We start from the raw sequence: 57,671 nt of genomic DNA, 5'->3' as shown, positions 1-57,671 counted from the left end.
GACAGAATTCCGCTTATATCCTGCTTATGAGCGTGCCTATATTCGTGCCTTTGGCAAGATGCTGGAGAGGATCCATGAAGAGGGAATCGAAACAAAATGGAAAAATGAGATGGATGTTTTTGAATGGTGGATGGAAGACGAGACGATAAAAGGACAGGTGGAGCTGTTTGATCTGCCTGACTGGAAGGCAGAAAATCCACCTTAAAAAGCTATATGGTATCGGCAGCCGGAGGGCTGCTTTTTTTGATGGAGGAAATAGCATGACATATTTTATGGCAGGAACACAGCTGGCTGGCGTGGAGCGGCTGATGCGGGAAGGGGGAAACTGCTGCTCTGAAAACCATTTGAGAGACCAGGCTGCGGCCGGTTTCTTTCTGACCAGGATCTCCCGAAAGGCGGCTGATACGTATGAGGAACAGTTAGAACAGCTGAAGGGGCGGATACCGGATAAAGAGTTTGGCTGCCGTATGGATGAAATGATTCGGGCAGTCAATCTGAAACAGGAAATATATCACAATGAGAACCATAAAAGACATTTTGAACTGCTAAAGGAATATCCCGGGCTGGTTCCATTAAGGGAAAAGCCGGCATATGCGGCTGGCTTGTTTCTGCTTTCTGCAGACGAGAAGCTTTGGAAGGCCTCCAGGGATGCAGTAACTCCGAAAGAGATTCATTTTCTGGATATCCATATGGAGGGAGCGGGAATTGATGGGTATGTCCTGTTTCATATGGCCCGGGATTTTTATTATGGGACGGATTTTGTTAAGCTGTCAGATCTTAACGATGAAGAACTGGTGGAGGAGTCAATCTTTCGATTAATTATCCATGCCGGATTGATCCGGGAACTGGGACTTCATAATATTCCGCCCTGTCGTGGGTCTGGTACCAGTGAGGAAAAGACAACTGTCAGAAAGACCGGATCGTGAGGTGAGGAATACATTTGAATAGTATTATCAGTTGGATCGGTGGAAAAAAGGCGCTGCGGGAATTGATTTATGAGAGAATACCTCCATCCTACAGCAGATATGTGGAAGTCTTTGGCGGTGGAGGCTGGGTGCTGTTTGGTAAGCCGCCGGATCAAATGGAAGTCTATAATGATTATAATTCCAATCTGACAAATCTGTTTCGGTGTGTCAGGGACCGGCCGATGGCATTTTTAAAAGAACTCGGTTTTCTGCCGCTGAATGGACGGGAAGAGTTTGACTTTTTAAAGCAGTATTTAAGCAGAGAACCGTTACAGAGTTCATGGCTGAAAGAGGAAACGGAGATTGCCAGGCATTACTTTTCCGATTTGGAATATCAGGAACTGGAACCGTTGTTACGAAAGAATAATACAGTGGATGAAGTAAAAAAGGCGGTGGCTTTCTATAAACTGATCCGTTGCAGCTATGGGAGCGGCTGTACTTCCTATGGCTGTCAGCCATGTGATATCCGCAAAATGCTTGAGCTGGTCTGGTGCGGAAGTTTAAGGCTTAAAAACACAGTAATAGAGAATAAAGATTTTGAGGCGCTGATTCATCAGTATGACCGGACCGATGCCTTTTTTTATTGCGATCCGCCGTATTATCAGACGGAAGGACATTATGAGGTAGAGTTTAGAAAAGAAGATCATTTTCGTTTGAGAGATACGCTGAAGGAGGCACAGGGGAAATGGCTGGTTTCTTATAATGACTGCGGATTTATTCGCGAACTGTATCAGGGCTTTCGGATAGAAACGGTGAAACGGCCCAATAACCTGGCGCAGCGGTATCACAATGGAGATGAGTATGAGGAACTGTTTATTTCGAATTATGATACGACAGAACGGGTAAGAAAAATGCCCCGGCAGATCGGGCTTTTCGACGATGGGAGTTACCGGGGAATGTGGGAGAGTTAAGATCAGAGATAGGATGGAGGAATCATATTTGGACAGGAGTAAGGAGAAAAATCAATCAGATGGTATGCAGTTAATCAGTGATGTGGCCGTAGATGAGTCGCCGTTAAGTATCCCTGAATCATTGCTGGAGGAAACAGGAATTGATAGAGACGCAGATTTGGACGTGGTCTGCCGGAAAGGGAGCATCACAATTACAGAAGCTGATGAGCCGGATATTTTAGTGCCAAAGGCTATCCTAAATCTGTGTGAAGAATTTGGCATTTCGCCGGAAAAAGTGAAAACGATTATGAGAAGGGAGGGGCTGTATGAGAAGAGGTAAGGAGATTTACCGCCTGGTAGACGGAAGAGGCCGTGTCTACCTTCCAAAAGAAGTTCGGGAACTGGCTGGGATTAACTGTGGTGATATTATTAAACTTGCAGCGGACCAGAGAGGAAGAATTGAAATCCAGAAAGCGGTCCTGATTGAGATGGGGGATCAGTCCGGAGACGCAATGGAGGCATACGTAAAAGCTGCGGTAAAACAGATGCCTGGGCCGAAATTGTTGAGTCTTATGGCAGAACTTGCTGAAATGATGCAGACGGAGACTGGAGAAGAAAACGGATATGTGAAATAGTTTTAGGAAATTTACCGTTTGATGGAAAAGGAGGTGACACTGTGGGCGGAATAAAGGTCAAAGACGGGATCATTGAGTATTTTGGAAATCTTGCGGGGTACGTAGAAGGCGATAACGCTGTCGTAGATACGATGTTTGAAAACGAAATGCTGAAAAAATACCTAGCTGAGAGAAAACAGTTGAACACTATTTGGGAACACGGTGTGTATGACCGGCTGATGACAGGGGGACAGATGGGGGAAGGAGAGGCTAAACGGCTCAGAAACTGCCGTATTTATCAAATGAAAGCGGAGTCTCTGCCGGAAAAGAAGTTTCTTGATTATGAGATGTTAAAAAGGGGGTATGGGGAACCGGAACGAACGGATTACCAGCTGGTGTATCAGAGTCAAATGGATACGAATGATTTAGAAAAAATCTATGACCGGTTCGATCAGGATTATAAGGACCTGCCGCCAGGGTTTTGTGGAAGACCTATTTCCATCTCTGATATTATTGAACTTTATGATTCATCTGGAAGCCAGTTTTACTATGTAGACCATTATGGTTTTCAAGAAGTACCGTTTGAAAAAGGACAGACAGAAACCTTTGGGTGTCAGGAACCAGCGGCGATATAACATGAAAATGGAGGACGAGAAGATGCCAGAAGCCAGTATGAGAAGACCAGAACAGAAGATGAAAACAGAGATGACCTTTAAGGCATTTAATACAGCGGGATATCTTGCAATTGCCGATGTAGAAGTAAATGGATTGTTTACGATTCGGAATGTCAAGATCAGGGAGGGCGATTATGGTCTGGATGTCGTTATGCCAAGGATTAAAGAATGGAATCTGGGCCGTTATAAAGATGCCTGTTATTTTAAGACAAGAGAATTGAGAGATGAATTTGGCCGCTCTGTTGTACAGGCGTATGAACAGTACATGGGCCAGGATGAAGAGTTTGAATACGAAGAGTATTATGAGGATGAAACCGACTTAGAAGAAGAGGATGAGGAAGAAGAACCGGTGCCTTCGGACTCTGATTTTTCAGAAGAGGACATGGAATCAGAAGGATTAACTGCCGGGGAGTCGGCGGAAGAAGAGAATCTGTTGATTGGGAGCCAGGAAATGTAGGCAGAAAAATAGAAAGGAGATTCGTCTATGTTTAAGAAAATTGAAACTGCGGCTGTGAAAACCGCAATCCGAATTTACTCGATTATCCAGGATAAAAGTGCAGAAAATTTCATTGATTCTGCATTATTTTCTTAACTACAGCAACACTATATAAATGTATACGATATAGATAGTGGTTAATCCCTTTAAACATAAGGGATTGGCAGGGGAAATGGTTTAGACGGAGACGCTGGTTTATTCCCTGTTTCATGTACACGATATAAACTATAAGGAAAGAGGTAGAACCCTATAAAAGAGAAGATGAATTCCATTAAGATAAAAACAATGAAACTGTATGCAAGGACAAGCGGTATCCTGGCAGACAACAGAGGGGAAGGCTACATTGACACAGCCATTGTCATATTGATATCGGTAGTGCTCGGCGCTTTACTGCTGGCTGGATTATACGCTTTATTCGGAGACGTTGTCCTCCCTGAATTAACAAGGCGTATTCAGGAAATGTTCAATTATGCTGGATAGAGGAAGTAAATGGCATGGATTCATGGTATAGTTAGCCTGTGCCAGAAGCGCGGGAAGGATAAACCATGGAAAAACGATTTCAGGTAAAACGGTTTCTATTTGAAACCACAGCTGGAGATGAGGTCTGCCGCTATATGTTGACAGACCGGCTTCTCCCTTTGCTGGCACCAAATCAGTATATTGAGATGAAGAGCATCAATAAACTTGGTACAGGAAAAAGTTACGCCTACAAGCTGTGCGTATACTTTAACTTTTTGCATGAGAAGCAACACACGAATTATGAGGCGGCAACTAACAAACAGGTTCTTGAGTTTGTGGATCATTTGATTTACGGGGATAAGGAAAATCTAAGAATATTGAGTCCACAGGAAAGTTTCTGTTACAGCACTCTGTCCGGCTATGTAACCGCCATAACAGACTTTTACCGATGGCTTGACCAGACCTATGGCAGTGGGATGGTGTTTTACGAAGGAGAGCGCAGATGCCGGCCACAGTCCTATCTGTATGGACAGATCTACACTTACCAGTATAAATACCTGATTAACCGGATGCTGCCCGATGTAAAAGGAAGCAGAGAATATATTAAATGGTATACAGATAAAGAGAAAGCGCTCCTTTGCAGCGGTTTTCATACGCTGCGGGATGAGGCGGTGTTCCGGCTGACGCTGGAGGGCTTTCGGATTGATGAGGTGCTGAGTATACGGCTTGGTGATTACCGGGAAGTGGAACGGCTGATACAGCCTTCACGCTCCAAGAGGAGACAATCTGCGGTCAGTGGGTATGAGAACAAACTTCGAACTGTTCGGATAGGGGAAGAGACGGCAAAGGCACTGAACGATTATCTTTTTGTGGAACGGCCGTCTGCTGAAAATGAGGGCGGTATCATCAGTGACTGGTTATTCCTTACTTTACGTGGGAAATCGGCGGGACAGCCGCTCACTTATCATAACTATCGCAAAAGCCTTAAAAACTGTGCAGAACGTTGTGGCATTTCAGCAGTAGGTGTCAGAACCCATAGCGGCAGGAGCACGAAGGTGATGGAGGTATTGGAGCATAACGCATTGCATCCGGAGCAGGAAAAATCAGACATTCAAATCAAGGCTCTGTTTGGCTGGTCGCAGATTGATTCCATCCAGCCATATATGAACCACAACAGCGAGATTATGGCTAATGCCGCATACAGACGCCATAGTAAAAAGGATGGTGACAGTAATGATTAAAATAACACAGAGAATCACTGCTTCTGCTGTCTGGGATATCGAGGGAACAGAGGTGCGCCTTCCGTATCGGAAGGTATATCCGGAACCCGTAATGAGGAAGAAAATTGAGGACTACAGGAGTGCTTTGGAAAGCAGGACTTACGAGCAGGACAATACTGGACTTTGCGAGGCGTTTACTGTTTTTGGAGGGATTGCTTTCGTTGCAATCGGACTATCATGCAGAGAAGAGTTCCTGCGATGTTTTTCTTACTACGCAATGCAGTTTGCACGGGAGTGGGCTGATGAAGAAAAGCGCTTGAAATCTAAATACATTGGTTATGAATACGTGTTTGCAAAGATGCTGCAAAATGAAGCGGTAAGAATTCATTATGATTTCCGATATATTTTAGATCAGGCAAATGGAGGGGATTTCTGCCAGATGAACGAAGATGCTTTTGCAGAGTATTGGATACCGGTTATATTGCCGCTCATGAAAAGCGGTTCATCGCTTGCAGAAGTGGCAAAACGGGTAGGGGATGTAAGGGTGTCCCGGTATCTGATGCAGATACCGGCTCAGACGCTTGCCTATTTTAAAAGTATTGCCGGAAGTTATACGAAAAGGCGGGAATTAATCAGCCTTACGAAAATGAATAACTTTATTTTGGGAAATGACAGCCGGACAGAGTTTGCAGGTGCAGAACCGGATTTTTTGAAGCTGCTGAAGCAGATTACCGAGGAAGAAACAGAAATACAGAGGACACGATTTATTAAGGAAAACAGGAAAGAAATGTCGCTGTACAAGGATGTGTGGATTTTATATGAAAGACATGGAACCGGTCTTAAACGGCTGACCGTGGACTTCTGTAAGGTAAATCAGCCATCATTCCGAAAAGAGATCAAGTGTTTCCTGAAGGTAAGGTTTTCAGGCCATATACGTGCCAGTGACAGAAGCTGCCTCTCCATTTTTGATGCGGTGAACCGTATTTGTGAAATGAATGGCTGCATCCGATATTTCTCTGATATAGATCATATAGACGTAAAAAAGCTGCAGTTATCCTTGGAGCAGGAGATGGATCAGTCCAAAATCATGACCATGTTCTCTGCCTGCCGAACTTTGTACCGCTATCTCTGCTCGGACGGGAATGACAGTAAACTTCCCAAACCTCATAGCAATCCGTTCGAGAGCCTGCATTTTGTCAATGCTAAGAAATACCATAAGATTACACCATATATCCCAGACAAGGTAATAGAAGAACTTTCTGACCGGTTGGAGGAGCTGGATGAGACGGACAGGCTGGTATTCCAAATATTCTCCGAAACCGGGATGCGGGCCAAAGAGGTAGCATTTTTAGAGGAAGATTGTCTTGAAACCGCTCGTTATGACGGGGCGGTGAGACTAAAATACATTCCTTACAAGACGCTAAAGGCCAGACGCTGCAACGGAATCGGCGAGTACCATAGAGTTTATATCTCGGCGGAGTTAGCAGAGAAAATCAAAAAGCAGATTACTGCCAGTGAGATACTTCGCAGAGAACATACTCTTCCTTATATTTTTCTGCATCAGAAGAAAGGTTATAAGGCTGCAATGCTGAATGTGGAGTATTTGATTACGAAAATCAACAAGCTGATTCATAAATATGAGATTTGTGATGACAGTGGCGAACTTTGGAACTTTACTAGCAGACAGTGCCGTAAAACGCTTGTGGTGAACATGATTGAGAACGGCGCTACCACCATGGAACTTGTCTATCAGCTTGGGCACTTGAACCAGAGCACAGTCATGCAGTATTACGCGGAAGTTAAATCGGCCAGACTGGCAGAAATGAATACCAGGTTTTTTAAAGAGCAGTTTCAACTATTATTATCCAATGAACAGCTTGCCACGTTCTCGGAAGAAGAGAGGCGGCTCTTATATGTTGATTTTCGTTTGGGAAAGCGCCGTGTGGAATTCGGTTTCTGTACAAGGAAACTGTGCGATGGAGCATGTAAAAGCCGCAGCCGTTCTGTTCACTGTGCCAACTGCCCACATCTGTGCACGGGAATGAAATATCTGCCATTCTGGAAGAAATTGCTGCAGGCTCAGGAAGCGCAGATGCAGGAAATAATAAAGGGTTATCAACGGGTGGAAATTGCAGATTATGAAGAATATATAGAGTACCGGCAGGAAAAACAGTTGCTGGCGGCTTATAGGAATATCGTTGAGACGATAGAGAAAAGCGGAGGTAGCTGATTATGAGTGCGATACCAAAACAGGAGTATATTGAGTATTACAGGAAATGTGAGGAAAAGCGGTACCGGGATCTTTTAGATAGTTTATCTGACAGCATTTCTTTTGACAGTGACAGGTGGATCTGCGAGAAGCGGCTTAAAAATCAGTCCCAGCTTCTGAGCAAGGTTACGATTTATTTTTCAATGGTTCCAGAGCAGCATAAAGAAATGGTGAAATACTTTGCACTGATCCGGCTGGTGGAGGGGAAAGGCGTAGGCACAGTTTGCGGAAACGTGGGAAATATTGGCATCTTTCTTCGGTTTATGGCAGATAGTTCTCTATCAGAAATTCAGGTGACAACTGCTTCCCGGTTTAAAGAATATCTGGATGGAAAAGGCTACAGTGAAAGCAGTAGAAGCAGTATCTGGTCATCCGTGGGTATTTTTCTTAACCGGATGAGTGATTTTGAAAAAACGAAACTGACGAATCCTTTTTACAATAATCCTTATCAGTCAAAGCGGCTTGTAGACCAGAAATATATACCGGAGTATGTAGCGAAGCAACTTGACCACATATTTATGGAAGAGGATATTCCTGTGACAACACGCTGTATTTACTGGCTGTTGCGGTTGATTCCATCAAGGATATCGGAGATTCTTGGGATGAAGATGGAATGTCTCAAGCCTTTTGATGGACATTACTGTCTCTTTATTCCTATGTGGAAACAAAACGGCGGGTATAAAGAGCCGATCATGCGCACTGTTCACATCGAGAATAAGGAAATGGGTGGACACTTGATTGCTCTAATTCAGGAGCAGCAAAAGATGGCAATGTCTTATCAATGTTATCTGCCGGAAGAGAAGAAGGGGGCGTTGTTTGCATACCGGTCACAGATTCTGCAAAATGGCGTCTGGTATTCGGAAAACAGATACAGTGTGGCATCATGGCCGCATTTATCCTATCAGTTAAGAGCGATTTGCAGGAGGTACGATGTACGGGAGGAAAATGGAGCGGAATATGTGGTAACTTCGCATCAGTTCCGCCATAACGGGGTTACAGACCGGCTCAGGGCCGGATTTACCCTGCCGCAGATTGCAGAGATGACGGCGCACCATGGCACGGCAATGCTGTATGCCTCGTATGCACATCTAAACCTGTTCCCGGAGACAATTGTGGAGCCAATGAAGTATCAGATAGAGGCGGAGAATCCATATGTGTTGTTTGGAGGAAGGATTCTGAACATGGATTCCGTTACGGAGTCTAGGCTGCTTAAAAATATCCGTGCCCACAGAGTGCCGGGCGGAGTATGTGCTGATGTCACTCATTGCAGGAGCGGTATTTGGGAATGCGTCAGTTGTAGGGATTTTGTGCCGGAAATGGAACAGTTGGCATATTTCAAAGAGCAGGCGGCTGATTGGGAATCTAAAGCAGAGAAATTCAGGAGTGACAGACAGCTGGCAGATAATTTTGCGGCAATAGCTGCTGGATTTAAAATCGTTGTGGAAAAATTGGAAAGAGGGGACTGGGATGGGAAGGAATAAAGGGCTGCCCAAACAATTAACTGAGAAACAGGAGCTTCTGCGCCAGCAGTCGATCAATAAGGTTTTGAGAGCGATTGAGGAGTTGAAGGCGGAGGGAAGAAGCGTAACGATTACGGCGTTGGTGGAATTCACAGGGCTTTCCCGGTCTGTATTTTCTAAAGGTCATATCAGGGAACTGCTTGTGGATTATGGATATTCCGGGATAAAGACGCAGGAGCGTAAGAAGAGTACAAAGAAAGAGAAATTGGCGGATATTGTAGCTGAAAAGGATAGGAGGATACAGGAATTGCGTGCGCAGAAGGAGGAACTGGAGAGGGAGTGCGAGTTACTGCGAGGGAGGATATTCCTTCTTATGCAGGGTAAAGCAAGAAAATAGTGGCGTAAAAATAGCAGCTTTTATTTCACGGAAATGAAAATATACAAATAAATGCAGAAATAACGAAAATAGATGTTGATTTATTCACAAAATGGCATATAATAAGATTAAGAGCGTAAAAGAGTGTGAGATGAAGGAGAGTGCCATGCTGATACAGTTTAACTTTAAAAATTTTAAATCCTTCCGGGATGAGGTATCCCTGGATTTGTCGGCTACAAAGATAACGGAGCATGAAGATCATGTGGTGGAGATGGCAAATGATAAGTTGCTGAAGGTTGCGGCCATCTATGGTGCAAATGCCAGCGGAAAGTCTAACATTTACGATGCTTTTAAATTCATGAGCTATTATGTGGAGGAATCCTTTAAGTTTGGCGGTGAAAGCGACAGCAGGCAAAAAGCAGATTCTGATTACATCAGGGTAAGCCCGTTTTTGTTTGACAGCAAGAGCAGGAGTGAGGAATCAACCTTTGAAGTGTTCTTTGTTGATAATTCGGAGAATACGGGAAAAATTTATCAGTATGGGTTTGCGCTGCAGAATGACGAAGTGGTGGAGGAATGGTTTTATTCCAAGGCCAAGACAGCGAGAAACCGGTATAAGACTATTTTTTACCGAAAAAAGGGAGAAGAACTGGAAGTAAACGGGCTGCCAAAGAGCAGTATTGAAAATATAAAGGTCGCATTAGAAAAGGAGACTCTGATTGTATCGCTAGGGGCAAAGCTGAAGATATCGAAACTGAAAAGGGTAAGGGACTGGTTTCTGAATAACGAGATTGTGGACTTCGGAAATCCCGCAGAGAACTTTTTCCGTTCTCAGGTACTGCCGAAAGGTTTTACCACCAGTAGGGAAATACAGAGCAATGTAGTAAACTATTTCGCATCATTTGATAATGCCATTTGTGATTTTAAAGTGGAGGAAGTTCAGCGGGAAATTGAAAAAGAGTCCGATCTCAGTTATAAGATTGACGCATTGCATAAGATGGCAGATTGTGATGAATTTGAATCCATTCCGTTGAAAAGTGAATCCAGTGGGACACTGAAAATGTTTGCCTTATATCCATCTTTGAAAGAGGTGCTTGATAACGGCGGAACCCTGTTTGTAGATGAACTGAATGCAAGGCTTCATCCGTTATTGGTCAGAAACATCATATTGACCTTTTTATCACCGGAAATCAACACCAACCATGCGCAGATGATTTTTACCACACATGACATCTGGCAGCTATCCAATGAGCTGTTGCGCCGGGATGAGATATGGCTGGTGGACAAGAATCAGGATGGAGTTTCTGATTTGTATTCCCTTGCTGATTTCAAAGACGAAGATGGAAACAAGGTACGCCGTGATGAAGCGCTGGCAAAGAATTATCTGACGGGCAGCTATGGCGCTATCCCTGCGCTCCGGCCTATGGAAATGTTAAAGGGGAGGAGTACGGATGGCGAATAAGAGTGGAGGAAAGCCCAGTGACCGCAGGGCCGGCAAGAGGAAAGACCGGAACCAGCGGATGGGGCAGAGAGTACCGGAACTGGGATATTACCTGATTGTGACAGACACCGAAGAGACAGAAAAGAATTATTTTGAGGGACTTCGTGACAGCATTCCGGTAGAGTTGAAAGATCGGTTGATTATTAAAGTGGAGAAAGCCAAGACGGTAGAACTGGTAAAAAGAGCTTTGGAGCTTGTCGGAAAGGAATCACAATACCGGATACCATGGATTGTATTTGACCGGGATCAGGTGAAAGGGTTTGATGAGATTATATGGACGGCGGAGAAAAACGGTGTACATGCCGGCTGGTCAAATCCGTGTTTTGAGATATGGATGTATGCGTACTTTGGAGAGATGCCTACAATCAGGGAGTCTTATACCTGTTGTGACCGGTTTGCGGACAAGTTTGAGAAGGTTACCGGGCAGAAGTATTATAAGAACGACAGGGACGTTTATCGCAAGCTGGTACAGTATGGTGATTTTGAGCAGGCGGTTGTATTGGCGGAAAGAAGCTTGAAGAAGTGTGTGGAAGATGGGAAGAAGCTGCCATCGGAGATGTGGCCGGCTTGTATGGTGCAGCGGTTGGCGGCGGAAATATTAAAGAAGACGGGTATATTTTAAAATGATGTTTAATTTGGAATCGCTTAATGACTATGAATTTGAAATATTATGTAAGGACATATTGGAGAAAATATTAGATATTGAATTATATACCTTTGCAAAAGGGAGAGATGGTGGAATTGATATTTGCGATGCTAAAACATACCCTACTATTATAGCCCAGGCAAAGCATTATTATAAAAGTAGTTTTCAACAATTGCTTTCAAGCTTGAAGAAGGAAGTAGACAGAGTTAGTGAAAATGTTAGACTAAAAAAATATTATGTATGTACAAGTCAATCATTGACGCAAAGAAATAAAAATGAAATATTCAGTTTATTCAGTCAATATATGGAAGACAATTCTTTTATTATTGATGCAAGCACAATTAATGACTTTTTGTCAAAGGATGAGAATAGGGAAATTGTTAAAAAACATTATAAATTATGGCTTTGTGCAAGCAATGTTTTATCATTGATTTCAAATCAAAATGTGTTTATTGACTGTGACGAGTTACTGGATGATATTGAAAATAGTATTAAATTTTTTGTTGAAACAAAAGCATATAATGAAGCTTTGAAAAAGTTGATAGAAAATAGAATAATAATTATCACGGGAAACCCAGGGGTAGGAAAAAGCACATTATCAAAAATGCTAATTCTAAAATTTGTAGAGGAAGGATATTCCATTAGATATACAACAGATAATGAGATTGGAAATATAAAAAATACGTTATCTTTAGATCCTGAAAGAAAAGAAATAGTTTTACTTGACGATTTTTTGGGACAGCATTACTTAAAGATAAAAGAAAGTCAACCTAATGAAATAAAATCTTTAATTGCATTTGTAAAGCGAAATATAAATAAAAAATTAATATTGAATAGTCGTATCACTATTCTTAATGAAGCACGGCAACAGTCTATTGTTTTTAATGAGTTGATGGAGCAAAGTGACATATACACATATTTGGTGAATTTAGATGATATGTCTTATGTTGAAAAGGCTAAAATTGTTTATAATCACTTGTTTTTTAATGGTATACCTGATGAGTATTATGAAGAAATAAGAAAAGAAAGAAGGTATTTGAAGATCGTTTACCATAAAAACTATAATCCTCGAATTATCGAATATGTTGCAAAGCAAAGAAATTATGGTATTTTTTCTTCCAATGAGTATTTTCAGTATATAATAGGTAAACTGGATGCACCAGAAGACGTGTGGCAGGATGAATTTCGTAACAGGCTCAATGAAGAAGACCGAATTTTAATGAACATTTTGTACTCATTAACGGATACAACAATTTCAAGAGAAATATTGGAAAAAACTTATAATAATAGAATTAAGGACGAGCGTTTAAACTCATCAATTAATATTTTTAAAAACTCTTGTTCAAGACTTACGGATTCGTTATTAAAAGTCATTGAGGATAAAGGAAATGTCAAGATTGGTACGATAAATCCTTCAGTTAATGATTATTTAAATATTAATTTGCAATCTAATGCTATTGAGCAAAGAAAAACAATAGATTCAGCGTTATATGTAGAACAAATTATAAAAGTTTCAGAGTCAGAGGAATCAAAAGAATATATAAAACAAATGATTCTAAATAAAACGATATTAAACAAAAAGGTACTTAGAAATTCTGTTTTTTACTATTATGTAAACTTATCGTTTAGACTTAAAATTTTCTCGGTAGATATCATAGATATAATGCAAATTTGTTTTGAGAGAATTTACGAAAACATAGCGTATTCTGAAAAAGAAGATTATGGAAATTTACTATTATCTATTATAGAAAGCGACTTTGTTAAATTTTATAATCTAATACCTATATTACAGAATGCAGATAAAATGGCGTTTCTAGTTGAACCTCTAAAATTTGAACAATTAAAAGAGTTATTAGAAGCCTTATTAGAACAAGATATTTTTTCAAATGAAATCATACTTGGAATGGAGGATATGCTTAGCTTAGCAATTAGAACAAAAATTAGTATACAAGTTAAATCAGATGCGGATGATGTCTTAGGGGAAATTGTAGCATCAAAAGTCGAGGAATACGATGATGAAACCATTGAAAATTATAAGTCAGGAGATACATCCGCTTTAGAAGAGGAGGTATGGGATGGTATACAAGATGCAATGCTTGAAAAAGTAAATGAATTATTAGAGGAAACCAAAGAAATTATCACTATCCCAATAGATGAATTTGATTTGGCTTTTACAAAAGGATATTTCGATATAAGCGGGGCTATAAGTGCTCAGATATCAGAAAAGGAATATTACGATTATGAGGAATGGAAACAAGAAAGTGGAAAGTCTGATATTGATATTATAAAAGAAATATTTGAGAGATAAAGTATATGAAATGGGGGAAAACGATGTTACAGTCGAAGTTAGTTAAAATGGAAATTTATAATCTAGGTTGTATTGGAGCAGAAGGATTAACTGTTAAGTTGGATAAAATGTTATGTTTGGTGGGGCCCAATAATACTGGAAAATCTACGGTACTTAGGGCGTATGAGTTAGCAGTTAGCGGTGCTGATATTAAGGAAAATGATAAGTGTAAATTATCATCAGAATTAGATTTACCTACAGTTATTTTACATGTACATATTCCTAAAGGGATGGCGAATATTGATGAAAAGTGGAAAGAGCAGATTGATGATCTTCTAATTGTTAAAAGCAAATGGGTATGGGGAACAGATTGCAAAGCTGTAAGAAGCACATGGAATCCTGAAATACAAGAATATGATACTGATGCAAAAGCTAGTGGATTGGATACGGTATTTTCAAGTAGATTGCCAATTCCTTTTAGAGTGAATGCACTGGATAATCCATTAGAAGAGACAAAACAGTTATTAACATTAATATTGCAGCCATTAGAAGCAAAATACAATGCTATTTTGAAAGATCAAAATTCCGAATTAAGCATGCATTTGGGAAGATTACAAAAATTAATTAAAGAACCTCTTAAGGACGAAATGGAAAACATCTCCAAACTAAATAAAAAAATAAACAATGCTCATAATAAAATATTTCCTAATCTTAAGATAGGTTTAGATTTGGATATTGCAGATATCGTACTAAATCCACTTAAGCAGTTAAAGGAAAAATCCAATATTCTTTTTTCAGAATGGGATAATAGTGTAGAATGGTCTCAACAAGGTACTGGTTCTCAAAGGGCACTCTTTTGGGCATTATTACAAGTGAGATCTGAGTTAAAGACAATTGATGATATAAAGAAAAAAAATTCAGCGGAAGTTATAGCAAAAAAGAAGACCTTAGCAAAGTTACAGAAAGAGTATACTAATGCTAAAAAAGAAGATACAAAGGAAGAAAAGAAAAAAGCAATATTTGTGGTGGAGGAAGAACTTAAAGCTTTAAATAAACCTATCGATGATATGCTACGGGAACAAAATGATAGTGTTATTTTGCCAAGTTATATGCTTCTGATAGATGAACCGGAAATAGGATTGCCTCCTAATGCCATAAGGGCGGCCAGTGAGTATCTGTATTCTCTGGCAGATGATGATATGTGGCAAGTAATGCTTACAACTCACTCACCGCAGTTTGTAAATCCGTTGGAAGATCATACAACTATTGTAAGATTAGGAAGAAACTCTGTATATCCTTCTCCTAAAACATACTGTACAGATACAATTAAATTTGAAGGGGATGAAAAGGAAAGACTTGGAATAATATCTCAATTTGATATGGATATAGCAGAAATGTTTTTTGGTCAGTACCCGATTTTAATTGAGGGAGATACAGAATATACGGCATTTGAATATATTATGCGCCAGAAAAGGGATGAGTATTCTATTGCGGAAAGGCCATTATTGGTAAGGGCGAGAGGAAAGTATACATTTATTCCAATAATTAAAATGCTAAAGCATTTTAAAGTTGACTTTTCTATAGTTCATGACATTGATTTTCCATATAATAAGAATGGACAAATAAGCAGCTCATGGGATGCCAATAGACAAATAATAAATTTAATTAACGATTGCAGAGCAGAAGGTATTACAGTGAATCATAAAGTATCGTTACCTGGTTTTGAAATGCAATATGTTTCTTTGCAAAAGAATGAAGATGGAAGTATTAAACTACCAAGTTCAAAAGATAAGCCGTGGAAAATACTTCAGGCAATGAAAAAACAAGAAGTATTTGATAGAATAGAAAAGTTATTTATAGATTTATTAAAAAATGAAAATTGTATAGTTACCGTAAATCCAGAGAAATATTTTGAAAATATTATTCAAAAGTGGGCAGATGATAATAATATTCAGGATATAAGAATACAGGGAAAGAAGAAATAGAAAAATAAAATAGTTGGATAGAAAACACGATTGAACCTAAAAATTCAGTCGTGTTTTTTATATATGCAAAACAGGAAAGCGAGGAAAATGAAATGACAAAATCAATTTACCAACCAAATTATTGGAACTACCTAACCGGAGATTTTCTCATTCGTGTACATCAAAGGTTCAGAAAAGGGGTCAAAATATTGATCGCAGTCGTGATTGGTGCTTTGCTGCTGGGAGGGCTGTATGCATTATTTGGAGACCAGATCTTACCAACATTGAACAGAAGGGTTACGGAGATGTTTAATTATGCTGGTTAAATACCAATTGAGCTAGGAGGAGTATGGGATAGATTGTGTGATTTTTTCATATGGACAATGATAGAAGATCGAATCACAGCAGCTAAAAATGGCTGTTCCCCAAAAGATAGTTTGGCTTATAATTAGAGAAATTGGATCGGGTGAATGAATCGGTTACATTTCTAAATTCATTTGTGTTATAATGAAATAACCAGCAATTAAACGTGAGATGCAAGCGACAAGGAGGAAATAAAGCTGATGAAATGCCTGATCAAAACACGAATCTTATTTTTTTCTATTACTGCTATACTTTTGGCTGCCAGCCCATTTTCGTCTTATGCGGAAAACAAAGAATTGAGCGAACAGGAATTTGCCAGGATTTGCGAGGAGAATCATGCTGAACAATCCCGCCGCCTGCATCCGCCGTTGAAAGATCCCGCATCCAATCCGTTTAATTATGAATTTCATTACAGGGAAGTGCTGCTGTCATCAGATGGAAAAAGCTTTGCAGATAATCCACATGATATGAAAGGCTATAGAAATCTTGCGGCCGGACAAATCATTATGGATATGGAAGACGGCTATGAAATATCGTATGAGTATCAAATTAGAGGAATGGATGCGGAAGATGCCAAGGAATACGTTGTAGAGGGAGGAAAAATTACTCCGTATTACAGAGCTATTCCATCAAACCCGGTGCCTGACTCGGAGAAACAATATACCTACGTCAGCAATGATCCGAAGGAACTTCCTGTCATACCAGATTTTCCGAAGGATTACGACTGGAAAAAGCATAAAGATACCACGCTGCATGTATCTTCGTATGTTACAGTTCGTTCTTTAAATGACGGGAGCACCTACAATTATTATTCCAGATTGAGTTTTGTTACCAATCTGGATAAAGATGTGCCGGACTGTTATTTTCTTACGCCTACAGACCTTGAGGGATATACGATTCAAAAAGGTGACAGCCTGCGAAAGATTGCTCAGAAGTATTATGGAAACAGTGATGACTGGATTTATATTTTAAAGAGAAATCAGGACTACATTTCTAATGCAGATAGGATTCAGCCAGGTACGTTTATAGTAATTCCAAATGCACAAGTAGTCAGATAAGCTCTTATCTATATTAAAAAATAGAAAATATTTGATGGCGATAGAATCCTTTTTTCAGCCGGAAGAGCCCATGAAATCAGCATTTCCGTTGTGTGCGATACAATCCTGAAACGGGTAAATTGGTGCCCAAGTGAACCAACAGGGTTATGAATAGTAGTATGAAGTAATGAAACGAAATGAGCTGTTTGACATTTCCACGCACAGATATTAGAATGAAAAAAGAGAGTTATGTGTTGCACGCCTTAGGCTTATAAGGCATAGACAGACAAATTAGAAGTTATTGGAGAGGATAATATGACATATGGGGTGGTAGAAAGATTATACGGTTGGTTTTACCACGGTTCTTATAAGTTCGAAATCAAGAGAACTTATAAAGAAAAAAAGGTAAATACGGAAAAAATAAAAAAGGAGTATATTTCTGTTATTCATCGTGCAAAAGACATAGGACATTCACGACTTTTAAGTGCATATTGTATGGCGGCTTATTTTATCGCACTGAACAATACAACAACATTCACGCCAGAGGAGAATTATGAAATCCTAAAAAACGGTCTTTATGCAAATAAACTTTTTCATATTGCTATGGGGAATGTAAACTCCTATCTAAACCCCAAAAAAATGAAAAAGAGAAAGGAATGGGAAATACAATCACATCTCAGAAAATATGAAAATGACTGGATTGTAGATGTTTTGGGAAAAACGGAAGAATTTGAACTGGGATATAATTATTATCAATGTGGAATATGCAAACTCTGTGAAGATGAAAATTGCTTTGAACTCGCCAAATACCTATGTCAATTAGATTTTGTTATGGCTGATATGATGGGGATGGAACTTATACGTACACAAACAATAGCCGAAGGTGCGCAATATTGTGATTTTAGATATTCTAAAGAAAAATTATAGAATAGGAGGCCAAAATGATTTTACATTGCACTAAAAAATCCAGATGGGAAAAAATTAGACACAAAATCACATGGGGAGAGGATTTGATTGAGACTGATGGCTGTATCCATTGTAGCTCTGTTGAATACTTTTGGAGGGTGGCACCTAACTTTAGATATGTAACTGATGATATGGTTTTGCTTTGTATAGATGAAGATAAACTAATATCTGAAGTACGCTATGAAGACAGTGATAATTGTGGTCGTTGTTATCCACATATCTATGGTGTAATCAATAATAGCGCAATCATAAACACGTTACCTTATTTGCGTGACATCAATGGACAGTTTATTAAAAATCCAGAATTGATGTATGTAGAAGACAAATAAATTTCATTCTTAAAATGAGCATAATTCTATGTGAGATAGTAGAGCCAGCCGCCCTTGTCACTGATGAAGTGAACAGACTGCGTCCAGTGCTGACAAGCCGTATATATTTAAATCGATACATGAAAAAGCCTGTATTCAAGCTGATTTGCGGCGATACCTATAAAAACTTATAAGAATTTACAAGAAGTTTTTTATACTCAGCTAAATTTGAAGTAACCATGAAAGGAAGAAATCTATGGCAAAAAATCAGGCATTACCCGGTCAAAAATCAGCCGAAACGCCGCCCATGAAGGTTGATGTAAAAATTGGATCAATTATGCCAAGCGGGGCTATTCGTGCGACCGCCAGTGTAAATTTGAATGACTGTTTTGCAATCAGAGGTATTTGGCTTCTGGAAAGTGAAAAGGGCATGTATATCGGTATGCCAAGCTATAAGGCCAGTAACGGAGAATACAAGGATATCTGATTTCCTGTTACAGCAGAATTCAGGAAACAGCTTCAGGAGGCTGTGATCGAGGCGTATGAGCAGTCACTAATACAAACGCAGAATGCCGGCATACCAGATGGGCCGAAGGACAAAATGCAGATGGCGCCGACAGGGCAGGCTATGTAAAGATAATGGCAGAAGCTGCTAACATGAAGACTGTTCAAACCGTTTTATTTGTGATTCTTATGGCTGGCGCTTCCTGGTGGGATATTCGTAAACGAATTTTTCCGGATCATTACGTGCTCCTGCTGATCCTGGCTGCATTGATTTCTTTCGATCCGTGGAAGCTTACTGGGATTTGGAAGAACGTGTGCTGCTGTGTTTCTGGGGATCTGCTTTCTGCTCCTGTTTCATGGAGCAGGCACAGCAGTAAGGGCAATGCAGAAGAAGGAACCATGTCAGTATTATCCCATGGTTCCTTTTTTATCGGCTGGAAATCTTATTTTATATGTTTGCGGAGGAAGTGGAAGATGATATTATTAAAAAACAGAATGGTATTGGGAATGCTTTGTATTGCCATTTCACTGGTGATCTGTTTTCTGATTGCTCCTATGTTCAATAAAAGTATTTCTCATAAGACGCAGTATGACGCAGACCTCCTTTAATCAGAATCAAAGAGTTAGTAATTATGCACATGTATGTACGTGTATATCTTTAGTAATAATCACATATTACGCAAAGGGAGAAAGTACAGTATACTAAATTAGAATAATAAATAGGTGGTAGCTGGAATGCGATAGCCAACATTTCAGCTGCTATTTTTTTGCGCAAAAAGGAGAAAGATACCATGAATCAAAATTCTAATCAATATCTTGCAGAGGCTCCAATTGGAAAACTGATGATGAAATTTTCAATTCCATGCATTATGTCTTTGCTCGTTTCGTCACTTTACAACATTGTTGACCAGATTTTCATCGGAAGGGGAGTCGGATATCTGGGAAATGGAGCTACTAATGTGGTATTTCCAATCACAGTCATAGCACTTGCCATTTCGCTTATGATTGGCGATGGATGTGCTGCGTTTCTTAGTATATGCCAAGGCAAGAAAGATACTGATAGTACGAGGAACGGAGCGGGGAATGCAGTAACTATTCTTATACTTAGCAGCATTATCATTTTGTTGGTTTTCATGTTTGCACGTGAAGGAATTTTAAGTGTATTTGGGGCAACGGAAAACAATATCAATTATGCCAGAGACTACTTTAATGTCATTGCAATCGGTATTCCATTTTTTATGTTTTCTAATGGATTAAACTCTGTTATTCGGGCAGACGGAAGTCCAAAGTTTGCAATGATATCCACGTTAGTTGGTTGTATCATCAATGTGATCCTTGACCCAATTGCCATATTTGCACTTCACTGGGGAGTAAAAGGCGCTGCAATCGCTACAATCATAGGTCAGGTTGTATCTGCAGGCTTGGCAGTGTATTACCTTTTCCACACAAAAACCTTTAAGCTGAATATTAAGAGTTTTGCTATCAAAGCGGCTTTGTTAAAGCATATCCTGCCGCTTGGGATTAGTAGTTTCCTGACTCAGCTATCGATTGTAATCATTATGGGAGTAATGAACAATGTACTGGTAAAATATGGAGCAATGTCTAAGTACGGTGCAGATATACCAATGACGGTAGTTGGAATTGTAATGAAAGTGTTCCAGATTGTGATTGCCTTTACAATCGGAGTTGCAGCCGGTTCTCAGCCTATTGTCGGATATAACTATGGAGCCGGTCAGCATGGACGGGTAAAAGAAATCTATAAAATAATGATGATTGTTGAAACCTGCATTGGATTTATTGCGACAGTTTGTTTTGAAATCTTTCCCCAGCAGATTCTTGGCCTGTTTGGAAGCGAAAGTGATTTGTATAATGAATTTGGAGTCAAAGCATTTCGTATTTTCCTATGCACTATGGTTCTTTGTTGTGTGATAAAAGCGACAAGCGTATTTTTACAGTCATTAGGAAAACCAGTTATGTCAATGGGATTATCATTACTGCGGGATTTTGTTTTAAGTGTTCCGCTTGTGTTGTTATTGCCGCTTTCACTTGGTGTAGAGGGTCCGCTGTTTTCAGCACCAATTGCAGATATTGTGACATTCCTCGTAATGCTGATTATGATGAAAAATGTCTTGAAGGAACTAAAGAAAACAATAAAAAAGGAAGGTGTATAAGCAGATGGAAAAAATAATTATTACAATCGGAAGACAGTTTGGAGCAGGTGGTCGTGAGCTTGGAAAAAAATTAGCAGAAAAATTAAAAATTCCATATTATGATAAAGAAATCATGGCTGCTATCGCTGAGAAAAGTGGGTTATCTAAAGAATATTTAACACAGAATGATGAAGTGGCAACAAACAGTTTTCTCTATTCACTTGTTATGGGAACCAGAACTTTAAGCGGTCAGAAGACAGTAGAAGAAATTAAAATGGATGCGCAAAGAGAGGTGATGAAAGAACTCGCAGAAAAGGGAAGCTGTATCATAATTGGCAGATTAGCAGATTACACGTTAAGAGAGGAAAATATTTTCAGAATCTTCTTATCAGCAGAAAAAGAAGATCGGATAGAAAGGGTATGCAATAGGGATCACTTATCCGAAGTGGAAGCTCTGAAGAAAATCCATAAGATGGATAAGCTAAGAGCATCTTATTATAGTGAATATGCAGATGCTGAATGGGGTAGAGCAGGTAATTATGATCTGTGCATTAATCTTTCTAAGATAAGTACTGAAAAAGCAATTGATATGATTATAATGAATGTATCTGATTGGAGAAGGGAAACCAGAATTTAGGTACTTCTTCATCAGTCAATTCCCATATCCGCATTGATGACAAGCACCTCCCTGGCTCTTGGAGAAGCATATATGGATGGGAGTTTGGAAATTGAAGGGAATCTGTATCATGCGTTAGATCATTTTCTTGGTCAGATGGGGAAATTTTCTACGGACGAATCCGCTCTGAAGAAGCTGATACACAGCTCTATGACAAAGAAAAACCAGAATGAAGAAGTGCAGAGTCATTATGATATCGGAAACGATTTTTACAGCTTGTGGTTAGACAAAACGATGTGTTATTTATTCTTGTGGATATTTTCGACACGAGGATGATTCTCTTGAGCAGGCTCAAAGGAACAAGGTAGATTACATTTTAGAAAAACTTTATCTAAAAGAAGGAATGACATTACTGGATATCGGCTGTGAATGGGGATTTTTATTAATTGAAGCGGCAAAGAAGTATGGTGTGCACGGAGTTGGAATTACCTTGAGTGAAGAACAGTATAAAGAATGTAAAAATCGTATTAAAGGAGAGCATATTGATCATCTGCTTAAAGTGGAATTGATGGATTACCGGGATCTGCCGGAATATGGTCAGACCCTTTGACCGTGTGGTTAGCGTTGGAATGGTGGAACACGTAGGCAGGGATAACTATCAACTTTTTATGGACTGTGTAAAAAAGGTTATAAAACCAAGTGCATTGTTTTGCTTCACTTTATCAGTGCATTAAAAGAACATCCGGGTGATCCATGGGTAAAAAAATATATTTTTCCGGGCGGTGTGGTTCCAAGCCTGCGGGAGGTACTCTCTTGTGCGGCGGAAAATGATTTTCATACAATGGATACGGAAAACTTGCGGCTACATGATAATCGCACACTGTTGTGCTGGGAAAAGAATTTCAAATAGCATATTGATGAGGCAGAGACTATTTATGATGAGAGGTTTGTTCGTATGTGGGACTTGTATTTGCCTGCCTGTGCAGCTGCATTCCACAATGGAATTATAGATCTGCATCAGGTACTATTTACCAATGGCATTAATAATGAACTACTAATTGTACGTTGGTATTAAAAATTAAAAAAGGAGCGAAAAAAACGCATGGAAAACCTATATATGAAAAATATAAAAACCATCATAAAGAGTGAGTCCTTTTTGTTTACCTTATTTGGATATTGGACTGTATGACACAATGTAAGATTCAATCGTTAATTTTATCGGAGCAGTGGTATGCAGCCTCCTTGGATTGATTTATGTCATGAAAAGGAAGTTTAATAAGTTTACACATCAGTTTGTTCCAGGTGTTGTGGTTATTAAAGAAGACGAAAAGGGAATAAACTATTTAGATAAAACTAAATTTTGAAGTTGACTTTTGAGGCGTTTATCTGATAAAATAATTAAGCCAAGCAGCGAGCAGCGTAGAATCTTTGGCTGATTCTACACTGCTTTTTTGTTGCATATTTGCGGTTTGTCTATGCTTGTGCGTAGTTTTTAGGTAGCTTTTCTCTGATAAAGACTCCAGAAAAATCATATTAAATGGAGGTTATTTAAATGCAATCAAATCAACAAATCAACTATCTGGGGAAAGAGAAGATTCCTAAGCTAATGATGAAATTTTCTATCCCCTGTATCTTATCTCTGCTGGTCAGCGCACTCTACAATATTGTAGACCAGATATTTATTGGCAACAGTGAACTCAGCGCATTAGGCAATGCTGCAACTGGCGTAGTATTTCCGATTTTTATTATTGCACAGGCATTTGCCTGGTGTTTCGGAGATGGATGCGCCGCGTACCTTAGTATTTGTCAGGGAAAGAAGGATACGAAAAACGCTCCTGTTTGTATCGGCAGTGGCATTACAATTACCCTGTTGACGAGTATCATCTTGTTAGCGGTATTTTTTCCGTTCAAAACACAAATTTTAACATTGTTCGGAGCATCGGAAAACAGTATCGGATTGGCAATTGAATATTTTAACATTATTCTTGTGTTTTTCCCAATCTTTATGATGATGAATATGATGAATTCTGTGATTCGAGCAGATGGCAGTCCGGCAAGCTCTATGGCATCTATGCTTACAGGAGCGATTGTGAATATCATCCTTGACCCTGTACTTATTTTCAGACTCCACTGGGGAATGAAAGGTGCTGCGCTTGCAACTGTAATCGGTCAAACGGTATCTTTTGTGATTAGTGCTGTCTGTTTCTTTCATACAAAGACTTTCAAATTGACATGGAAACATTTTATTCCTAAGTTTGGTGTGTTCTCTACGGCACTGAAATTAGGTGTATCTTCTTTCATCACGCAGATGACGATTGTTATTATATCGTTGGTCTGTAATATGATGCTGGCAAAATATGGAGCACTTTCCCGCTATGGCATTGATATTCCCATTGCGATAATCGGTATTGAAAGCAAGGTATTTACTGTTGTGATTAACATAGTTGTTGGAATTATTTTAGGTTGTCAACCGATTATCAGTTATAATTATGGCGCTAAAAATTATAAACGAGTTAAATTAACGTATCAGTATGCTTTATCAGCAACGCTTGTAATCGGGCTTGTGTCTACGTTGTTATTTGAATTCGCACCGAATTTGATTGTCCGTATGTTTGGATCGCCCACAAATATTCCGAATCCGGAGGATTATTGGCAGTTTGCAGAAATGACGTTCCGTATTTTTCTGTCCCTGGTTGTGTTTACCTGTACGATTAAAATGACCTCCATTTTCTTCCAGGCAGTAGGAAAACCAGTTTATGCCGTTATATCATCCGTCATCAGAGATATTATTTGTTTTGTGCCATTGGTACTTATTCTGCCTCGATTCTTTGGGGTTAAGGGCATCCTGTATGCAGCTCCCATAGCAGATTTTATTGCTATGATTGCTGCTGTTTCCATGACAGTATGCTTTATGCGTTCGTTGGGAAAAGAGACACAAATTGATGAACCTGCAAAATCGGTACTGAAAGCTTCTAAAAAGGGTGTCATTATCACGATTGCAAGAGAACATGGCTCTGCCGGAAAGCAAATCGGCAAAGAGGCTGCAGAGAAGTTAAATATTCCGTTTTATCATAAAGAAGTGGCAGCATTAGCAGCTGAAGAAAGTGGTTTGCACAAGGAATTTATTTCGGACATTAATGCCAATTCTCCGGGGCTTCTGCATGAATTATATCTAAGCACAAGTGTTGTTCAGCAGGCAATTATCGCACAGGAACAGATTATACGCAAAATCGCGGACCAAGGCTCTTGTGTGATTGTCGGACGTGCTGCTGATTATGTTTTGCGAGGGTATGACAATGTAATAAGAATTTTCATTTATGCCCCGGAAGAGTATCGTGTTGGCAGGGTTATGGAGGTGTACGGAGATACCAGGGAGGAAGCAATTAAAAATATTCACCGTTCTGATGAAGCAAGAGCAGCCTATTACCACAGCATTTCAGATATGCGCTGGGGCAAAGCATATAATTATGATTTTCTGATTGATAGTTCAATCGGTGTCGAACAGTGTGCAGAGATAATTTGTTGTTTTATAAACAAAAGGATAAAAGGTGAATTTGAGAAATAACGTGGAAAAAGATTAAGTGGACTGCTTGAAAGTGATCTTTATTTTGGGTTCCTCGTAATGGAGGCTTCGGTGACCCACAAGGGTAACCTGGTACCTCCGGAGGTAATCCGAGACGCTTTAGGGTTTCAGAACCATAATTGTGGTAGTGAGGAATTCTTTATGGAAAAAGTATATTTTTATAGCAGGGAGCGTGATCGGATTGAAGTGATCGGATAAAAAACGAAAGAATATAGTGCGTTTATCATAACGTGTTTGGCAAGGGACTATTGGTGGAATCCAGTAGTTCCCCTGCCGTTTTTTTATGCTGCTTTACAATTTACCGCCGAATGGGGATTTGTTTTAGACGTATTGAAAATCAGAGAAAACAAGACTGTCAAGAATCCTCTATGTGGAGCATTACAGCAATTTGCTATGACCTTGTGAAAGCGAGCGAAGATACTGGAAATTGATTTAGCTAATCATCTGCGATGGATTACATGGGCAAAGATTTACGTGGCATGGAATTGGGGGTTGGCTTATATCAACAAAGGAAAGACAAAAGGTATTCCGCCCGATATACCAATCAATATGGAAAGCGTATGGAGTTTTATGATTTCAAACTATCCGTAGTGAAAAAGTGTTTTAATGATGCCCGTTACGAAGATGAACACGTCCTTTCTGGTAAAGAGGAGAAGGTAACTGTCACTGAATGGTTTGAAAAATGGATAAAGCAGACAGTTAAAGAAGTGGACAATGCCGATCCGGAACTGAGGTCAGGTTTACGGTGAACGGAGCATCATGTACGATGGACGGCTACCGAGTTAAAGACAATAAATACCGTTAAGGCCAGGCGGATGCCCGCCTGCTCTTGACATACACTGAAAAGTAAGATATCTATAAGCCAAGAGCGGAAAGCTCATAGAAAGTCCTTCCGCTCTAACATTATCATAGAAGATCTGTTTTTACAGGGATTTCTATACACACTCCTCAATATATTACAGTTTTGTACTTTTATATCAATCCACTAAACAGACCTAAAATATCAATTCTTCCATAACCCCAAATTCTGTTAGGATATTCAATATTGTCATCTCTTGCTGCACCTCTAATAAGTAGTCTATTGATATCCCTACCAGAAATAGTCGTATAGTTTCCCTTTAAGATACTCCACTCCATTATTAAAGATATAATCCCTGCAGTATGAGCCGCCGCAGCTCCCGTACCACTTGCATTGCCATAGGCATATCTTAAATTTGGGCCCATAAGGTTAAATCCAGGAGCTGCAATGTCCGGTTCTGTCCCCCCACTCGATGTGTTGCCTCTACTAGAATTAATTAATATACTATTATTCATTTGATTGTAGGCTGCTACTGTAATTGGATTACGGGCATTTCCAGGGGAGGTAATTGTTGTATAAGGATCTGGTTCAAGAAAAAATGTATCTTCAGTAATAATATTTCCAGATGGTAACCATGCATTAAATTGGGCATCTATATCATCTCTATTAAAAACCTGGATTTTCCAGATACCACTCATCGCATTTGAAAATCTGACTAATATCAATTGTTCCCCAGTCTCTTCTTCTGCTATGATGTTATTAATATAGATTCGAGAATTACTGAAAATAAAATTATGTTCATAGCACTGCCTAAATTGTGGTCGAACAATTGTTGTCTCCTCACCAGTAGGTGATTGAATCTTGATATCAAGTCTTCCTGGGGATTTTTGCCACAATTCTAATGAAAATATTTTATCAGAATCACCTACTCTAAGCTCAAATTGACTAAAAGACTGTTTTCTAGAAACAACTCCACTATAATGCCTGTTTCTATTGCCTTCATTACCGGCAGACACACATATACCTATTCTGGGAATAGTGGATAGGTTATTTAGATATAATGCCAATGCGCTATGACCATCATGATCCCCTTGACTTGAACCTAATCCCACACATATTACAACTGGTCGTTTAAGTTTATCCGCGAGATTCTTAATATAATCGATACCAATAATAATATTTGTTTCTGAATAACAATCAATAGTATCCGAAATACCGAAAATAGCACGATTATAGTGTTTAGCTTGGACTAGTTTAACAACAATAAGTTCTGCTTGAGGAGCAACTCCTTGAAAGTTTTGAGATTCTTCTATACTGCCAGCTGCAATTCCAGCTAACATTGTACCATGCCCAATTTCATCCACACTTGGAACAATTGATAGTGGATTTGCGTCCATTAAGGCGATGTTTATCATTTCTTTATCATATTCCGTTCCGAATGGGACATTAGAACTAACTGCATCATTTATAATGCTCTGATCCCAAATAGATACTATTCTTGATGAACCATCAGGATTCAAAAAAGCCTGGTGTTGATAGTTAATTCCTGTATCTACAAACCCGATTAAAACCCCCTGACCAAAGAGTTCGAAATTCGGGTTACTTTGAATTGCCGACACCCCGGATTTTTCGAGTGCAACGGTAGAACTTAATGTGTAGATTGTTGGAAATATGTGATATGGATAATATCCTAAGGAACACATATCAAACGTTTCAATAGGTGAATGTAAAATTGAATATCTTTCATTAATCCTTGTTACATTGTAATCATGTATAAGATTATCAGCTACCATATTGTCAATTAACAAATCCATATAATTTTCGTCCAACATTTTATGCAAAATATAGACCTCCTCATATAAACAAGTAGTTTTTGTTGAAAATCCAAGGCTTGGGGTATTGAACCTGCTGATATTCATAATCTCCTGAAGCGGCGATGCCCTGGACTCATAATCCTCAAGAAACATCCGGATCTCAATCCTTGCGGCTGTCGTTCCGTCTCTGATTCCGATACTGTGCTCTGCTGTGTCTACCAGGATCTTTGGCCTTTTAAGTCCCACAGCTTTGAGCTTGGCTTCCCGCCAGATCCTGTTTACCCCTTCGACTCCCAATATCACGATGTCTTCCGGGAGAGGGGCGTCTTCAGCACCATCATTCCTCTTTTTGCATTCGGGGTCCGGTAGACATTCTTGTACTCAGGGAAGTAGATGCTGAAGCAGCGACTGATTCTGTTACGTATTCTCGTAAATTCCGACTGCATCTGAAACCGAAGATTTGATGCTGACATCAGATCCGCGTAGACGCCGTCCGGCAGGTAGGGGGACGAGTACCATCCAGCCTTACAGGAAGCTCCTTTCTTTCATAATCTCTCTATAGCTTTTCCACAAGTATGACTATCTTAAAGAAAATGCTGAGGACTGGTGCTACCTCGCTATCACTTTATGGTTTTGGAAAGTGTCAAGTCGTAGTCTCTTTATTCGATTGTTAATCAACTAGATACTGAATGATAGATCCTAAAATAGTATTAATTTTTTCAAAGCGGAGTTGCTATAATTTAAATTGGCATTAATCCATTACATACCAAACTTTTTCCAGGCTTGTTACATTTTTTTCAGAGCTGGATAAACGTGTCTGGTTTCGTATTACCTTCCTAAGCAGTGTTCACGATAGGGATTAATATTTAATGGTTGGACCTTTTATTTTTGGATACACCTTAAATTATCTTATTCAGATACTTTAATTAAATGCATTATATAATGAATTTTCTACAATATTTGGAATGTAGCCATTCCCAGATAATTAATGCTTTCTATTGTCAGAGAGAGTCAATACTTTAAAGACAGTTATACTATTCGTACGGAATGTGAGCGTTATGGAGTCTCTGGTATAAATTACATTTTAATGCATGATAACCCCAATTAAGCACATGACCATACTTATTAATTAATTTAATATTATAATTTCAGAGGAATAATTTTTGTCTAAGGAGAGCAGCAGCTTTTATTGCCACAAAGATAAAGCGATAATAGTAATGTGATAGGAGGTGTCTGTTTTTAGCGTCAATAAAACTTATGCTGCGAAACTCCAATCTTATAGGACCAGTTCATACGAATAAATATATTCCATTCATCTAAGTAATAATAAATAAAAACTTTTCAAGATTTATAAGCTTAAGGAGGCGCATACTCATGCAAAAAAGGAAATACCGCAAAGTCAATAAATTAATGATTTTGCTCTTAGCTATTTTAATGTGCGGTACATTGACTTTGCAAGCATTTGCAACAGAGATTAAATATGATACTGGATCAACAATTGAAAAAAGTTCTACCAACAATTTGGACAATGCAAGTGTGGAAGATGGTAATATATTAACAGAGGAAGTGTTGACAGATGAGGAAGACCATGTGAGTTCGGAAGAAGAAAAGAAGGAGCCTGATCATTCCGGAAAACCAATAGGAACGAATGGGGCGGGAGAAGAACTTGCCAGAGACCAGAAAGAGCAAGTAGAGGAGGAGACAGAATCGGAAAAAATAAGTCAGGGGGAGACAGGACAAGAAGAGACAAGTTTTGCAGAAATATTCCAGGAAGAGCTAGACCTTGATGAGCTGTCAGGAAATTGCCTGGTAGTTTTCGACCCTAATGATGGAAAAACCGGATACGGTGGCTTCTATAAAGTGACCGTCCCACTCAATAGTATAGTATCCAGCCAGCCGAAAGACCCGGCCCGCGATGGATATATCTTTAACGGCTGGTATGCGTATCTCGATGAGAGCGGGGACCCGGTTCACTGGGATTTTGAAAACGATACAGTAACGGAAAATACCACGCTATGGGCAGACTGGGAAAACGGCTGCCTGGTGATCTTCGATCCCGATGATGGAAAAACAGGGTATAACAGTTTTTATAAAGTGACCGTCCCACTCAATAGTATAGTATCCAGCCAGCCGAAAGACCCGGCCCGCGATGGATATATCTTTAACGGCTGGTATGCGTATCTCGATGAGAGCGGGGACCCGGTTCACTGGGATTTTGAAAACGATACAGTAACGGAAAATACCACGCTATGGGCAGACTGGGAAAACGGCTGCCTGGTGGTCTTCGATCCCGACAACGGAAAAACAGGGTATAACAGTTTTTATAAAGTGATGCTTCCACTCAATAGCACAGTGACCAGCCAGCCGAAAGACCCGGTCCGTGATGGATATATTTTTAACGGATGGTATGCGTATCTCGATGAGAGCGGGGACCCGGTTCACTGGGATTTTGAGAACGATACAGTAACAGAGAATATTACACTATGGGCATCTTGGGATATAGATAGCGGATATATTGGAGGTGGAAATAGTGAAGGAAACAACGATGGAAACGGCGGCAGTAACAGTGGTGGAAACGGCGGCAGTATCAGTGGTGGAAACAGTGGCAGTAACGGCGATGGAAACGGTGGCGGTAATGGCGATGGAAACGGTGGCGGTAATGGCAGTGAAAGCAACAATGATACCAGCGATGGTGATATTGAGTTTGTTTTGACAGAGGATGAAGATTCATTTTTAGGTTACCATGCATTGGACAGCTTACCCAAAACTGGTTATAGCAATTTCAATCGTGTCCTTTTATGGGTCATCTGCTGTACATCCGCTTTAGGTATAATTGTACTAACTGCATACAAGCAAAAGTTTAAACTGTTAAAAATAAAATGTCAGTAAATAAAAAGAACTGCTTCATGATTTACGTTTTATTAATTTTAGCTTTTACAATTTCTGGTGCAATATTAGGACAGGAATATATACAATGTGATAAAGAAATAAATAATCTTAAACAATTGCAACAGATAACTCAAAGTACCATAAGCTTAGATGTAACCGCAGCAGATATATATTCCCTTGAGTCAATGGAAGCGCCTACAAAAACCATATTAAAAAATTATGAAGTATTATCCGCACGAAATAAGGATATGATCGGTTGGCTAAAAATAGAGGGTACGAATATTGATTATCCGGTTATGTATACAGGAGACGATTTCTATCTTACTCATGATTTTGATCACGCAATTTCCAAAAGCGGACTTCCATATATTGACAGACGCTGTGCTGTGGAACCGTTCGGAACAAATACGATAATTTATGCTCACAATATGAAAAATGGGACTATGTTTTCTGTACTGCTCAACTTTAAGGAACCGGACTATTATACTAATCATCGTATCATTTGTTTCGATACACTTTATGAAACACAGGAATACGAAATCTTTGCCGCGTTTGAAAGTGAAGTCTATAAAAAGGGAGAAACAATTTTTAAGCATTATAACTTTTTAAATGCAGAGAGCGAAGCGGTCTTTTATGAATACGTTGCAGGAATCCGGAAGATAGCCCTTTATGAAACGGGAGTCAGTCCTAGATTTGGAGATGAATTTATAACGCTTATGACATGCTCTTATCACACAGAAAATGGCCGGTTTGCAGTGGTGGCAAGAAAAATGGTCCCATAGGAAAGGAGGCATTCACTATTTACGAATGCCTCCTTTCCTAGTAATTAGTGCGCACTGATAAACCGAAAAATAATGTTATCGCACAGGGTACATTAGCGATTTTTAGTTTGAAAACGTGGAATATGGATACGGGTCAGGAATGTCCGGTTATCCATATCTGTATCATAAACCACAAAACCACCTATATTCTCTGAAATTTCCTGAACAATTCTCAATCCGAACCCATGGCCATACTTTTCTTGTTTCGTTGTTATAAACATACCATTTTGTATAATAATTTGACCATTAAAAGAATTAATTATTTCCAGAGTAACCCATTGTTGATCAATACAAGTGGTGATTTCGATGAAGCGTTCCGAGATAGGAATTTTCTCACACGCTTCCACCGCATTATTCGTGATATTGGAAAAAATGCGAATCGCATCAACAAGTGCCAATTCTGTGTCCCTTGGCGTAAAAACATTAAAAGAGAAGCGAATTTCTTTTTCTGAGCACATATTTGCCAAATCCTGCAGCATCGCATCAAGCACAACGTTTTCAGAATATTGTTTGTGGATCTTTACTTTTTTTTGCATATCCTCATAAATGTTGTCCAACAGCAGAATTGCCTTTTCGTTGTCATTAGATTTAATTAACGATTTGACGGTCCCCATCATATATTTATAGTCATGCCTGAACGTTCTAAAACTTTCTGTATATTTCTGATACGATTTATAATGCTGTAATTGCCGTTCAAATTGTTCTTCAAGAGCTTTGGTCCTCCACTGATATTCCTGAAGTTCTGTACCTCTTATAGAGTGATAGATTGCAAAAACAAGCATAAAAAGAGTCAATGTGCAGGCACCTAATGCGATTCCCATGTACCAATTGATGTTTGGTGTGTGATCTCGACCTGAATTAATAACAACTAAATTAATGATAGCTGCTATCTCATATGTGATTACTGTTTTAAGCTGACTACCATGTTTCAAAAACTGTCTAATCTTATGATCCGGAAGAATCGTTTTCCGAAGGACTCTGAGAAACAGGAGGGAAGCCGGAAGGGTAAAAAGAGTAATAATATAATAAGCCTTGACATTATATATAAAATTTTGATGGCTGTAGATAAGTGAGATGATTGAGGTAAAAATCCCACGAAAGCAATATGCGATAATAGCACAGGTACAACCACCATAAAAGGATTGACTCCAATTCATTCCGGTGGAAATGCGAAGTCCCAAAATTAAAATGATTATGACGGCAGGGAAATTAAACAAAAGTAAATTCCAGGTATTTAAACAAATATAGGACGCTGCAATAAGGACTAAAGTCAATAATATATACGGAATTCCTTTTCCCTTCACTGGGAATAAAGATTGATAGTACACGATAAACACCAAATAGAACATCAAAACTATTATAATTGCAAAATAAAAAACTATCATCCCCACTCCTTACTGCGGAAGGATTCAGAACCGTAAACTTGAAACCGCGCAATATAATCTGAAAACGCTCTTTTTAAAGTTTGTATATAAGTACCACCCACAGGCACAACCTCCCCGGTCTTTAGCCGTAGGCTCTGATGGCCAAACATTGCAATATAGGGCAAATGCACAAGAAACGAGCGGTGTGAACGAACAAAGTCATTTTTGCGGAGGCGTTGCTCCAAATGCTCTATACTGTCATAAAATTTTGCTATTTTGCCATTGTCATAATGAATAGTAATAAGTCTTTGCCAGATTTCAAAATAGGAGATTTGATCAATTGGTATCACTCCGGTCTCGCCGTCAAATTCAAAGGTAAACAGTTCTTTGGTTCTAATAGAGGCTAATTTTACAGCTTTAAGAAAAACAAGTTCGAATTTTTCATAACTTGTATTGTCTTTTAGCAGATATTGTACTGCATTTACATCAAATGCCTCATATACATAGTCCTCAAAGCTGGTTAAGAAAATGATTTGAGCTTTACAGCCATAGTCACGTAATTTCTGAGCAGTCTCCATTCCATTTGTCTCATTCATAATAATATCCAGATATAGAATATCAATCTGGTCGATAGTATCAGAGTAATGAAAAAGCAAAGACTCTCCGCTTTCAAAACAGGAAATCACGATCTCTAACTGGTTCTTTTTAGCAATTTCAGAAATAAGTTCTGCGTACTCCTTATTGGAATGACGATTATCATCGCATAGGACAATCTTTAACATGTTTTTACGTACACCTCCAGACAAGCTGCCAAGTTTGTATCTTCCAAATGAATTTCTCAAATATTGGTTGATTAGGGGAATGCTTATTTTGATATATATCCATTGATTACCTCCGATTTCCTTATTTGTAAAGTTGATACAATATCATATAATAAAATTCTGGATTATCTATAGTGATGACTCTAATTGACCTTTTTATGTATTAGATTTTTAACATTCCAATCTTTCAGAAGGAATTTTACATTTTTATGGTAATATTTAACCTGTATATCAGCGTTTTTTTTATTATAAAGCAAATAAGGTATCCGTATATATTAACCGCAATATAGAGACTGCTGTTAAAAAGGTCTTGGAATATATCGCAACAATGTTCTGCGCGGAACGTGCCTACGTTTTTCAGTTTTATGGCAAATACTATTCTAATACTGCGGAATGGTGTAAAGAAGGTATCATGCCGGAGATTGATAATCTGCAGAATATTCCCATCGGTGATGATCAGGTATGGCTGGATGAACTGCAGACACACAAAAAACTTGTTATCAATGATGTTGAAGAGCTAAAGGACACTTTTCCCACGGGTTATGATCTGCTCATTCACCAGGGGATACGGAATATTGTATGGGTTCCTTTGATTAAAAATGGGGAGGTATATGGGTCGCTTGGATTAGATAATCAGGATCTGGAGATGGCGGAGGTAGCGGTTCCATTTTTGCAGACTATCCAGTATTTTCTTTCTCTTTCCATGCAGCGAAATGAAAATGAAAATGAAAAGATGCTGTTTGAGTTAAGCCAGATCGACCGGCTGACTTCATTTTACAATAGAAACCGTTTTATACAGGATGTATCTGAATTAAAAGAGAGCAGAGGTTCTGTAGGCGTGGTCTATTTAGATATTAATGGGCTGAAAGAGATTAATGATTCCTTTGGTCATGACGCGGGAGATAAACTGATTAAGGGATGCGCTGGTGTTATGAAAAACAGCACTGCCTCAAAACGCCTCTACCGAATCGGCGGTGATGAGTTTGTAATCATCTATACGGACATTACGGAAGAATTCTTTTAAGTTGCAAAATAGCTGAGAAATCAGTTATGGAGCATCGGCTCCTTTTTTTCCGGGAAGCTTTGCAAATCAGCAGAGATGGCCGATAATCCCGTCTTTATCAGGGGAAAGGATTTGGAACAGGTGTTGAAGGAGGCCGATGGAGAATTAACTGCATATTTGAAGGTGGTGCGGACGCCTGCTATAAAACAACTTCCTTTGTTTTACAGATTTCGGGATATGCTTATTTCACAGGGTGTATATCTCTCGGCAATGCTTGATTATGCGAAAAGCGGTGCGGGCAGCCGCGGGTCGGCTTTGTATACTGATGCAGCCGGAAAGAAACCGGATGTTAGATTACCTGATTTATACAAGTGCGGGATTGATGGAGATGCGCACGTCGGAATTGTGCAGGACCAAGGCTGTTAGAGGAATATGGTATCCCTTTAAAAAAATACAGACCTCAATTTCTGAGCGTCTGTATTTTTTGAGTTATAAAAGTAAATGGTTATGGTGACATACGGATTTGCCGTATTTTTATAAGAATACTATTTCTTTTCCTCTTCAATAATCCGCTTAATGAAATCCACGGACCCATCAATTCCATAGCTGGCACTGTTGATGCAGAGATCATAATTACCGGCGTTGCCCCACTTGCGGCCAGTGTAAAACTGATAGTAATGCATATGAAGGCGGTCGAGATGCTTCAGCAGGCGGCGGGCCTGTTTCACATTTAAGCTGCTGTTAACCTCCATCGTACGCTGCAGACGCTTTTCAAATGGTGCTGTAATGAAAATACTGATATGTGGAATTCCGTTATTTGTCAGAATCACATCGGCACAACGTCCCATGACGATAAAATCTTCTTTCTTAGCCATGTCACACAACAGATCGCTCTGATTGAAAAATACCGCATCCCGTTTCGACAGGCCGTGGTAACGGCTAAATTCCCGAATACGCTGCTTTAATGTCAGTCTTCTGGGCTGTGCGAACGCCATATGCTGTTGTTCCGTCCGTTTTGAGAAACTGTCACGGTCCAGCACACGGTCTTTTTCCGCATCCAGGCGCTTAAGTACCGCACTGAATATTTCGGCGTCATAGTAGTCAATTTTTAATGCATCAGCGAGAGCGAAGCCGATTTCACTTCCACCGCATCCATAGGTTCTTCCAATACAGATAATCAGATGATCACCTTTGGAAAAACGGTTCTTTAGATTCAAAGTATTCAAACCGGCTGTACGCGGATCGAGAATATCACCGCTGGCAAAGCTGGTGGGCAGGCTCATGACTTCTTTGAGAATTTTATTGTACTCCGTCATGACCAGCTTGCGTTCTTCCTTATCCTGGATGGTGCGGGCCATGTTGCCGATCAGAGCCAGCTCACTTCGCACCATATGGCCGTTCGGGCGTGTCATCATGAGCCGGACCATTTCTTCCACACACGCCTCCCGATCCCGGTTAAAGACTCGTCCAAGGGAGGAACCGAGCTGACTGTACACCTCTGCATCAAGATCATAGATGTGCTCCGCCAGTTCACGGAGACTTTCTTCATTATATTCCATTTTATAATTCCCCCTTATAACAGAAATAGCAGAGTATCCAGGATGAATACCGGTACCAGGATGGACAGTGACCAGAGAAGATATCCAAAGAAAGATGGCATGCGGATACCATTCTCATCAGCAATGGATTTGACCATGAAGTTCGGCGCATTTCCAATATAGGTGTTGGCTCCCATGAATACAGCGCCCGCGGATATGGCGATCAGCATTTCAATGGGAACGATCCCCAGCGTGGTTACCATGCCGTTCTGTGCTCCCAGAGCACCCGCTGTTGTCAGGAATACCAGGTAGGTAGGCGTATTATCTAAGAAGCTGGACAGCATACCCGTACTCCAGAACATCTCGAACGGCTGCGTAATGCCTAATTCACCGCCTTTGGCCTTCAAAATCATGAGAGCCGGCTGCATGGTGATAAAAATACCGATAAACAGCACGGCAACTTCTTTGATTGCACCCCAGGTAAAGTGGTTCTGCCTGCGGATTTCGGAGTTGGTGGTACGGAAGGAGAGAAACGCCGCTGCAAGGATGATTACGATCTCAATCAGAGACGGAATCGTCAGTTTTACATTTTTATAAACAGGAATTCCCAGCACATTTCCCGACGCGTCCTGGAACACTGACAGTCCCGGCAGCACACCACTTAGGATAACAGCTGCCACAATCATAATTATGAAAAATAGATTATGAAGTCCTTTGATCCTGACCTGGGTACCGGGTTTTGTGATATCTGGTTTCAGACCTTCTGCAATATCTTTGCGGTATGCCCTGCGATCAATCCAGTAAAAGATAAACAGCAGCAAAACCACATTAAACAGCATCAGTCCAATTAAGTGCAGACTCCAGAAAAAGGGAACTCCCCTCATAAATCCCATCAGCAGCGGCGGGTCGCCGATCGGCGTTAAGCAGCCACCGATATTAGAGATAAGGAAAATAAAAAATATCATAATGTGGCATTTACGTGATCGCCAGGAATTCATTTTAATCACAGGGCGTACCATGAGCATACTGGCTCCGGTGGTTCCAATCCAGCTGGAGAGCAGAGTGCCGATCAGAAGCAGTCCAACGTTGACCCGTGGTGAGCCCGCTAAATCCCCTTCCATAGTAATGTTGCCTGACACACAGAACAGGCCGAAGAGCAGCACAATAAATGTCAGATAATCATCCACTATGCACTCCATCACCGTTTGCACGGCTTCTCCCGTACCATAGGCAACAGCGAACGGTACGATAAAGAGCAGGGACCAGAACACCACGGCCAGCGGCTGATGTTCTTCCCACCATACCGGTTTTACTAACGGGAGGATGGCGATACACAGCAAAAGCCCCGCAAAGGGAATACACAGCCAGAGCGGAACCGCTCCGTGTGAACCCGCCGAGGAGCCATCCGCGGCCAGAACTGGAAGTGCATTCATGACCATCATCATCCCGAGGCTTCCCCAAAATGCAATAAATTTTTTCAAGTTGTTGACCTCCTAAGTATCTTTCATACTTTCTACCATTTTCATTTGTTTTCCCAATCGTTTATTATAGCAACATTGTAATAGAAATGCAAATGATGTTGTAAGAAAATTATAAAACCTGAAATATGGCTGGCGCATAGTAGCCTTGTCATGGTTTCCTCTTAGGTTAAGTCAGATAAAATGGAACGATTTCATACTTGTAGTTTTTGTAAATTGTAATCGTATGCTATAGGTTCCGCTTAAATACGGCAGCGGGCACCGACAACTGACAAATTCTGACAGGCTGCCTGTTGTAGGAACGTGGCAGGTTCCCAGAATCTGTCCGGTAGAATTATCATATAAGAAGACCTCGGCTCCTCCTGAGGGGGTGGAGAAAGAACCTTCAAAGTACGATGCATTCTGTAAAAAAAGATTTTCATATATGGCATAGCTGTTAAAGTCATGAGCAAGCAAAAATTCTTTGTAGTCAATCATATCTGTTAGAAATTCAATATTATGGTACTGAATGAGAGCGAGGGCATTCACATCAGGATTCATACATTTTTCCTGTTCTGGGACCTGAACCTGTACCGTGGATGTTAATACAATATTTTTGCTGGATTGTCCTACTTCAATTGTATAATATCCGGACTGTATAACCATGCGTTTTAAATAAGGATGAAAATAGGACAGGTCATTCAGCGGGATCTGGAGCATAGTCTCCAGTTCCTGCCCAGCTTTAAGATTTACCCGTTTAAATGCTTTCAACTGTTTCAGCGGCTGCCGAAAACCAGAATCAGGTGTCTTGATGTAAATTTGTACGACCTCATCGCCGGAATATACCCCGTCATTTTTCAGAGTTACGTGAATGTTCAAAGCATTCTTTTCCTGGGAAATATGAAGTGTGCGATAGGAAAAGTGAGTATAACTCAGTCCATGGCCGAAAGGATATAGAACATCATCCTCATGATAAAGGTAAGTCATTTTATTCTGAGATATATCGTAGTCCATAATATCAGGCAGGGGAGTAGCATAATGATACCACGTTCCAGGACATCTTCCAGCAGGGTTATATCTTCCCAGAATTACGTCGGAGGCAGCTTTCCCCTGGAAAGGTCCCATGTGGGTGGAATACAATACGGCGTCAACCAGTTTTTCTTCACGATCGATTGCATACGGATAACTGCTGACCAGATATAGCAGAGTCTTAGGATTGGCCTGAGCAGCGGCGGCCAGCATTTTTGACTGTGAGGAAGGAAGCAGTAGGGTACTGCGGTCTTCTTCTTCACGGGCTACTAACATCGGGTGGCTTCCAAGAGCAGCAATAACATGTGACACTTTGGAAGCTAAATTTGATATTCTGTCACAGCCTTTAGATAATACCTCTATTTCAAACAGGCCATTATTATGGGGAACTGGAGAATCGATACAGACGACCCGGTTGTCATCATCAACAGCCAGGGCCTGATTGTTATAAGTAAAAATTCGGGAGTGGGCCCCATAGTTCTGTATTTTAAATTTTTCTTTGACCAGCCAGCCGTAAACACGTTCTGATGAACATGATATCGCGGCACTGATAGGAGATTGCTGGTTCGAGGCTAAGTACTTATGCGTTTTTGCAGACCGCAGAGTGCAGATATTATTATCCCAATCCATAAACTCAAATGCTGCGGATTTGTTAGGCTGTTCAGATGAAGCACTTAAGTTCCCGTTCTTATCAATACATAGATATTTACCATTTTGGACAGAACGGATAGCAATTAGATCAAAGCCTTCATCTGTTAAAACTTTTTCATGGCCGAGAATGTTCTGAAAGCTGTCTGCCAGGGAAATGGTATTTTCTGACTGTCCGCAGTACCAGCAAGCATGAATGTCATTGCTGTTTGGCCCGATAATAGCTACAGTTTTTATGCTTTCCATCTTCCACGGAAGAAAATTTTCATTTTTAAGAAGAATTATGGATTCTTTGGCTGCTTGTTCTGCTAATTGTTTGTGTTCCCAGCAGTTAAGCCTGTCTTCTGGAATTTGGTTATATTCAATATTTTCCGGAGGATCAAATTCTCCAGTTAAAAATCGTGGTAAAAATACAGAGAATATTGCATTATCTAACTGCTGTTCGGTAATTAAGCCATTATCATAGGCTTTTTTTGCGGCTTTAGAGACCATGGCGTCGCTTTCTAACATCAAATCGGCGCCTTTTCCTAAAATACTGCTTAGCGATTCACTGTGTGTTTTAAATATTCTATGTTCAGAAACGTTTTGATTAAAATCTCCTCCATCACTTATTGCAAAAATCAGTCCCCATTGTTCCTTGCATAAATCATGTACTTCCGGATTATTTATACATGGCATTCCATTCACGCTATTATATGCAGTCATTATACCGAGGGCACGTCCTTTTTGAATAATATGTTGAAATGGCTTTAGATAATATTCATGTTTTAAACGCAGCGTAATGTTAGAACTTGCAGTTCTTCGATGTGTTTCACAATTATTTGCATAAAAATGTTTTAGTACAGGTACTGTCTTCCAGAGCAGCGGATAATTACCACTCAAACCATCAACGTAGGAAGCTGCTATCTGAGAAGCCAGACATGGATCTTCTCCGTAACCTTCTTCATTCCTTCCCCATCTGGGATCACGTTCTAAATCCACAGTAGGTCCATAGACAAAAAGAGAGGTATCGGATTTGCCCTGTCGTTGGCATATACGTACTTCATCAGATACCATTTCTCCTAACTGATGCATCAGGTTAATATCAAAAGTGGCAGCAAGACCATAGGGTTGAGGCAGAACTGTACTGAAATTATCTGCCTGACGCATTAGAAGTCCTCTCGCAATTTCGGCTCCTATAAAACACTCCTGGATACCCAGACGTGGAATTGCCGGTAGCGTGGTGGTTAACATGTGGAATTTTTCTTCCAGAGTCAAATAAGAAATAAGATTTATGACGCGGTCCTCTGTTGGCAGCGCTGTGTTTCTAAATGGAAGATCCTGCATATAAAATAACTCCTTTCATAGGGATAAAATAATGTGGAAGCGCTTTTATTTTAGCATAATAAAAAAATATGTCAATATAAAATAAAAATTAGATTTTTGACTTTATTTTTTGAGATTTTATATTATAATAGAATTAGAACAGATAAAAAAGAAAATATATCCGAATAATATGAAAAAAAATTCATAAAAATGTGGAAAGGAAATGATATTATGAAGAAAACAATCAACGATGTAGCAGAAAAAGCAGGAGTTTCTCCTTCTACTGTATCCAGAGTTTTGAACCAGTCGGGCTATGTTAGCAAAAAAACAGTAAAGAAGGTTATGGACGCTGTGAAGGAACTGGGATATTCGCCAAGTGCAATTGCAGTTAGTCTTTCCAAATCTAAGACAAATATAATTGGTTTTGTAGTTCCGGATATATGTGAATCTTTTTTTAGTGAAATTTTTTATCGTGGGGATCAGCTGGCACAAAAGAAAGGATACAGAATGATTTTGTGCAATTCTGATTACAGCGTGGAAAAAGAGGCGGAGGCAATACGAGATCTTCTATCATACAAAGTGTGTGGGGTTATTGTGATACCCGTAACGGGGAAGGGGAAAGGAAATCGTGATTTATTTAATCAGATAAGCCAGTCGGGCACGCCGGTTGTTTGTGTTGACAGAGAACTTCCTGGTGTGGAGTGTGACGGTGTTTATATTGACAATCTATATGCCAGCTATGAGATTGTATCAGATTTACTGGAGCGCGGATACAGAGATATAGCCTTACTGAATTATAAACATGATTATAATCGGGAGTTAAGATACGAAAGTGCAGTAAAAGCTATGAAAGAATATGGTATCGAACCAAAAGAAGGACGTTTTATTTATTTAAATAATAAAAAAGAAGGTGTGGGAGTGATTGCGGAATTGATTCGTGGCAGCAATCCTCCGGAGGCAATACTGTCGTTTTCTCCGGATCTTTTTACTGCAAGTTCATACGCTGTCTTTCTGTGTGGGAAAAGGGTTCCGGAAGATATTATGCTGGCCGGATATGACATGTTGAATGTTTCAAAAGAGTACGGTTATGAAATAAAATGGGCACCAGAGCCTTCGGATATGGGAATGGTTGCGGCACGTATGCTGCTGGAACGTATAGAGCAGGAAGAAGAACTTCCATACCAGCGGGTTATCTTGCAGTCACACATGAAGATTATAGGGGAGGCCAGTGTGCAAGATAAAAGGCATTCTGTAAAATAGCAGGATGTCTTTTTAAAAGGAAATGTGGAAACGCTTTTATAAAAGCAGTAGAAAATAATGGAAAAAAAGTAAAAGTGCATAATAAAATATAAGAAAAATATACAAATCAAATAATAATTATTAGCTATATTGACTTTATAATATAAAAACATTATAATAAAACCGATTCCACAAAAAAGATTAATTCGTAAGGAAAGAAAGGGGTTTTGTAATGAAAAAAGTAGTAACAGTATTAATGACAATGGGAATTTGTTTTATGACACTAGTGGCTTGTGGCGCTAAGACAGAAGTGAGGAATTCCAACAGCGAAATTTCACAAAAGGAAGGAAAACAAACAGAAATTAAATATTATGGATGGTATGATGAACAGGTATATATGAATGATATTATTGAGGCATTTGAAAAGAAAAACCCGGATATTAAAGTAAAAGCAACATATGTAGATAATGCAGGCTATTCCGATAAGATGGTAGCAATGTTGATGGGGGGATCTGATGTAGATGTATTTGGTACAAGCACATTAAAAGAATACATTAAATATCGTGATGCAGGAAATTTGTTGGATATCTCGGATCTGATTGGGGAGAAAAAGATAAATCTTGAACCATATGGTGACAGTTTTCAGATAACGGCAAAGGATAAAAAATATTATGCGCTCCCCTATCGCAATATGTGTTTTTCACTTTATTATAATAAAAAAATATTTGATCAGGAGAAGATTCCGTATCCTGAGAATATCACATGGGAAGAGTATGCAGAGCTTGCCAGGAAGATGACATACCAAAGAGAAGACGGCACGATGTTATGGGGGGGATTTTTAATTGACTGGATCGGTGAACCAATTGGGACAGTACAGAATGGCTCCAGTATCCTTGATCAGGATACAACAGAGCTAAAAAGCTGGTTGGAATTTATGGGACGCTTATATAATGTGGATAAATCACATATGAGCTACGAAGAAATGAAGAGCAGTTCTGTTGATGGTTTGAAATTATTTTTGAATGGAGATGTGGCAATGCTTCCTAATGGAGAATGGACCATAGGAAATGCTGAGAAGGAATTAAAATCGAATCCAGATTTGGCAGATAAATTTGAGCTTGGCATAGCTTATATGCCTGTGCCGGAAGGTGTTGAGGAAGCAGTAACAGTTGGAGGTCCTGCCTGTTTCAGTATGATTAATGTTAAGAGCCAAAAGCAGGAAGCTGCATTTAAATTTGTAAATTTTCTAACTGGGAAAGAAGGGGCAGAGATATTGGTAAAAGCAAAAATGATGCCTTCATATACAGATGACGATATTGTTGAATTATATCAATCGATCATCCAGGTACCAGGCGCAGAGACAATGATGACAGTAAAAAAAAGGTATGAGGCAGAACCAGTATATGAATTCGCTGATGTGGATACTATTTGGCGGGAAGAGAAGGAGTTATATCTTATTGGAGAACAGAGTCTGGAAGAATCAATGAAAAATTTCATAGCCAGAAGAAAAGAAATATTCCACTAAATAATATGGTGGTTCTTAATGAAGTATTGAAACTGGTAAGAGGGGGATTAAAAGATTGAAAAATATCAAAACTTCAGTCAGAAGTATTTCGAAAAAAATAACACTGCATGAAAATCTGGTGGGATGGGGATTTGTAATGCCGGCATTTTGTGGGTTTCTGGTCTTCTTTTTAGCGCCAATCGTTTTAGGAATGTTTTTTAGTTTTACAGATGCTTCGGGGCTTTCGATTCAAACTGCAAGTTTTACTGGCTTATCAAATTATAAAAAAATGTTTTCAGACAAATATATAATAACCTCTCTTAAAAACAATTTTTTATATGCAGCCTTATTTACTCCTCTTACTTTGGTTGCGGCATTGTTTTTTGCAACAATTTTAAATCGGGTGACCTATGGGAGAAAGTTTTTTCGAATGTCATTTTTTTTACCATATATAACTTCAATGGTATCTGTAGCAGTGGTTTGGAAATTGATTTTCAATCCTGTAAATGGTCCTGTTAACACTATGCTGACTTCTATGGGGATTAATAATGTACCAAAGTGGCTATTATCCTCTGACTGGGCTTTGTTCACCATTGTAATTATTTCCGTTTGGAAATATTTTGGATATTATATGCTGATACTTTTAGCGGGGATACAAATGATCCCGGAAGATCTATATGAGGCAGCCAGTATTGATGGAGCAAATGGATTATATAAATATGTGAGGATCACACTTCCAATGTTGTCACCTACTATTTTCTTATGTGTAATTATGCTGATAATTAATTCTTTTCAGGTTTTTGATCTTGTTAATATATTAACTGAAGGAGGACCTGGTATGGCCACAAACGTACTGGTATATCGCATTTATATAGAAGGATTTTCACATGCAAATATAGGTTATGCATCGGCAATCTCATATTTTCTGTTCCTGATTATTCTGGTAATTACCTTAATTCAGTTCTTTGCCCAAAAATATTGGGTGCATTATTAGGGGGGCAGATATGAGTAAAGATATCAGAGTCAGAAATAAAATGATAAGGAACATTTTGTTTTATATAACGGTGTGTCTGCTTGTACTTTTGACAGTCTTTCCTTTTTTGTGGATGGTATCAACCTCTTTAAAATATGATACGCAGGTATTTACAAATCCTATTCAGTGGATTCCCAAGCCGGTTAACTGGAATAATTATATCAGAGTGTGGGAAGAAGTGCCATTTTTGTTATTTTATAGAAATACGGCTGTTGTCTCGGTATTTGGCACAGCACTGCAGGTATTCTGCTGTTCTCTGGCGGCATATGCGTTTTCAAAATTAAGATTTACAGGCAAGAACGTGCTTTTTGGGCTTTTTCTTGCTACGATGATGGTTCCATGGCACACAATTATGCTTCCGCAGTATGTCATCATGGGTAAACTCAAAATGTTGGATAAACTGAGCACTTTAATCATGATGCAGGCTTTCAGTGCCTTTGGTATTTTTCTTATGAGACAGTTTTTTATGGGAATACCAGATGAACTCAGAGAAGCGGCGAAGGTTGACGGTGCAGGGGAATGGATCATTTTTATCCAGATCATCATGCCGCAGGCAAAAGCTGGTATGGCTGCTTTAACAATCTTTACTTTTGTTGGACAATGGAATGATTACATTTCTCCGTTGATTTATCTGAACTCTCCTGAAAAATACACAATCCAGCTTGGCTTAAAGATGTTTGCAGGTGCTTATACAATGGAATATGCGCTGACAATGGCTGGGACACTCTGCGCAATGATACCTATTTTTGTGGTATATTTGTTCTTTGAAAAGCAGATCACACAGGGGATTGCATTTGCGGGTTTGAAGGGGTAAGTAATGTAATAATATCTTTCAGGGGCTTGTTGTCTATTATAGAAATTAAGGATGGCTTAAGAAGCTGACTGGGTAAATGCAGATACTGTAACCGAATGAAAAAAAGCCAGCCGGAGGTTCCTAAAGAAGAACCGCGGGCTGGCTAAGCTACGTAGCATGATGGAAATATAAAAGATTCAGAACCCTATCAAATATCAGTCCAGTTCCTTGTCATTTGTCAGAATCGTTTGCTCAAACTCATCGGCAGGCATCGGTTTCGCAAAGTAATACCCCTGTCCGATATCGCAGCAGATGGATTTTAAAAATTCCAGCTGGGCCTCATTTTCAATACCTTCCGCAACCGTGATGATGGAGAGTGCCTTGGCGAGATGAATTATGCTCTCGATCACAACCTTTCCGCGATCTGAGGTAGACTGCTCGGATAGAAAATCCTTATCCAGCTTTAACTCCGTAATATCTAAGTCTTTTAACGTATTGAGAGAGGAGTATCCGCTTCCAAAGTCATCCATTGATATGGAAAATCCAATTTTATGGAGCTTATTGATTACCATCTTAACCTGAGCCAAATTACTCATAGCCACACTTTCGGTTACTTCAAGAATAATCAGGGAGGGATCAATATGATACCGGTCAACTATTTCATGGAATTTGTCGAGGTATTCTTCATCGTAGAAAAATACTCTGGACTGGTTTACCGAGATTGGGCTGATCTTATAACCCTGCCGGATCCAATGGGAGACTCTCCGGCAGGCCTCCTCCAGCATATACATGTCGAGCTCTGTGATAAATCCATTTTCTTCAAACACTGGTATAAATTCATCCGGATAATGAATCATGCCGTCTTTCGTATACCAGCGCACAAGGGCTTCAGCGCTGTGCAGCGATCCGTCGTTCAGATAGTACTTGGGCTGCAGATACATGTGAAATTCATCGTTTGCCAGCGCCGCATGCATCTGACTCTCAATCTCCACTTTTTTGCGCGCTTTCTCATGAAGCTCCTCATTATAAAAAGCGATGGGGTTGGAGGTGTTGCCGTTAACGCTGTTTAATGCAAGCAGGGCTCCGTTGACAGCGGTGTCGGGAGAAGTGTTATTTTTATACTGTAGATTATCCGCCCGGATTATATTAATTCCAAAATTACAGTTAATGCGGTAATCCTGGTTGGGACTTACGGTATAGTTGTTTATTTCCTGACTGATTTTTTGTATTCGGGCAATGAGTTTCTCTTTGTTTTCGTAGTAAATCAGCATGCCAAAGTGATCGGCGCTGTCCCGGTAGAACCGTTCTCCATCCCTGACTGTATCCTGCAGAACCCTGGCAATATGCTGCAGAAGAAGGTTTCCTTTCGAAAAACCAAAAAATTCATTAACAAACTTAAATCCACTAACATTCATCAGTACCATGGCATAATCTGCCGGTTCTAAAAGCAAGGCGGGGAGATCCGTGATAAAACGGTTCCGGTTATCGGCGCCGGTCAGAATATCTTTATATGCAAATGCCTGCAGCGTGTGGTGTTCCTTCTTCAGCAGATTATAAATGTATAGAAACAGGATACCGAATAAAAAGAAAATGCAAATCATCACGCCCAAAAATACGGTAAACAGCGTGTGGAAATTATGGTTCAAAAATGATTGAGGCACCAGGCAGAATAGATTCCAGTCGTTGATACCGATGGGAATAAAGGTTACCCAGTAATCTTCCCCCATATAACGGAAGGAGGCGAAAGAGCCGCTGCCATTTCCCATACTGGCAAGTATGGATTCGCGGATGCTGTCTGCGATCTCCCCATCGTCGAAGAGATTCTTTAACTGCTTCTTAATGACTGCATGGCTGGACCGGATAATAAAATTACCTTCCTGGTCCACAATATGTACAAAGGCGGCACCGTCGAAAACTTCCTGGCTTATAATGGCGGAAAGGTTGGTAGTAAGACGAGTTGCTGTGATTGCGCCAATGATACATCCGTTATGGGTGATGGGGACGCCGTAGCAGACGACGGAATTTCCTGAAAAACGGTCCTCCATGACCTCAGACACGACGCATTCACCGGTTAATGCCTTCTGAATAAAAGCTTCTTCACTGACATCTTCGTTGAAATGCTTCACACCGTCAGTATCGATAAAATATCCAATCCGGTCGGGAGAGATGAATCCCATACGGATAAAGTCGTTGCGTCTGCTTTCTTCTTCCAGACGGGAAAGGGTGAAATTCAAATCAATGGTATCATTATACCCTGCAAATACAGCCAGGGCACTTAAGGTCTGCAAATCTCCGTCGATCTGTGCCGTAATAATATTTTTATACTGTGAAACGATCTCTTCCATATACTTCTGCGCCTCTTTTTCCTGGGCGCCTTTGATGCTCGAATAGATAATGCCGCCTATAAGGAGCAGAACTGCGCTGATGAAGGAAACCAGAATAACAGAAACAGTAATATGTTTTTTCACACCTCTGTCTTCCATCGTAATCTCCCTTCCGCTAACGATTGAATTTATAAATATTATACATGATTCAAACGGTTAATTCAATTGTTAACAGGGGGAGGAGTGAAAGAAACGATTAAGGGTTACAGTTCACTCCCCACCAGGAGCACCGCAGTCCGGTTTGGCCGGGCAGGCTTGCTCAGTCTTTCCTGTTCCGGTTTCGGGCATAAGAAGTTCTAAACGTGCAGAATTTTTCTAAAAACCAGGGGAAATTCCCAAACTCGCTGCACTCAAACAAGTGGGAATTTCCCCTGAACGAAAAATTTTGCGCGCTAAGAACTTCTAATACCCTGCAAAGTCACAGGAAAGACTGAGCAAGCCTGCCCGGCCAAACCGGACTGCGGTGCTCCTGGTGGGGAGTGAACTGTAACGATTAAGGTATTAACTGGTAAAAAAAGTTAGCTTAAAACGTAAAAAAATCTGAAGATATAATTGACAAATAAAAAGCAAGGCCTTATGATTGTTCTTATTTAAATACAAAAAATGGAAATATTATCCTTTTTCAGTGATAAATCACAGAGAAGGAACGTGGTATTTGAGTATCCGTTTACAGCGGATATTTGAATGCCTTTTTTTGTATTTGGATAAACTAAAAGAAATAACGTTTACTAATCGGAGGACATCATGAGAAAAATAGAAAATAAAAAAAGGAAGATCGTTACAGAAGAGAGTATCAGCAGCTACTGCGTCTGGCTGGCCAGCTGCGAAAAAAGTGAAGGGACAGTACAAAAATATCTGTATTATCTGCAGCAGTTCAGGAACTATACGAGAGGAAGAAACGTGGACAGGGGAATTGTCCTGATGTGGAAGAAATATCTGAGAGGCCAATTCGCACCGGTCACTGTAAACGGAGCGCTGTCTGCGATTAACGGCTATTTCAGATTTTACCATTGGGAGGACTGTTCGGTCAGATTCTTAAAGCTCGGCAGCAGTCCGTTCTGTCAGGAGAGCCGGGAGTTGTCAAAGGAGGAGTATCAGAGACTTGTGGAAGCCGCGATGAGTAAGGGAAATGAAAGGCTTTCGCTGCTGCTTCAGACCATCTGCTCCAGCGGAATCCGTATCTCTGAACTTGCCTATGTGACCGTGGAGGCAGCGCGTATAGGAAGGGCGGAGGTAGACTGCAAGGGAAGGGTGCGCACCGTTCTTCTGACGAGACAGCTCTGTACCATGCTGCTTGAGTACGCAATGCGCAGAGGAATTATGCAGGGAGCAATTTTTATCACCAGAACAGGAAATACACTGGACCGCAGCAATGTCTGGAGGGAAATGAAAGCCCTTGGTGCTGAGGCGGGAGTCGAAAAAGACAAAATATTCCCTCATAATTTAAGACATCTTTTCGCAAAAACATACTATGAGGCCGAAAAAGATTTGGCAAAGCTGGCTGATATTCTGGGACACAGGGATGTGAATACGACACGGATTTATACGAAAGAAAGCGGAAGCCGCCACCGGATGCAGCTGGAAAAGCTGGGACTGTTGGTGACAACGTACAACCGAATATCTCTTTTGTTGTAAAAATAAATTGAATCAGATATGAATTTAGTTTGATTATACTACATAAATTTTTTTAAATCTATATATTTCTTCCTTTTTTTCTATTTTTCGACACAAAAAGCAGACCGAACAAAAAAATAAATTCGATCTGCTTAAAAACCATGCATTTTTCCCAGAACATTTCATGCATTTTCTGCAAGTATCCCATTCTGAACTGGTTTTTCTCCTCTTTTTACAACAAAAGAGATATTCGGTTGTAAAAGGGAGGATTAACGATGAGAGGAATCCGTGAACCATGTCTGCTGTTTTTCCTTTCTCTCTGTCTTACCGCTTTCTGGAGCTTGCCGGCCTGTGGAATGGATATACAGCCACAGCTCCAGGGGGCGGATCAGGAGAAACGAGGCAGATACGCCGAGGAAATGACCGAAAGAAATTCGGAGTATGAGGTCTGTGGAGAAAAACTGTTAATATTGATCGAAAACAGTGAAGATCTGTCTGAATGGAAGGATACGGGAGTCGTATTTCATACAGTGGAGGACGCTTTATCTTTTGGCCGTTATTTTTACCGCTACATCTATCTCGGAAAAGAGAAGATTTGGCTGGCGGCAGGGACCCGTGGGGAGAATGCGGTAATTTATGTACAGTGCGGCAATCCTGCCCAGGCTGCAGCTCAGCACAGACAGACGGAAGCAAGGCTGCTGGAAATTGCCGCGTCAGGCGCCGGAATGAATGAGTCGGAGAAAGCCTCATTTTTTTACGAGTGGATCTACAGCAATGTGGAATATGACACGGAACAAAACCGGAAAACCGTATATGATGCTGTCATCGAGGGGCGTTCCGTATGCTGGGGCTATGTCTCAGCTTACCTGACACTGTGCAGAATGTCAGGGATGATCTGCGAACCGGTCTATGGCGGGAACCACGCGTGGAACCGGGTTTGGATTGATGGGGGGTGGAAATATTGCGATATCACATGGGACAGAGAACTGGGCGAACGCCGGTGGAAGCTTATGCCAGAAGAAGAAATGGAGGCAGATCCCACGCACAGCGGACTTTCGTGAGAACTGACAGATCAGGGCGCAGAGCAGCTTCACCAAAGTGCTGCAGAATGACTGAGTTCCGGAGAGCGGAAAAGCGGCGGCAGATTCGGAGAAAAATGATCCGTTTTCTGACTGTGGCCGGTTTTACGGTGATTGTGGCAGCAAGGGCTTACTCTTTTGTTTCGGAAGGGGCCTCCGGCCGGGATTACATTGACGTACCGCCGCTTACAGATGTTCTGGAGAGCGCAGAAGCACCCGGCGTTTTAGAGGAAACAGCGGGAAATACAGTGGGTCCCGGCGTTCTGGATAAAACAGCGGAGAGCACAGTACCTGTGGAAATGCCTGGAGAAGGTGCGGTGAATAAAAACGCCCTGCAGACAGAAATCAGCGAATCAACATATTTAGGAGAGTTTGAAGTGACTGGTTACTGCGGCTGCGATCTCTGCTGTGGAAAAAAAGAGATTAAACTGACAAAAATGGAGACGGTTCCTAAACCTGGACATACGGTCGCGGCAGATCCCGAAGTTATTACCCTCGGAAGCAGTATTGTGATCAACGGAGTGACTTACCAGGTGGAAGATGTGGGACAGGCGATCAAGGGAAACAGTATTGATATTTTTTTTGCAACTCATGAAGAAGCCATCGAATTTGGGCGGCAGAAGATGTCTGTATATTTAAAACAGTCCCTGTAAAAGGGTTTACATAAATAACTAATTGGATTGGAAGGAAAACGGGATGAGAAAGAGGAAATTTACATTTACAGCGGCCGTGTTTGTATTATCGGCCTTACTCCTGTCAGAGACTCAGATGAAAACCGCGTATGCGGTGGAAGGCTGGACCAGTGACAGCGGGGAATGGATGTATCTGGATAAGAGCGACCAGCCGGTGACCAATGTATGGAAACAGTCAAAGGATGCCTGGTTTTATCTGGATTCAGATGGAAAAATGGTGAGAGACAGCTTCATTGAACTGGGAAATGGACTGTACTATGCTGATAAGGACGGAAGACGGGTGCAGAACAGCTGGATCTGGTCGGAAGGCCGGGAGCAGGAGGGCTATGCCGATGGCTGGTACTATTTCGGCGACAATGGAAAAGCGTATCGGAGGACCAGCGGTTTTAAGCGGGTGATTGACGGAAAGACATACGTTTTTGATGAAAAGGGAAAGATGCTTACCGGCTGGCTCACTGAGACGGGAGAGCCGCTGACAGAAGATGATAACCCGCTGGTTGACGGTCTTTACTATGCGGGAGAGGATGGTGCGCTCTTATGCAATGTCTGGATGGATTATAGCTCCACGACACTGGGAGGAGCGGATGACCTGGACAGCAGCGTCACCGGACGGAATTACAGCGAGTATCAGGAGATATGGCTGTATTTCGATGATAACTTCAAGAAACTGAAAAGCAGTGGTGACAGGATCAGGCAGAAGACCATCGGCGGCAATACCTACGGCTTTGACGAATACGGAATCATGCTTCCGTGGTGGAGCCAGGTGGCCAGCGTCAGCAATGCGGACAGAAGTAATCCTACCAGCTCAGAGTCAGCGAAATACTTTGCAGGCTACGACGGCGGACGGCTGTTAAAGAATGCGTGGTTCTGGATGTGCCCGTCAGAAAATCTGGATGAGCAGGATTACAGCGATGGGGAGTACAGCTGGTGGCATACGGACCAGGATGGAGAGGTGTACCGGAACCGGATCAGAAAGGTCTATGACAGGTACTATGCGTTTGACGGATTGGGAAGAATGCGGACAGGCTTCGTGCTGTTTGACGGGAAAGACACCTTTGTAGCCCAGTATGATACCGACAGCTGGACAGCGGAAAATTTTATTAACGGTGATCTCTATGGCCTGGAGAAGGCAGACTTATACTTATTTTCTCCGGATGAACTCAACGATGGCTCCATGCAGACCGGTGCAGAGGTGAAGGTGGAGCTGGAAGACGGGGTCTATACATTTGGTTTTGGAAGCAACGGTATCGCCTACGGCAACCGGAACCAGCTTCGGAAAACGAAGAATTCCTTCTATATCAATGGACTGAGGCTGGAAGCGGATCAGGAATACGGTTATGGCGTAGTTCAGGAGAATGAGGATACTTACCGGGTTGTAGGCACCAATGGAAAGATTATGACGGGAGATAAGAAAGTCATAAAAGACAGAGAAGGCGGCTGGTTGATTCTTTTAAACAACAGATTTGCGGCCAGAGTCGAGGATGATGATAAACCGAGATGGTACAACGGAGATGAGGGTCCAGGCTTTTATCATTACGATGGCAGCAGCCGGGAGGACAAATATTCCGGCGGTCTGATCGTAAATTACGATTCAGAAGCGGTTCTGGATCATCTGCCTGATGAGGAACGGCTGAATTTTGAATAGAAAGAGGTTTTAGGACAATGGACAGATTTCGAAAAAGTAATTCCGTGGCAGGAGGATTGAATCTGCGGCGGATCATAAAAAAAGGAACTGCATCTCTGCTTGCCCTTGCCCTCGCAATACTGCCGCCTGTGCCTGGCCTGACCGTGACTGCCATGGCGGCGGGAACGGAACTCCAGCCGGCGCAGGGAATGAAAAGCAATGGGGGCGGACTGACGACCGCTTATAAGTGGAATCAGGGCAACACGGGATACTTTGACATTGAGGGCATCGAAAACGCCGCATTGATTGGCGCAGAAAATCCATATACGGGAGACCGGTCATCCTCGGTTATAACGACTTACAGCCATCGGGGGTATGAAACAGTCATACAGAAGCAGAATGGAACCGGGGGAAGAAAAAATCTGGCGATATCAACCAATGGCGGTGTGCAGGCGTTTGACGATCTGGGAGTCGAGGTGCAGATGAAGGTATATCCCAGTCTGGATCAGAAATGGATCCTGGTCGATTATATTGTGTATAACAAGACGAATGCAGATAATCCGGTTCAGATTGCCAGCGGTACTGATGTACAGGTTGGAGGAAGAAGCGGCGGCGGTGCCAGCGATCCGGCGGATGCGTCAACTCTCACTGCAAACAGCCGCGGATTTCATATGGTAAATGAGCAGACACAGCAGACTTTTGACTGTATTTATAATGATGACAGTCTGGGGCTGACAGAACCGACTACAAAATGGGTTGGCCAATACAGTGAAAGGTCTAATTATTACTTTACGGACGGACCTCACAGTGTTAAAAACAAGGATTCCGGTCTTACCTATTCCTGGACCATTCCACTTCGTCCGTACGAGACGGCGGTCAGAAGGGTAGCATTCGGAGCAAAAGGTCCGTCTTACTACGTATCGGCAGCTTATGGAAATGACGGCAATGTCGGGGCATATGACACACCTCTTAAGACGCTGGGAGCAGCCATTAATAAGATTGGCAGCAATGTCGGTTATATCTACCTGCAGGATTATGGCGAGTTGACTTCTACCATTACCGTTCCTTCCGGTGCCAATATCACATTTATGAGCTCGGATTACAGCCGTTCGGGAACTCCAATCGATGATATTATAACAGTCAGCAGAAGCGCAGGGCTGGTATCGGGACCGATGTTCCGTACAAGTGGAGGGACCATGCGTTTCAGTAATCTGGTGCTGGATGGAAATCTGGCCCAGGCTTCAGGCAACACGTCTCCCATCCTTTCTGCTGACAGTGGAACGATTGGTATTATGAGCGGAGCCACCCTGCAGAATAACCGGGTCAATGCAAACGGGCTGGGAAGTGCGGTCCAGGTATCGGGAAGTGCGAATCTGGAGATGAACTACGGAACAGTTACCGGCAATGTGTCCAGTGACAGAGGCGCGGTTAATTTTGACAGCACAGGGAAGTTTACGATACAGAACCGCATTTCGATAGAAGGCAACACACTCATAAGCGGTGAAAAAGCAAATGTGTATCTGGCCGCAGGTAAATATATTACGGTTGCGGGAGACCTGGATACCTCAGCGATTGGCATTACGACTGCACAGCTGCCGGATGCCTCGGCAGGCGGAAACTCAACGCAGGCCTCCCAGGAGGTGAGGGTAGCCGTGCCTCAGACGGGAAGTGCGGTTGATATCTCGCCGAGTCCGTTTGTGGATAACTTTACCGCCGACCGGGCGGGAAGCGGAGGAACCGGACTGTATGTTACCTCCGGTACGGCCGGTCTTACCGGAGCCGAGGCAAACCATGACAGAAATACAGTACTGAAGAAAAATGGGTACCAGATTACATTTTTTGTCAAAGATATCAATACAGGAGGCGGAATCACGGGAGCGCCTGCGATCCCGGCGGCAACGTATGGCTCGGGAGAAAGCGTGAATCTGGCTGTGCCGCCTGAAGTGACCGGCTATGAGCTGGCGGGTGTTACCATTGAACAGGGAACGCCGCCTCTGCTTCAGGCACAGCTTAATCCGGGCAGTGATTATGGAAAAGTAACGGGAACCATGCCGAACCAGGATGTGACGATCGATTATGAATACAGAAAAGTAGATTCCAGCATTCAGTTTGAAGCAAACGGGGGAACTCCGCAGCCGCCTTCCCTGACAGGAATGGCCGGCAACAGCATCAATGCGCTGATGCCAAGCGTCAGCCGGTACGGTTACATTTTCCGGGGCTGGAGTACCGTCAATGACTGGGACAATCCTGACTTTATCACCGGGCTTCCAGCCGTATACCCGGAAACTCCGGTTACCTATTATGCGGTCTTTGAACCGGACCCGAACGTAAAGTTCAATTATACGGTAGAATACTCCAATCAGAGCGGCGATATCATATTCCAGACCGGTACAGCAGAAAACGCGTACAGTGTGGAAGCGGCAATCCAGGCCCAGAAAAAAGAGATCCATGGCTATACGTGGAGTCTTGCGGATTCGGGAACCACGCCGACCGAGTATAACTACAGCGGAACCAGCCTGCCGATCGGCCAGTTTAACGGCTCAACCGGGACCTTCACAGGAACCATGCCGGGCCAGGACGCCACAGTGCGGTACCGCTACACGGTGGATTACGGCAATACGGCGGCTCAGTCCCTGCTTACGGTACGCCATGAGACGGCGGGTGGCACTGTGGTTTCCGATGCGCAGACCTCAGGCCACTATCCGGAAGAAAGTGTCACGGCCCAGCCGGTGACGAAATACGGATATGAGTGTGTGGACGTGCGTATCGACGCGGGAAATGAGGCAGACGATACGGATGGCCATCTGGTCAGCGGCCTTCAGGGAGATTTTGACGACAACCGGGTGTTCCATGGAGTGATGCCAAACCAGCCGGTGACGATTACATACCTCTATGAGCCGACAGAAGAGGGATATCCCCTGACCGTGGAATATCTGGATAACGGGACTTCGGATGAAAGGCTTACCCATATCCGGGAGCCGCTGGTGCATCTGCATCAGGCGGAGGAAGCGGTGGGGCTGGCCTGTGCGCAGGGAGCAGTCACCTATGAGCAGCCATACGGCTATCAGCTGGCTGCAAAATCCATCAGTCCGTCAACCACGTTAATCAGCTGGAACGGGAACGACTTTACGGGAACCATGCCCAATGACAGTGAGACAGTGGCCTACCGGCACAGCCGTGTGCCTGCGCTGTGGGCAGATATCACATATCTTGCAGGCGCCCATGGAAGCCTGATGGCAGAGGAGGGAATGTCCCCGGATGTCCAGTCCCAGGGAGATGGGAGCTTTAAAACCAGCGCCCTGATTGACGATGGAACGGAACAGGGAGCAGAAGGCGGATATACGCTGGGCGGAATGAAGGAAAGACGCCTGATGCCGGGAACCAGCGCAGATACGTACTACCGGTTCGGAGGCTGGTTTGTGGACGGCAATCACAACGGAATTCTGGACAACGGGGAGACCCTTCTGGAAGAAGGAGACCGTTTCACCGGGACAGAAGTCCTGACGGCATACTTTGAGGAAGACCCGTCGAAATGGGTGGATATCCATTTTGAAGCGGGAGAGCATGGAAGCATACGTACAGGAGAGGCACTGAGTCTCCACACGACCTATGATAAAAAGTGGAGTGACATCACGGGAAGCCTGCCGCAGTATGTGCCGGAGGTGAATTACTTAACAGACCGGTGGTATGCAGGGCAGACGCCTGTAACGGGAGAGACGGGTCTTATAAACGGCCAGGTATACACAATCCGGTTCCGGCCGGACCCGGATATATTCGGAACAGATGTGGCACAGCCGGAGACGCTGGCCGGATTAAATACCTGGGGAAAAGGCCGGATCACGGTATTTAACACGACGCCGGGATACCAGTATATCCTGACAGACCCATCCGGAAAGATTCTGGAGGTGATCCGGGGAAATGAACTGACAGAGCGGGCAGTCTTTGACAATCTCTATCCGGGAGCGGACTACAAGGTATATGAAGCAGACGGCACGGCACAGATACAGCCGGATGGACAGATTGGAGATGTATCAGATCCACTCAGCGCACCGGCGGAAGTGCTGACACCAGTACTGGAGACAAATTACCAGATTATCTACGATGAGACGGAAGAAGGAAAGACTGTTCTGATCATAAAACCGGCAGATCCGGATTCGGAATACGCGGTGCTGGACAAGAACGGCCAGGTGGTGGAAATACCGGCTGCCGGAAACGGCGGCTTTAAGAAACCAGCCGGAAATCCTGCATATTTAACGTTTGCCGGACTGGACTATAACTGTGAGTACACGGTAGTGGCCCGGCCGCTTGGAAAGACGGATATCACGGCAGAGAGCCTGATTGACAAAGGAAGTGTGATTACCACAGACCCGGGCGGAGAGCTGGAACTGACAAACTATATTGTAGAGACGCAAAACGGTGAGATAAAACAGGTGGGCGGAGAAAGCGTCGGATCAGGACGATATGAAGAAGCCCATAAGGGAGACCGGGTGCAGATCACGGCGGATGCAGTGAACGGAGCCGGAGAAGCCTTCTCCCACTGGGAGACAACGATCGGTACAGCCGGAGATCTGGGAGATAAGACCACAAGAAGGGAAGCCAGCTTTACCATGCCGGATGCCAACGTGGTGCTGACTGCGGTCTATGAGAGGTCAAAAGCTTCTCCGAGCAACGCGGCCGTGGTGGATGAGGTAAGGGGCGGAAGCCGGAAGGAGACAGCCCTGGACCCCAATGAAATCCCAAGACTGGAGGAGGAACTGACGACAGAAGCGGATGAAGAGCTGATGGATGTCAACCACGCCGATGTCACCTATAAGGTGGTATACCGGAAGAACGCGGTGAAGGCGTCGGAATCCAATGCCGTAAAAGCCTCCGG

Annotated in this window: 46 protein-coding genes and 1 pseudogene (1 of these 47 running past the window's edge); 40 read left to right on the top strand and 7 right to left on the bottom strand. The window is 41.5% G+C overall.

The features are described 5' to 3' along the window. The 27 genes and pseudogenes from DFR60_RS22600 to DFR60_RS22470 all read left to right on the top strand — a co-directional run. Nucleotides 1–205: the final stretch of a phosphoadenosine phosphosulfate reductase family protein gene (locus DFR60_RS22600; protein WP_110324997.1), read on the top strand. The gene continues 635 nt to the left of window position 1, outside the view; the window shows 205 of its 840 coding nt (coding positions 636–840); the start codon falls outside the window, past its left edge; it ends in the stop codon at nucleotides 203–205. Nucleotides 206–260: 55 nt separating this feature from the next. Continuing rightward, the gene (locus DFR60_RS22595; RefSeq protein ID WP_110324914.1) at nucleotides 261–926 is read left to right on the top strand and encodes a hypothetical protein; all 666 of its coding nucleotides are present in this window, start codon (nucleotides 261–263) and stop codon (nucleotides 924–926) included. Between the two features lie 14 nt (nucleotides 927–940). Then, entirely contained in the window at nucleotides 941–1,876 is a 936-nt protein-coding gene (locus DFR60_RS22590; protein WP_110324913.1) for a DNA adenine methylase, read from the top strand. Between the two features lie 28 nt (nucleotides 1,877–1,904). Then, nucleotides 1,905–2,195: a hypothetical protein gene (locus tag DFR60_RS22585; RefSeq protein ID WP_146218626.1), complete on the top strand. Its 291-nt coding sequence runs from the start codon at nucleotides 1,905–1,907 to the stop codon at nucleotides 2,193–2,195. Next, nucleotides 2,182–2,490, top strand: a complete 309-nt coding sequence (locus DFR60_RS22580) for an AbrB/MazE/SpoVT family DNA-binding domain-containing protein (protein ID WP_110324911.1) — start codon at nucleotides 2,182–2,184, stop codon at nucleotides 2,488–2,490. The genes DFR60_RS22585 and DFR60_RS22580 overlap by 14 nt, the downstream gene beginning before the upstream one ends. Before the next feature lie 41 nt (nucleotides 2,491–2,531). Then, entirely contained in the window at nucleotides 2,532–3,104 is a 573-nt protein-coding gene (locus DFR60_RS22575; RefSeq protein WP_110324910.1) for a YodL domain-containing protein, read from the top strand. 22 nt (nucleotides 3,105–3,126) lie between these two features. Then, the gene (locus DFR60_RS22570; RefSeq protein ID WP_167437691.1) at nucleotides 3,127–3,600 is read left to right on the top strand and encodes a septation protein SpoVG family protein; all 474 of its coding nucleotides are present in this window, start codon (nucleotides 3,127–3,129) and stop codon (nucleotides 3,598–3,600) included. Between the two features lie 324 nt (nucleotides 3,601–3,924). Further along, the gene (locus tag DFR60_RS22565) at nucleotides 3,925–4,119 is read left to right on the top strand and encodes a DUF6133 family protein (protein WP_490393324.1); all 195 of its coding nucleotides are present in this window, start codon (nucleotides 3,925–3,927) and stop codon (nucleotides 4,117–4,119) included. A 65-nt stretch (nucleotides 4,120–4,184) separates the two neighbouring features. After that, the gene (locus DFR60_RS22560) at nucleotides 4,185–5,339 is read left to right on the top strand and encodes a tyrosine-type recombinase/integrase (RefSeq protein WP_110324907.1); all 1,155 of its coding nucleotides are present in this window, start codon (nucleotides 4,185–4,187) and stop codon (nucleotides 5,337–5,339) included. Next, the gene (locus DFR60_RS22555) at nucleotides 5,332–7,548 is read left to right on the top strand and encodes a site-specific integrase (protein WP_167437690.1); all 2,217 of its coding nucleotides are present in this window, start codon (nucleotides 5,332–5,334) and stop codon (nucleotides 7,546–7,548) included. The genes DFR60_RS22560 and DFR60_RS22555 overlap by 8 nt, the downstream gene beginning before the upstream one ends. Before the next feature lie 2 nt (nucleotides 7,549–7,550). Beyond that, a complete protein-coding gene (locus DFR60_RS22550) occupies nucleotides 7,551–9,068 on the top strand; it encodes a tyrosine-type recombinase/integrase (protein ID WP_110324905.1) in 1,518 nt (505 codons plus the stop codon). After that, nucleotides 9,055–9,444: a DUF6262 family protein gene (locus DFR60_RS22545; RefSeq protein WP_110324904.1), complete on the top strand. Its 390-nt coding sequence runs from the start codon at nucleotides 9,055–9,057 to the stop codon at nucleotides 9,442–9,444. The genes DFR60_RS22550 and DFR60_RS22545 overlap by 14 nt, the downstream gene beginning before the upstream one ends. Nucleotides 9,445–9,589: 145 nt before the next feature. Beyond that, on the top strand, nucleotides 9,590–10,885 hold the full coding sequence (locus DFR60_RS22540) for an AAA family ATPase (RefSeq protein WP_110324996.1): 1,296 nt from the start codon (nucleotides 9,590–9,592) through the stop codon (nucleotides 10,883–10,885). Then, nucleotides 10,875–11,546 carry an RloB family protein gene (locus DFR60_RS22535; protein WP_110324903.1) on the top strand — a complete coding sequence of 224 codons (672 nt, stop codon included), beginning with the start codon at nucleotides 10,875–10,877 and terminating at the stop codon, nucleotides 11,544–11,546. The genes DFR60_RS22540 and DFR60_RS22535 overlap by 11 nt, the downstream gene beginning before the upstream one ends. A 1-nt stretch (nucleotide 11,547) precedes the next feature. Next, nucleotides 11,548–13,878, top strand: coding sequence for an nSTAND3 domain-containing NTPase (locus DFR60_RS22530; protein ID WP_110324902.1), 2,331 nt, complete (start codon nucleotides 11,548–11,550; stop codon nucleotides 13,876–13,878). 23 nt (nucleotides 13,879–13,901) lie between these two features. After that, complete coding sequence (locus DFR60_RS22525; RefSeq protein WP_146218625.1) at nucleotides 13,902–15,842, top strand: ATP-dependent nuclease; 1,941 nt, start codon at nucleotides 13,902–13,904, stop codon at nucleotides 15,840–15,842. 92 nt (nucleotides 15,843–15,934) lie between these two features. After that, a complete protein-coding gene (locus DFR60_RS22520; RefSeq protein WP_110324900.1) occupies nucleotides 15,935–16,147 on the top strand; it encodes a DUF6133 family protein in 213 nt (70 codons plus the stop codon). Nucleotides 16,148–16,384: 237 nt separating this feature from the next. After that, nucleotides 16,385–17,242, top strand: coding sequence for a LysM peptidoglycan-binding domain-containing protein (locus tag DFR60_RS22515; protein ID WP_110324899.1), 858 nt, complete (start codon nucleotides 16,385–16,387; stop codon nucleotides 17,240–17,242). A 294-nt stretch (nucleotides 17,243–17,536) separates the two neighbouring features. Continuing rightward, nucleotides 17,537–18,148: an L-2-amino-thiazoline-4-carboxylic acid hydrolase gene (locus tag DFR60_RS22510; RefSeq protein WP_110324898.1), complete on the top strand. Its 612-nt coding sequence runs from the start codon at nucleotides 17,537–17,539 to the stop codon at nucleotides 18,146–18,148. 14 nt (nucleotides 18,149–18,162) lie between these two features. Continuing rightward, a complete protein-coding gene (locus DFR60_RS22505) occupies nucleotides 18,163–18,516 on the top strand; it encodes a DUF952 domain-containing protein (RefSeq protein ID WP_110324897.1) in 354 nt (117 codons plus the stop codon). Between the two features lie 235 nt (nucleotides 18,517–18,751). Then, the gene (locus DFR60_RS31515) at nucleotides 18,752–18,982 is read left to right on the top strand and encodes a SpoVG family protein (RefSeq protein WP_432764125.1); all 231 of its coding nucleotides are present in this window, start codon (nucleotides 18,752–18,754) and stop codon (nucleotides 18,980–18,982) included. 491 nt (nucleotides 18,983–19,473) lie between these two features. Next, nucleotides 19,474–19,608: a hypothetical protein gene (locus tag DFR60_RS31005; RefSeq protein WP_341457992.1), complete on the top strand. Its 135-nt coding sequence runs from the start codon at nucleotides 19,474–19,476 to the stop codon at nucleotides 19,606–19,608. A gap of 182 nt (nucleotides 19,609–19,790) precedes the next feature. Beyond that, nucleotides 19,791–21,170 (top strand): MATE family efflux transporter, encoded by a 1,380-nt coding sequence (locus DFR60_RS22490; protein WP_110324896.1) that lies wholly within the window; start codon nucleotides 19,791–19,793, stop codon nucleotides 21,168–21,170. A 4-nt stretch (nucleotides 21,171–21,174) separates the two neighbouring features. After that, nucleotides 21,175–21,786 carry a cytidylate kinase-like family protein gene (locus DFR60_RS22485; RefSeq protein ID WP_110324895.1) on the top strand — a complete coding sequence of 204 codons (612 nt, stop codon included), beginning with the start codon at nucleotides 21,175–21,177 and terminating at the stop codon, nucleotides 21,784–21,786. Further along, a pseudogene (locus DFR60_RS31560) lies at nucleotides 21,755–22,840 on the top strand (class I SAM-dependent methyltransferase); the annotation flags it as partial. The gene DFR60_RS22485 and the pseudogene DFR60_RS31560, both read left to right, overlap by 32 nt. A 477-nt stretch (nucleotides 22,841–23,317) precedes the next feature. Beyond that, entirely contained in the window at nucleotides 23,318–25,330 is a 2,013-nt protein-coding gene (locus tag DFR60_RS22475) for a cytidylate kinase family protein (protein WP_110324894.1), read from the top strand. Between the two features lie 476 nt (nucleotides 25,331–25,806). Next, a complete protein-coding gene (locus tag DFR60_RS22470) occupies nucleotides 25,807–26,097 on the top strand; it encodes a hypothetical protein (RefSeq protein ID WP_146218624.1) in 291 nt (96 codons plus the stop codon). Between the two features lie 223 nt (nucleotides 26,098–26,320). Here the strand turns inward: DFR60_RS22470 and DFR60_RS22465 are convergent, their stop codons facing one another. Next, nucleotides 26,321–28,264: a S8 family peptidase gene (locus DFR60_RS22465; protein WP_243005153.1), complete on the bottom strand. Its 1,944-nt coding sequence runs from the start codon at nucleotides 28,262–28,264 to the stop codon at nucleotides 26,321–26,323. A gap of 1,071 nt (nucleotides 28,265–29,335) precedes the next feature. On the opposite strand from DFR60_RS22465, the gene DFR60_RS22460 reads away from it, so the two are divergent. Together DFR60_RS22460 and DFR60_RS22455 are read left to right on the top strand one after the other, a co-directional pair. After that, nucleotides 29,336–30,850 carry an InlB B-repeat-containing protein gene (locus DFR60_RS22460; protein ID WP_110324892.1) on the top strand — a complete coding sequence of 505 codons (1,515 nt, stop codon included), beginning with the start codon at nucleotides 29,336–29,338 and terminating at the stop codon, nucleotides 30,848–30,850. A 17-nt stretch (nucleotides 30,851–30,867) separates the two neighbouring features. Further along, nucleotides 30,868–31,632 (top strand): class B sortase, encoded by a 765-nt coding sequence (locus tag DFR60_RS22455; protein ID WP_207659565.1) that lies wholly within the window; start codon nucleotides 30,868–30,870, stop codon nucleotides 31,630–31,632. Nucleotides 31,633–31,724: 92 nt separating this feature from the next. Here DFR60_RS22455 and DFR60_RS22450 read toward each other — a convergent pair whose 3' ends face one another. Both DFR60_RS22450 and DFR60_RS22445 read right to left on the bottom strand, forming a co-directional pair. Continuing rightward, nucleotides 31,725–33,056, bottom strand: a complete 1,332-nt coding sequence (locus tag DFR60_RS22450; RefSeq protein ID WP_110324890.1) for a sensor histidine kinase — start codon at nucleotides 33,054–33,056, stop codon at nucleotides 31,725–31,727. Then, complete coding sequence (locus tag DFR60_RS22445) at nucleotides 33,053–33,817, bottom strand: LytR/AlgR family response regulator transcription factor (RefSeq protein WP_110324889.1); 765 nt, start codon at nucleotides 33,815–33,817, stop codon at nucleotides 33,053–33,055. The genes DFR60_RS22450 and DFR60_RS22445 overlap by 4 nt, the downstream gene beginning before the upstream one ends. Nucleotides 33,818–34,130: 313 nt before the next feature. Here DFR60_RS22445 and DFR60_RS22440 point away from each other — a divergent pair, with 313 nt between their 5' ends. Together DFR60_RS22440 and DFR60_RS22435 are read left to right on the top strand one after the other, a co-directional pair. Continuing rightward, the gene (locus tag DFR60_RS22440) at nucleotides 34,131–34,880 is read left to right on the top strand and encodes a sensor domain-containing diguanylate cyclase (protein ID WP_341457994.1); all 750 of its coding nucleotides are present in this window, start codon (nucleotides 34,131–34,133) and stop codon (nucleotides 34,878–34,880) included. A 111-nt stretch (nucleotides 34,881–34,991) separates the two neighbouring features. Continuing rightward, entirely contained in the window at nucleotides 34,992–35,285 is a 294-nt protein-coding gene (locus DFR60_RS22435) for a hypothetical protein (protein ID WP_146218623.1), read from the top strand. Between the two features lie 119 nt (nucleotides 35,286–35,404). On the opposite strand, the gene DFR60_RS22430 is transcribed toward DFR60_RS22435, so the two are convergent. The 3 genes from DFR60_RS22430 to DFR60_RS22420 form a co-directional block, all read right to left on the bottom strand. Beyond that, a complete protein-coding gene (locus tag DFR60_RS22430) occupies nucleotides 35,405–36,418 on the bottom strand; it encodes a cytidylate kinase-like family protein (RefSeq protein WP_110324887.1) in 1,014 nt (337 codons plus the stop codon). 14 nt (nucleotides 36,419–36,432) lie between these two features. Beyond that, on the bottom strand, nucleotides 36,433–37,878 hold the full coding sequence (locus DFR60_RS22425) for a sodium:proton antiporter (protein WP_341457990.1): 1,446 nt from the start codon (nucleotides 37,876–37,878) through the stop codon (nucleotides 36,433–36,435). Nucleotides 37,879–38,049: 171 nt separating this feature from the next. Continuing rightward, nucleotides 38,050–40,857 (bottom strand): glycoside hydrolase family 3 C-terminal domain-containing protein, encoded by a 2,808-nt coding sequence (locus DFR60_RS22420; protein ID WP_110324886.1) that lies wholly within the window; start codon nucleotides 40,855–40,857, stop codon nucleotides 38,050–38,052. Nucleotides 40,858–41,067: 210 nt separating this feature from the next. On the opposite strand from DFR60_RS22420, the gene DFR60_RS22415 reads away from it, so the two are divergent. The 4 genes from DFR60_RS22415 (at nucleotide 41,068) to DFR60_RS22400 (ending at nucleotide 45,426) form a co-directional block, all read left to right on the top strand. After that, a complete protein-coding gene (locus tag DFR60_RS22415; RefSeq protein WP_167437688.1) occupies nucleotides 41,068–42,096 on the top strand; it encodes a LacI family DNA-binding transcriptional regulator in 1,029 nt (342 codons plus the stop codon). A 211-nt stretch (nucleotides 42,097–42,307) separates the two neighbouring features. Then, entirely contained in the window at nucleotides 42,308–43,600 is a 1,293-nt protein-coding gene (locus DFR60_RS22410; protein ID WP_110324884.1) for an ABC transporter substrate-binding protein, read from the top strand. 55 nt (nucleotides 43,601–43,655) lie between these two features. Next, entirely contained in the window at nucleotides 43,656–44,573 is a 918-nt protein-coding gene (locus DFR60_RS22405; RefSeq protein WP_243005152.1) for a carbohydrate ABC transporter permease, read from the top strand. Between the two features lie 10 nt (nucleotides 44,574–44,583). After that, nucleotides 44,584–45,426, top strand: coding sequence for a carbohydrate ABC transporter permease (locus DFR60_RS22400; protein ID WP_110324883.1), 843 nt, complete (start codon nucleotides 44,584–44,586; stop codon nucleotides 45,424–45,426). 194 nt (nucleotides 45,427–45,620) lie between these two features. On the opposite strand, the gene DFR60_RS22395 is transcribed toward DFR60_RS22400, so the two are convergent. After that, nucleotides 45,621–47,888 carry a bifunctional diguanylate cyclase/phosphodiesterase gene (locus DFR60_RS22395; protein ID WP_110324882.1) on the bottom strand — a complete coding sequence of 756 codons (2,268 nt, stop codon included), beginning with the start codon at nucleotides 47,886–47,888 and terminating at the stop codon, nucleotides 45,621–45,623. A 645-nt stretch (nucleotides 47,889–48,533) separates the two neighbouring features. Between DFR60_RS22395 and DFR60_RS22390 the strand changes: the two genes are divergently transcribed. The 5 genes from DFR60_RS22390 to DFR60_RS22370 form a co-directional block, all read left to right on the top strand. Continuing rightward, nucleotides 48,534–49,424: a tyrosine-type recombinase/integrase gene (locus tag DFR60_RS22390; protein WP_110324881.1), complete on the top strand. Its 891-nt coding sequence runs from the start codon at nucleotides 48,534–48,536 to the stop codon at nucleotides 49,422–49,424. Between the two features lie 254 nt (nucleotides 49,425–49,678). Further along, the gene (locus tag DFR60_RS22385) at nucleotides 49,679–50,464 is read left to right on the top strand and encodes a transglutaminase domain-containing protein (protein ID WP_110324880.1); all 786 of its coding nucleotides are present in this window, start codon (nucleotides 49,679–49,681) and stop codon (nucleotides 50,462–50,464) included. Between the two features lie 95 nt (nucleotides 50,465–50,559). Beyond that, nucleotides 50,560–51,135: a 3D domain-containing protein gene (locus DFR60_RS22380; RefSeq protein WP_243005151.1), complete on the top strand. Its 576-nt coding sequence runs from the start codon at nucleotides 50,560–50,562 to the stop codon at nucleotides 51,133–51,135. A 43-nt stretch (nucleotides 51,136–51,178) separates the two neighbouring features. Further along, nucleotides 51,179–52,819, top strand: coding sequence for a cell surface protein (locus tag DFR60_RS22375; RefSeq protein WP_110324878.1), 1,641 nt, complete (start codon nucleotides 51,179–51,181; stop codon nucleotides 52,817–52,819). Between the two features lie 17 nt (nucleotides 52,820–52,836). Beyond that, nucleotides 52,837–57,671: InlB B-repeat-containing protein (locus DFR60_RS22370; RefSeq protein WP_110324877.1), on the top strand; the 4,835-nt coding region annotated here is incomplete at its 3' end.

This window comes from Hungatella effluvii (genome assembly GCF_003201875.1).
GTDB lineage: Bacteria > Bacillota > Clostridia > Lachnospirales > Lachnospiraceae > Hungatella > Hungatella effluvii.
Note: the sequence above shows the minus strand (reverse complement) of the source record. Positions and strands in the feature narration are given on the sequence as shown.

What these genes read in the sequence shown, in the direction of transcription:
- DFR60_RS22460 (WP_110324892.1), top strand. Translation starts at nt 29,336, where the DNA reads ATGCAAAAAAGGAAATACCGCAAAGTCAATAAATTAATGATTTTGCTC.
- DFR60_RS22410 (WP_110324884.1), top strand. Translation starts at nt 42,308, where the DNA reads ATGAAAAAAGTAGTAACAGTATTAATGACAATGGGAATTTGTTTTATG.
- DFR60_RS22595 (WP_110324914.1), top strand. Translation starts at nt 261, where the DNA reads ATGACATATTTTATGGCAGGAACACAGCTGGCTGGCGTGGAGCGGCTG.
- DFR60_RS22390 (WP_110324881.1), top strand. Translation starts at nt 48,534, where the DNA reads ATGAGAAAAATAGAAAATAAAAAAAGGAAGATCGTTACAGAAGAGAGT.
- DFR60_RS22540 (WP_110324996.1), top strand. Translation starts at nt 9,590, where the DNA reads ATGCTGATACAGTTTAACTTTAAAAATTTTAAATCCTTCCGGGATGAG.
- DFR60_RS22455 (WP_207659565.1), top strand. Translation starts at nt 30,868, where the DNA reads ATGATTTACGTTTTATTAATTTTAGCTTTTACAATTTCTGGTGCAATA.
- DFR60_RS31005 (WP_341457992.1), top strand. Translation starts at nt 19,474, where the DNA reads ATGATATTATTAAAAAACAGAATGGTATTGGGAATGCTTTGTATTGCC.
- DFR60_RS22475 (WP_110324894.1), top strand. Translation starts at nt 23,318, where the DNA reads ATGCAATCAAATCAACAAATCAACTATCTGGGGAAAGAGAAGATTCCT.
- DFR60_RS22505 (WP_110324897.1), top strand. Translation starts at nt 18,163, where the DNA reads ATGATTTTACATTGCACTAAAAAATCCAGATGGGAAAAAATTAGACAC.
- DFR60_RS22535 (WP_110324903.1), top strand. Translation starts at nt 10,875, where the DNA reads ATGGCGAATAAGAGTGGAGGAAAGCCCAGTGACCGCAGGGCCGGCAAG.
- DFR60_RS22490 (WP_110324896.1), top strand. Translation starts at nt 19,791, where the DNA reads ATGAATCAAAATTCTAATCAATATCTTGCAGAGGCTCCAATTGGAAAA.
- DFR60_RS22485 (WP_110324895.1), top strand. Translation starts at nt 21,175, where the DNA reads ATGGAAAAAATAATTATTACAATCGGAAGACAGTTTGGAGCAGGTGGT.
- DFR60_RS22415 (WP_167437688.1), top strand. Translation starts at nt 41,068, where the DNA reads ATGAAGAAAACAATCAACGATGTAGCAGAAAAAGCAGGAGTTTCTCCT.
- DFR60_RS22515 (WP_110324899.1), top strand. Translation starts at nt 16,385, where the DNA reads ATGAAATGCCTGATCAAAACACGAATCTTATTTTTTTCTATTACTGCT.
- DFR60_RS22550 (WP_110324905.1), top strand. Translation starts at nt 7,551, where the DNA reads ATGAGTGCGATACCAAAACAGGAGTATATTGAGTATTACAGGAAATGT.
- DFR60_RS22555 (WP_167437690.1), top strand. Translation starts at nt 5,332, where the DNA reads ATGATTAAAATAACACAGAGAATCACTGCTTCTGCTGTCTGGGATATC.
- DFR60_RS31515 (WP_432764125.1), top strand. Translation starts at nt 18,752, where the DNA reads ATGGCAAAAAATCAGGCATTACCCGGTCAAAAATCAGCCGAAACGCCG.
- DFR60_RS22510 (WP_110324898.1), top strand. Translation starts at nt 17,537, where the DNA reads ATGACATATGGGGTGGTAGAAAGATTATACGGTTGGTTTTACCACGGT.
- DFR60_RS22560 (WP_110324907.1), top strand. Translation starts at nt 4,185, where the DNA reads ATGGAAAAACGATTTCAGGTAAAACGGTTTCTATTTGAAACCACAGCT.
- DFR60_RS22385 (WP_110324880.1), top strand. Translation starts at nt 49,679, where the DNA reads ATGAGAGGAATCCGTGAACCATGTCTGCTGTTTTTCCTTTCTCTCTGT.
- DFR60_RS22520 (WP_110324900.1), top strand. Translation starts at nt 15,935, where the DNA reads ATGACAAAATCAATTTACCAACCAAATTATTGGAACTACCTAACCGGA.
- DFR60_RS22570 (WP_167437691.1), top strand. Translation starts at nt 3,127, where the DNA reads ATGCCAGAAGCCAGTATGAGAAGACCAGAACAGAAGATGAAAACAGAG.
- DFR60_RS22545 (WP_110324904.1), top strand. Translation starts at nt 9,055, where the DNA reads ATGGGAAGGAATAAAGGGCTGCCCAAACAATTAACTGAGAAACAGGAG.
- DFR60_RS22565 (WP_490393324.1), top strand. Translation starts at nt 3,925, where the DNA reads ATGAAACTGTATGCAAGGACAAGCGGTATCCTGGCAGACAACAGAGGG.
- DFR60_RS22375 (WP_110324878.1), top strand. Translation starts at nt 51,179, where the DNA reads ATGAGAAAGAGGAAATTTACATTTACAGCGGCCGTGTTTGTATTATCG.
- DFR60_RS22445 (WP_110324889.1), bottom strand. Translation starts at nt 33,817, where the DNA reads ATGTTAAAGATTGTCCTATGCGATGATAATCGTCATTCCAATAAGGAG.
- DFR60_RS22470 (WP_146218624.1), top strand. Translation starts at nt 25,807, where the DNA reads ATGGGCAAAGATTTACGTGGCATGGAATTGGGGGTTGGCTTATATCAA.
- DFR60_RS22400 (WP_110324883.1), top strand. Translation starts at nt 44,584, where the DNA reads ATGAGTAAAGATATCAGAGTCAGAAATAAAATGATAAGGAACATTTTG.
- DFR60_RS22525 (WP_146218625.1), top strand. Translation starts at nt 13,902, where the DNA reads ATGTTACAGTCGAAGTTAGTTAAAATGGAAATTTATAATCTAGGTTGT.
- DFR60_RS22380 (WP_243005151.1), top strand. Translation starts at nt 50,560, where the DNA reads ATGATCCGTTTTCTGACTGTGGCCGGTTTTACGGTGATTGTGGCAGCA.
- DFR60_RS22580 (WP_110324911.1), top strand. Translation starts at nt 2,182, where the DNA reads ATGAGAAGAGGTAAGGAGATTTACCGCCTGGTAGACGGAAGAGGCCGT.
- DFR60_RS22430 (WP_110324887.1), bottom strand. Translation starts at nt 36,418, where the DNA reads ATGGAATATAATGAAGAAAGTCTCCGTGAACTGGCGGAGCACATCTAT.
- DFR60_RS22395 (WP_110324882.1), bottom strand. Translation starts at nt 47,888, where the DNA reads ATGGAAGACAGAGGTGTGAAAAAACATATTACTGTTTCTGTTATTCTG.
- DFR60_RS22420 (WP_110324886.1), bottom strand. Translation starts at nt 40,857, where the DNA reads ATGCAGGATCTTCCATTTAGAAACACAGCGCTGCCAACAGAGGACCGC.
- DFR60_RS22530 (WP_110324902.1), top strand. Translation starts at nt 11,548, where the DNA reads ATGATGTTTAATTTGGAATCGCTTAATGACTATGAATTTGAAATATTA.
- DFR60_RS22450 (WP_110324890.1), bottom strand. Translation starts at nt 33,056, where the DNA reads ATGATAGTTTTTTATTTTGCAATTATAATAGTTTTGATGTTCTATTTG.